Below are 57,671 nucleotides of genomic sequence, written 5' to 3'. Positions count from 1 at the left end.
GAAGAGGATCAGTCCGGTGGTGCCGGTGGTGCCGTCGCCGGAGATGCTGTCGAGCGCTCTGGCGATGTGGTCGTAGATCCAGTCCGTGATCCGCTGCAGCACGGACGGGTCGTGCCTGTGGTACTCCGCGTCGAGCAGTTCGTCGCGGGCGGCCTCGCGCGCCGGGTCACGCGGCACGGTGACCGGTGCGCCGCCCGCGGCGAGCAGCCCTTCCCCCCAGTTCGGCATCCGGCTCAGCGCCTCGCTGACGTCGGGTGGCCCGGGCCGCCGCCCCAGCCGGTGCCGCCGTGCTCGGGCAGGCCGGCCGCGCGGGCGAGCTCGATGTCCAGGGCCTCGCGGCGGATCCGCTGGTCGATGTAGACCAGCACGCCGACGGCGGCGATGAACGGGGTGGTGAAGGTGCCGGCGATGATCCCGGCGACCGCCAGCAGGAGCAGCATGGCGACGCCCTGGTCGGCGCTGTCGGGCAGGCCCTGGCGGCCGAGCTTCTCGAAGCCCAGCAGCAGGCCGATGAACTGGGCCGGGACCACGACGACCATCGCGACGACGAACGCCAGCACGTAGCCCAGCACGGTGATGCCGAGGACCCGCCACCAGGCGCCGCGGACCAGGCGCCACGAGCGCGACAGCGCCGTCAGCACGCCCTGCTTCTCCAGCATCAGGGCCGGGGCGGCGAGGCTGAAGCGGATCCACAGCCAGACGGCGACCGGCAGGGTCAGCAGACCGACCAGGCTCAGCAGGCCGGTGACGGCGGCGGAGCCCTGGCCGGCGAGGCCGTACCCGGCCATGGGGGCGAAGCCGAGCAGGATCACACCGGGGCCCATCAGGGCGGTGAGCAGGGTCAGCCCGAGCAACTGGAGCAGCCGGGGGCGGGCGTCGCGCCAGGCCTCCCCGGCGGTCACCGACCGGCCGAGGACGGCTCGGCTGACCACGATGGTGAGCAGCGCGGTGGCGAACACGTTGAGCAGCAGCTCCAGCGGCAGCCCGGCCAGCAGCCGCAGGGTCTGGGTGGACTCGCCGGTCTTCCCCTTGACCAGCAGGTTGACCACGACGGAGCCGGCCTGGGAGAGCACGGCGAGGCCGAGCGAGAGCGCGAGCACGGTGCGCCAGTGCCGGCGGACGGTGGTGACGGCACCGTCCAGCAGCTCGCCGAAGCTCAGCGGGCGCAGCGGGATGACGCCCGGCTTGGGGCTCGCCGGGGCGCCCCAGCCGTACGGGCGGTGGCCGCCGGGAGGCTGCTGCCCCCACTGCTGCCCCCACTGCTGTCCCCACTGCTCTCCGGGCCGGGGGGCGCCGGCCGGGCCGGGGCGGCCGGCGGTGTCCTGCGGTGGTGCCGACGGCCCGGGCACGGCGGCGGGCGCGTCGGCCGGGGGCCGGGCGTCGTCGCGGGGCGGCTCGGACGAGCTGGGCGAGGCCCAGCCCGGGGTGTCGGTCATCACTGCTCCTCGGAGGGCGTCACGGGCGCGACTGCGAACGGATCTTCCGCCCGCGCGCAGCGCCCATCGTGCCATGGGGCCGGAAACCGGCCCCATGGCGATCCGGTTGCTGATCGGCAACGGTCCTCGGCGGCGGGCCGGGCGGTGGTCCGCAGCGGGTCCGCGGTGGGTCCGGAGGGGGTCGGGAGGCGTTCCCGGCGGGCGCATTCGCCCGGTATGGCCGGAATGCACCGGTGAGGGAGTTGGCCGTTCTGGAGCATTGGCACTGCTGTGCGGCAGGTCACAATCCGGTAATGAGAAGATGGACGCATGAAGGGACGCGTCCTCGTCGTTGATGACGACTCCGCACTGGCCGAGATGCTCGGCATCGTGCTGCGGGGTGAGGGTTTTGAGCCGTTTTTCGTCGCGGATGGGGACAGGGCGCTAGCGGCGTTCCGGGAGACCAAGCCGGACCTGGTCCTGCTGGACCTGATGCTGCCCGGTCGGGACGGCATCGACGTGTGCCGGCAGATCCGGGCGGAGTCGGGCATCCCGATCGTGATGCTGACCGCGAAGACCGACACGGTCGACGTGGTGGTGGGTCTGGAGTCCGGCGCCGACGACTACGTCACCAAGCCGTTCAAGCCCAAGGAGCTGGTGGCCCGGGTGCGTGCGCGGCTGCGCCGCGCCGAGGAGCCCACGCCCGAGCAGCTGACCATCGGCGACCTGGTGATCGACGTGGCCGGCCACTCGGTGAAGCGGGACGGCCGGGGCATCCCGCTGACCCCGCTGGAGTTCGACCTGCTGGTCGCGCTGGCCCGCAAGCCCTGGCAGGTGTTCACCCGCGAGGTGCTGCTGGAGCAGGTCTGGGGCTACCGCCACGCGGCGGACACCCGCCTGGTCAACGTCCATGTGCAGCGCCTGCGTTCCAAGATCGAGAAGGACCCGGAGCGCCCCGAGATCGTGGTGACCGTCCGCGGCGTCGGCTACAAGGCCGGACCCAGCTGACGTGACGGACCGGGCAGACGACACCCTGTCGGGTTCCGCGGCCGACGGGGCCGGTGCCGTGCGCGGCGACGTGCTGAGTTCGACCACCCGCCGCCGGCGAGGCCCTTCCGCCGTGGTCGCGCTGGTCAAGCGTCAGCTGCGCCGCCCCGTGCACCGGGTGGCCACGCTCTACCGCCGGTCGATCCAGCTGCGCGTGGTCGCGGTGTCCCTGCTCGCGTCCATCGCGGTCGTCCTGGTGCTGGGTGTGGTCGTGGTGGCGCAGGTGCGCACCGGCCTGCTCGACACCAAGATGGACGCCGCCCGCGCGCAGGCCCGGATCGGCTTCCAGGTCGAGCAGAAGAAGATCGACGAGGCCCGGGACCAGAAGCTGCGGGGCACCGCCGACCCGACCGTCGACGAGACCGGCACCTGGCTGCTGCGGCAGGTCAACGACCTGGCCGGGAGCGGGCAGACCGTCTACTCGGTGATCGCCATGGCCCCCGGCACCGGCGCCGTCGTCCCCGACACCGCCGGCTTCGCGCCGCGCTACTCGGGCGACATCCAGCCGATCAGCATCCCGGACGCCCTGCGGGCCAAGCTCGCCTCCGAGCCCGGCCAGATGTTCGACCAGCCGACCCGGATCCACCGCTCGCCCGAGAGCGGCGGGAAGTCCGAGCCCGGGCTGGCCCTCGGCATGCAGTTCGTCGGTCCGGCCGCGGCCGGGAACAGCTACCAGATGTTCTACGTGTTCTCCTTCGGCCAGGAGACCGACACCCTCAACCTGGTCACCGGCACCCTGGCGACCGCCGGGGTGTTCGTGGTGATCCTCATGGGCGGCATCGCCTGGGTCGTGGTGCGCCAGGTGGTCACCCCGGTCCGGATGGCCGCCGGGATCTCCGAGCGGCTCGCCGACGGCCACCTGGAAGAGCGGATGAAGGTCACCGGGACGGACGACATCGCCCGCCTCGGCGAGTCCTTCAACCGGATGGCCAACGCCCTCCAGGCGCAGATCCGGCAGCTGGAGGAGCTGTCCCGGGTGCAGCGGCGGTTCGTCTCGGACGTCTCGCACGAGCTGCGCACCCCGCTGACCACGGTCCGGATGGCCGCCGACCTCATCTACGACAGCCGCGAGGACCTGGACCCGATGGCGGCCCGCTCGGCGGAGCTGCTCCAGGGCCAGCTGGACCGCTTCGAGTCGCTGCTCGCCGACCTGCTGGAGATCAGCCGCTTCGACGCCGGCGCCGCGATCCTGGACGCCGAGCCGGTCGACCTGCGCGAGATCGTCGCCCGGGTGGTCGAGGCCGCCGAGCCGCTCGCCGAGGCCAAGGGCAGCGCCGTGGTGATCCGCGGCGACGGCGAGCCGGTGCTGGCCGAGGTGGACTCCCGACGGATCGAGCGCATCCTGCGCAACCTGGTGGTCAACGCCCTGGAGCACGGCGAGGGCCGTGACGTGGTGGTCCGGCTGGGCTCCGCGGACGGCGCGGTCGCGGTCGGCGTGCGCGACTACGGCATCGGACTCAAGCCGGGCGAGGCGTCCCGGGTGTTCCACCGTTTCTGGCGGGCCGACCCGTCCCGGGTGCGGACCACCGGCGGCACCGGTCTCGGCCTGTCCATCGCCGTCGAGGACGCCCACCTGCACGGCGGCTGGCTCCAGGCCTGGGGCGAGCCCGGCGGCGGCTCGCACTTCCGGCTCACCCTGCCGCGCACCCGCGGCGGCGAGATCACCCGTGCGCCGTTCCGGCTGGAGCCGGAGGACTCCCGCAACAACCGGGGCCTGGGCGCGCAGGGCACGCCGTACCGGCGGGCGATCAGCCCGTCCGGGGCGACGGCGACGGCCGCGGTCGAGGACCAGGCGGAGACGCCGGAGGCCGTGGGCAGCAGCCTCGGCAGCGGGCTCGGCGGGGTGCTGAACATCGGCCCCGGGCTGGGCCGGAGCCGACTGCCGGAGGGGCCGCGCGCGGACCCCTCGGGCGTGTGGACGGCCGCCGGGTACGGGGCCACCGGCGCCCAGGTCATGGTGGACCCGACGCCCGGACGGCCGTCGGTGGCACAGCGGACGGCGGAGCCGGACGTGACGGGCGGGACGACGGACGCGGAGGGGTCGCAGCGTGCGAGGGACGAGCAACAGGACTGAGCCGAGGCTCCTCGCGGCGGTCGGCACGCTGGTCGGCGCCCTGGTGGCGAGCGGCTGCGCGACCATGCCGGATTCCGGCGGCATCGCCCGGGTGGAGCTGCCCCAGGGGTCGGCCGACAAGAACCTGCAGGCCCGGGTCTACCCGGTGGCACCCGGCCGGGGCGCCAAGCCGCGCGAGCTGCTGACCGGGTTCCTGGACGCGGTGACCGCCGACGAGGGGTACGACACCGCGCGCAAGTACCTCACCGAGAGCGCCGCCGCGGAGTGGAAGCCCGAGGCGGAGATCCGGGTGCTCTCGTCCACGACCATCCCGGGCGGCCAGGACGTCACCGACGCGGACACCACGGTCTCGGTGCCGGTGAGCGGGCAGTTGGTCGCCACCGTCGACGAGAAGCACTCGTACCAGCTGGTCGCCGGGCAGAACAACGTCTCCTCCGACTTCACCTTCGTCCGGGAGAAGGACGAGTGGCGGATCGACAAGCTGCCGACCGGCGTGATCATGAACGAGACCAACTTCCGGAACAGCTTCCGGCAGGTCGCGCGGTTCTTCTACACCGCGCCCGACCCGTCGGCGGTGGCCTCCGGGAACGTCGGCCAGGAGGTGCTGGTCGCCGACCCGGTCTACCTGCGGCGCCGGATAGACCCGCTGGCCACGGCGGCCCAGGCGGTGGCCGACGGGCCCTCGACCTGGCTCTCGCCGGTGGTCCGGACGGCGTTCCCGAGCGGCGTCAGGGTCGAGCGGGTGACCATCGACGACGGCAGGGTCGCCCACCTGCAGATCGGCGGGGTCGACCTCGGCGAGCCGATGGCCTGCCGGCGGATGGCGACCCAGTTCTTCTACACCCTCGCCGACCAGGGCAAGGGCCAGGTCGAGCGGCTGGAGCTGAAGGGGCCGCACGGTTCCTGCACCGTCGGCCGCGGCGACGAACCGCCCACCGGCCCCGGTGCGCTGGCCGGGCCGACGCCCGGGAAGCAGTACTACCAGCGTGCCGACGGCGCCCTGGTGGCGACCGACGAGGGGGGCCCCGGAGATCCGGTCCGCGGCGTCCTCGGCAAGCCGCAGTCGAACACCAAGCCGCCGCTCGGCGCCGTCGCGGTCGGCCGCAGCGGCACCCAGGTCGCGGCGATCAGCGAGGACGGCCACCAGGTCTACTCGGTGCCGCTGTCGGACAGCGCGGTGACCATGGGCGAACCGGTGCTCAGCTCTCCGGCCAAGGGCGGCGACAAGGAGGACGGCTTCGCCTCGCCCACCTGGGACGGCCGCGGCGACCTCTGGGTGGTGGACCGCAACAAGCAGGCCCCGCGGGTGGTGATGGTGCGCGGCGCCAAGTCGTACACCGTGCCGGTCGAGGGGCTGACCGGGCAGACCGTGCAGTCGCTGAAGATCTCCTCGGACGGCGTCCGGGTCGCCCTGGTGGCCAGGACCCCGGGCTCGGCCGTCCGCTCGCTGTGGTTCGGGCTGGTGGTGCACGACGGCACCCCGCAGGCGCCGACCGTGAAGATCACCGGGCTGCGCCGGGCCGCCCCCACGCTCACCGACGTCGCCTCGGTGTCCTGGGCGGAGACCGACCAGCTGCTCGTGCTCGGCAAGGAGGCCGACCGGACCCAGCAGCTGTACTTCATCAGCACCGACGGCTCGCAGAGCACGGACACCCAGCTGCAGAGCGCCGAGAGCATGACGACCGTCGCGGCCTCGGAGTCCCGGGGGGACAGCCTGACCCAGGCACCGCCGGTGCTCGCGATGGGCGAGGTCAAGCAGGCGGACGGCAAGCCGAGCGAGATCAAGGCCTTCCGCCTGGTCAACCACCAGTGGCGGGAAGCCTCGCTGATCGACAAGCCCCGGTCCTTCCTCTACGCGGGCTGACGGCGCGTCCGGGCGGGCCGACGGGCCTTCCCGGGGGCCCGCCGCGGGGCCCGCCGCGTGAGCTGACGCGGCGGCGGTCAGCCGGCCGGGCGCGCGGTGGCCGCGACCGTGGCCCCGGCCCGGGCCGGCAGGCCGGCGTCGGCCAGCGCCCGGGCGGCCTCGGCCAGGCTGGCCCCGGTGGTCACCAGGTCGTCCACCAGCACCGGGTGACGGCCCGCGAGGCCCGTGGGCCCGGTCCGGGCGCGCGGCAGCACGGTCAGTGCTCCGCGCAGGTTGCGGCGCCGCTCGGCCGCGTTCAGCCCGGCCTGGTCGGCGACCGGCCGGGTGTGCCGCAGCAGCGGCGCGGCCCGGACGTCCAGGCCGGTCCGGCGCAGTGAGCGGGCGGCCGCCCCGGCCAGCCGCAGCGTCGGATCGTGCCCGCGGGCGCGGACGGCCGAGCGGGCCGAGGGCATCGGGACCAGCAGCAGCGGCGCGGCCCCGGCCCGTGCCCCCAGGGCGGAGCGCACCGCCCGTCCGAGGGCCTCGCCGAGCGGCCCGGCCAGCCGCAGCGCGCCCCGCTCCTTGTGGGCGAGCAGCAGCTGCCGGACCGCACCGGTGTACGGCGCGGCCGCGTGCGTCCAGGGCAGCAGGGTCGGGGCCGGCCGTGCGGTGGCCAGCGCGCGCCGGCAGGCCGGGCAGAGCTGGGTGCGCTCGCTGCCGCAGCCCGCGCAGTCGGCGGGCAGCAGGACGTCCAGCAGCCCGGCCAATGCGTGGCCGAACGGCCCTTGGGCGGCCGGCGGGCGGGTGGCGGAGGGGGACGGCGGCACGGCTGCTCCTGGCGGTGGCAGGCACGGAGAGTCAGCACAGGATCCGCCGTATGGGGGGCGTTGTCCAGGTATTTACCCATACTTCACCCGCGAGAGGGTAGACAGGGTGGACCAGCTTGACCGCCCGACCGCAGTATCGGGTCATACCCTCCTCATCGCCTGGGGAGGCGGAAAACCCGTGTGAGGTGTTCGATAAGGCCCAGGGGGTTTCAACCGTCCCTGGTGGGGAGGAAGTGAGGTGAGGGCCAGTCGTTTCCCGCCGCTGGCGGCGGGGGCGGGGGGCCGGCAGTGGATGGGCTGGTCCAGCTGGGTCTCAGTCCGGTCCGGTAGCACCCGGATCGGCGTCAGCACGAGGGATCGGAGTTCTGCGTGGACATCGTCGTCAAGGGCCGCAAGACCGAGGTGCCCAAGAGGTTCCGCGAGCACGTGGCCGAGAAGCTGGAGAAGGTCCAGAAGTTCGACGCCAAGGCCATCAGCCTCGACGTCGAGGTGTCCAAGGAGCACAACCCGCGGCAGGCCGACCGCTCCGATCGGGTCGAGATCACTCTCCGCAGCCGCGGCCCCGTGATCCGGGCCGAAGCCGCCGCCGCCGACCCGTACGCGGCGCTCGACCTGGCCTCGGCGAAGCTCGACGCGCAGCTGCGCAAGTCCGCGGACCGGCGTCGGGTGCACAAGGGCGGCGCGAACGGCCGCACCCCGATCAGCGTCGCCGAGGCGACCGCGGCCCTGGCCGCGCTCCCGGCCACGACGGCGCCGGAGGGCGAGACGAACGGCGCCGTCCGCAAGACCATGATGGGATCCCTGGAAGTGGAGGGCGAAGGCCCGCTGGTGGTCCGGGAGAAGACGCACCCGGCCGCCCCCATGGCGCTGGACCAGGCGCTCTACGAGATGGAGCTGGTCGGCCACGACTTCTACCTCTTCGTGGAGAAGGACAGCGGCCTGCCGAGCGTGGTCTACCGCCGGCACGGTTACCACTACGGCGTCATCCACCTGCAGACCGACCTCGCGGCCGGGCCGGGCAGCGGGGCGGGCGGCGCGATCGGCGGGTCCGACGACGAGGACTGACCGTCCGAGCGGTGATGGAGGGGTGACCCCGGCGGCCCTGGCCGCCGGGGTCACCGGCGTTCGGGCGTGTCCGCCGTTCGGGGCGCCCGGCGAAGGGGTCACCCGATGCGGGGGAATCGACACCGGAGGGTGACCGCAGCGGGTTTGGGGCGTGGAATGATTGGCGCACGACGACCCGCGAAGGGGGAGGAGCGGATGGGGGATCACTTCGGGCTGGGGCCCGGGTCCGGGCCAGGGCTGCCGTTGGGGGCGGAGGACGAGTCCGCGTACGAGCCGCGCCGGAGTGAGCCGATCCGCGTCCTGGTGGTGGACGACCACGCGCTGTTCCGCCGCGGGCTGGAGATCGTGCTCGCGGAGGAGCCGGACATCAAGGTCGTCGGCGAGGCGGGGGACGGCGCCGAGGCCGTGCTGAAGGCCGCCGACCTGCTGCCCGACATCATCCTCATGGACGTCCGGATGCCGCGCCGCAGCGGGATCGAGGCCTGTACGGCGATCAAGGACGTGGCGCCCAGCACCAAGATCATCATGCTGACGATAAGCGACGAGGAGGCCGACCTCTACGAGGCGATCAAGGCGGGGGCCACCGGCTACCTGCTCAAGGAGATCTCCACCGACGAGGTCGCCACCGCGATCCGCGCGGTCGCCGACGGGCAGTCGCAGATCAGCCCCTCGATGGCGTCCAAGCTGCTCACCGAGTTCAAGTCGATGATCCAGCGCCGCTCCGACGACCGGGACCTGGTGCCCGCGCCCCGGCTCACCGACCGGGAGCTGGAGGTGCTCAAGCTGGTGGCGACCGGGATGAACAACCGGGAGATCGCCAAGGAGCTGTTCATCAGCGAGAACACCGTGAAGAACCACGTGCGCAACATCCTGGAGAAGCTCCAGCTGCATTCCAGGATGGAGGCCGTGGTGTACGCGATGCGGGAGAAGATCCTCGAAATAGGGTGAGCCGGGCGGGACTCAGCGGTCCGTCAGCAGTTTCTCCAGGGTCGGGCGCAGCCGCTCGTCGTGCAGCGTCCCGACCCGCACCCCGTCGCAGCCGACCCAGTCGGCCGCCTCGCGCAGCGCCGTCGCCAGTGCCTCGACGTGCCGGGCACCGCCGCCGTCCAGGGAGATCTGCCGGGCGACCAGGGTGCGCCCCTCGCGGGCCGGGTCGACCCGGCCGACCAGCCGGCCGCCGGTCAGCAGCGGCATCGCGAAGTAGCCGTGCACCCGCTTGTGCTTGGGCGTGTACGCCTCCAGCCGGTGCGTCATGCCGAAGATCCGCTCGGTGCGGGCGCGGTCCCAGACCAGCGAGTCGAACGGCGAGAGCAGCGTGGTGCGGTGGCGCCCGCGCGGGGCGGTGGCGAGGGCGGCCGGGTCGGCCCAGGCCGGGGCCGGGTCGCCGTCCGGGCCCCAGCCGGCCACCTCGACCGGGACGAGCCCGCTGTCGGCGAGCACCGGGTCCAACTGCTCGGCGCGCAGCCGGTGGTAGTCCAGCAGATCGGCCCGGGTGGCCACGCCGAGCGCGGCGCCGGCCTGGCCGACCAGGGTGCGCAGACAGTCCTCGTCCGACCGGTCCTGCCCGAACAGCTCGGCCGGGACGGCCTGTTCGGCCAGCGCGTAGACCCGCTTCCAGCTCCGGCGCTCGGTGCAGACCACGTCCCCGAAGGCCAGCGCCCGCTCGACCGCGATCTTGGTGTCGGACCAGTCCCACCACTCGGCGGTCCGCTTGGCGCCGCCCAGCTCGGTGGAGGTCAACGGCCCCTCGGCGCGCAGCTTGTCGAGCACGGCGCGGTAGGTCTCGGGCGCGACCTGGTGGCCCCAGAGGTGGCCGCGGTCGCGGTAGCGGCGGCGCCGGAAGGCGAACAGCGGCCACTCCTCGACCGGCAGGACGCAGGCCGCGTGCGACCAGTACTCGAAGCTCGTGCCGCCGCCCCAGTAGGCCGCCTCGACGGCCGGGCGGCCGACCGCGCCGAGCCGGGCGTACGGCACCAGCTCGTGCGAGCGGGCGAGCACCGAGATGGTGTCCAGCTGGACGGCGCCCAGGTGCCGCAGCACCCCGCGCACCCCGCCGCGGCGGTCCGGCGCGCCCAGCAGGCCCTGGGCGCGCAGGGCGATCCGGCGGGCGTCGTCCGCGCTGAGGACGGCGACGGGGGCGGGGCGGGGGTCAGCGGCGGTCATGCCGGGGAGCGTAGCCCCGGGCACTGACAGCGCGGGCCGGGGCCGGGGTGCGGCCCGCAGCGGCCCGCAGGGCCCGCAACGGCCCGCAACGGCCTGCGGGCCCGGGCCGGCCCCGAGGCCTCAGACCAGGTCGGACGGCAGCAGGGAGGCGATCCAGGCGTCGTGGAAGACGCCGCGCTGCTCGGCGTACGAGCGCAGGGTGCCCTCGAAGCGGTAGCCGGTCTTCGCGGCGACCGCGCGGGAGCCCTCGTTGCCGACGTAGGCCTGCCACTCCAGGCGGCGCAGGCCGAGCTCGCGCAGGCCGAAGAGGGAGACGGCGCGCGCGGCCTCGGTGGTGTAGCCGCGGCCGCGGAACTCCTTCACGGCCCACCAGCCGATCTCGGCGGAGCCCGGGTCGTGGGCGCGCAGGACGAGCCCCTGGGACCCGACCAGGGCGCCGGACTCGCGCTCGAACACGCACCAGATCCGGTTCGCTCCGGTGCGCCAGCCCGCGATGGCGAGATCGCGCACGAAGAACTCCGCGTCCTCGCGCCGGTACGGAGACGGAACGACCGTCCAGCGCTGGATCTCCGGATCCTGGCAGGCCGCGAAGACGGCGTCGACGTCGGATTCCTGCGGGGCGCGCAGGACGAGCCGCTCGGTGGTCAGGACGACCGGTTCGGTGCTGGTTTCTTCCATGAACGGATTATTTCGCCGGGTGAGGCGGCCGGGCATCCGAATATCCCGCCGGTCCGCCCGCCCGGCAGGAGGCCGATTCCGGGGCTCGCCGACCGTTTTGCCCCGGTGGGCGGTGCTATCGGGCCATGTGCCCGCGGGGGTGACACGGGAATACCGTGCTGACGCACCTCCCGGGGGGTTGGACTCCTCGCATACGATGGCCCGTGCGGTGGGGTGACCCGCCGTGCAGTCGTCCAGTGCCAATACAGGCAAGGAGCCCGCTCACGTGTCCGTCTTCGACAAGATCCTGCGCGCCGGCGAGGGCAAGATCCTTCGCAAGCTGCAGCGGATTGCTGCCCAGGTCAACTCCATCGAAGAGGACTTCGTCAACCTCACCGACGCCGAGCTGCGCGCACTGACCGACGAGTACAAGCAGCGGCTCGTCGACGGCGAGAGCCTGGACGACATCCTCCCCGAGGCGTTCGCCACCGTCCGCGAGGCCGCCAAGCGCGTGCTCGGCCAGCGGCACTACGACGTCCAGCTGATGGGCGGCGCCGCCCTGCACTACGGGTACGTCGCCGAGATGCGCACCGGTGAGGGCAAGACCCTCGTCGGCACCCTGCCCGCGTACCTGAACGCGCTGACCGGCAAGGGCGTCCACCTGATCACGGTCAACGACTACCTCGCCGAGCGCGACTCGGAGTGGATGGGGCGGGTGCACCGCTTCCTCGGCCTTGAGGTCGGCGTGATCCTGGGCAGCATGACGCCCGTCGAGCGCAAGCGCCAGTACGGGATGGACATCACGTACGGCACGAACAACGAGTTCGGCTTCGACTACCTGCGCGACAACATGGCCTGGTCGCAGGACGAACTCGTCCAGCGCGGCCACTACTTCGCGGTCGTCGACGAGGTCGACTCGATCCTGATCGACGAGGCCCGCACCCCGCTGATCATCTCCGGCCCGGCCGACCAGGCGACCAAGTGGTACGCCGACTTCGCCAAGCTGGTGCAGCGCCTGAAGATCGACCGCGACTACGAGGTCGACGAGAAGAAGCGCACCGTCGGCATCCTGGAGGAGGGCGTCAGCCGGGTCGAGGACTACCTGGGCATCGACAACCTCTACGAGTCGGTGAACACCCCGCTGGTCGGCTTCCTGAACAACGCCATCAAGGCGAAGGAGCTGTACAAGCGGGACAAGGACTACGTCGTGATGAACGGCGAGGTCATGATCGTCGACGAGCACACCGGCCGCATCCTGGCCGGCCGCCGCTACAACGAGGGCATGCACCAGGCGATCGAGGCCAAGGAGGGGGTGGAGGTCCAGAACGAGAACCAGACCCTGGCCACCATCACCCTGCAGAACTTCTTCCGCCTGTACGACAAGCTCGCGGGCATGACCGGTACCGGCACCACCGAGGCCGCCGAGTTCCACCAGATCTACAAGCTCGGCGTGGTGCCGATCCCGACCAACAAGACGCCGCTGCGCATCGACCAGCCCGACCTGATCTACAAGTCGGAGCCGGCCAAGTTCGCCGCCGTGGTCGAGGACATCGCCGAGAAGCACGAGAAGGGCCAGCCGGTGCTGGTCGGCACCGTGTCGGTCGAGAAGTCCGAGTACCTGTCGCAGGAGCTGCGCAAGCGCGGCATCCCGCACGAGGTGCTGAACGCCAAGCACCACGAGCGCGAGGCGCAGATCGTCGCGCAGGCCGGCCGCAAGGGCGCCGTCACCGTCGCCACCAACATGGCCGGCCGTGGTACCGACATCATGCTCGGCGGCAACTCCGACCACCTCGCGGCGGCCGAGCTGGCGCAGCGCGGGCTGACCCCGACGGACACCCCGGAGGAGTACGAGGCCGCCTTCCCGGCCGCGCTGGAGAAGGCCAAGGCCTCGGTCAAGGCCGAGCAGGACGAGGTCAAGGAGGCCGGTGGCCTCTACGTCCTCGGCACCGAGCGGCACGAGTCCCGCCGGATCGACAACCAGCTGCGCGGCCGCTCCGGCCGTCAGGGCGACCCGGGCGAGTCCCGCTTCTACCTGTCGCTGGGCGACGACCTGATGCGCCTGTTCAAGGCCGGCATGGTCGAGCGCGTGCTCTCGATGGCCAACGTCCCGGAGGACGTGCCGATCGAGTCCAAGATGGTCACCCGCGCCATCGCCTCCGCGCAGACCCAGGTCGAGCAGCAGAACTTCGAGATCCGCAAGAACGTCCTCAAGTACGACGAGGTGCTCAACCGCCAGCGCGAGGTCATCTACGGCGAGCGCCGCCGGGTGCTGGAGGGCGAGGACCTCCAGGAGCAGGTCGGCCACTTCATGGACGACACCGTCGAGGCGTACGTCCGGGCGGCCACCGGTGAGGGCTTCGAGGACGACTGGGACCTGGAGAAGCTCTGGACCGCGCTCAAGCAGCTCTACCCGGTCACCCTGGACCTGGAGGAGCTGGAGGAGGAGGCCGGCGGCCAGGCCGGTCTGACCCCCGAGTTCCTGATCAAGTCCATCCAGGAGGACATCCAGGGCCAGTACGGCGCCCGCGAGGACCAGCTGGGCGCCGAGATCATGCGCGAGCTGGAGCGCCGGGTCGTGCTGTCGGTGCTGGACCGCCGCTGGCGCGAGCACCTCTACGAGATGGACTACCTCCAGGAGGGCATCGGCCTGCGGGCCATGGCGCAGCGCGACCCGCTGATCGAGTACCAGCGCGAGGGCTTCGACATGTTCACCGCGATGATGGAGGGCATCAAGGAGGAGTCCGTCGGCTACCTGTTCAACCTGGAGGTCCAGGTCGAGCAGCAGGTCGAGGAGGTCCCGGTCGAGGACGCCCAGGTGGTGCTCGACAAGCTGGAGAAGGACGCCGCCCGCCCGGAGATCAAGGCCAAGGGCCTGGAGGCCCCGAAGCCGCAGCGGCTGCACTACACGGCCCCCTCGGACGAGGTCGGCGGCGGCGTCATCGAGGGCGACTTCGAGGACCTCGCGCCGGAGGACGAGGGCGACGGGCTGACCCGCGCCGAGCGCCGCAAGGCCGCGAAGTCGGCCAAGGGCCGTCGCCGCAAGGGCTGAGCCGGCCGCCGGACACCAGCCAGGACGCCACGCAGGGCGCCGTTCCCGGACCGGGACGGCGCCCTGCGCCGTCGTGTACCGCCGGGGGTGCGGCGGGGCGCTCACCGGGCCTCCACGGCGGTGCACTGCCACTGCCCGGCCGGGCCGCGCTGCTCCAGCCGGAAGGCCACCACGTGGTGGCGCCGGCCGAGGTCGACCCGCACGCAGGCCTCGACCGCGTCCGGGGCGGGCGAGCGGTCGTGCACCGGGCCGAGCCGGGGCCGGTCGGCGGGGCCGCCGCGGCGCAGCGCTCCGGCCCGTACCAGCGAGGCGAGCTGTCCGTAGCCGGCCAGGCTGGTGTGCCGCATCAGCTGGCCGGAGGGCCGGGCGCCGGTGAGCACCTCGACCAGCCGGTGGGCGAACCGGGCGGCCAGCGCCCCGGAGTCGGGTCCGGGGGAGTCGGGTCCGGGGGAGGCGGTGCAGGCAGCGCGCGGGTGGCGCGGCCGGCGGCCGACCGGGTCGCAGCCGCCGGCGTCGCGCGGACGGCGGTGCGGGTGGGCGGTGGGATGGGCGGTGAACCGGACGGTCACGGGGTGGCTCCTCGGCTGGGTGGTGCGGGTACGGACGGGTCCAGGCTGGAGGCGTCCGGCGCGGGGCGGCAACGGGTTTCCTGAGTGCCCGGGGCGGGCTTTGGAGTTCACCTATCCGGGCGAACCGGCCAGTGCGGCGACGGGCCGGACGGGCCGGTCGGCGGCGCCCGGTTGACGTGCGGGGACGGACCGTACGGCCCGAAAGGGGACGCTCCGACTGGGCGGACCGGGTGGCGGCGCGCGGCCGCCGCGTTGCGCCGTACCGGCCCGGAGCGCACCATCGGACCCTGACCGGGAGCGGACGGCCGGGCTCCCACGACGAGGGGCGGCCGGTATGGCGACACGGGTGGCGGCGTCGGCCGCGGGCACCGCTCCGCCCGCCGCGGGCGGTCCCCGGCGCGGCCTGGTGCTGGGCGGCGGCGGGATGCTCGGCGCGGCGTGGACGGTCGGTGCGCTGTGCGCCGTCGAGGAGGCCATCGGGCGGCAGCCGGGCGAGGCCGACGTCCTGCTCGGCACCTCGGCGGGCGCGATCCTCGCCGCGATGCTGGCCGGCGGCGTCCGCCCCGAGCATCTGCGCGACCACCAGCGCGGCCTGCCGATCACCGAGGGCCCGCTGGCCGGGGTGGCCTTCGACTACGACACCGCCGTCGGCGGTGCGCTGCCGCCCCGCCCGCGGGCCGGCATCGGCTCGCCGGGGCTGCTGCGCGACGCCGTCCGGCATCCGCGCGAGTACCCGCTGCTGACCATGGTCTCGGCGCTCGCACCGCACGGCCGGGGCTCGCTGGCGCCGGTCGGCGAGCTGGTGCGCGGCCTGCTCGGCGACACCGGACCGCTCGGCGACACCGGACCGCTCGGCGGCGGTGGACCGGCCGGCGACGACGGCTGGCCGGAGCCCGGCGGCGGGGGATCGCCGCTGCGGGTGGTGGCCGTGGACTACCGCAGCGGCCGCCGGGTCGTCTTCGGCGACCCGGGCGCCCCGGCCGTCCCGGTGCCCGACGCCGTGATGGCCTCCTGCGCGATCCCCGGCTGGTTCATGCCGGTGCGGCTGGACGGCTCGGCGTACGTGGACGGCGGCTGCTGGTCCGCCACCAACGCCGACCTGATGCTCGGCCGGGGGCTGGACGAGGTGTACGTGCTCGCCCCGATGGCGCTGCGGCTGGACCCCCGGCCGGGGCGGGCCGGGCGGCGGGGCGGGCTCGCGTCCGGCCGCGACACCCTGGCCGCCCTGCGCGAGTGGCGCGCCCGGGAACGCCCCCGCGGCGTGCTCGCCCAGCTGGTGAGCCGCTACCGCCACGCCGTCACCCGGCAGCTGCTGCGCGAGGCCGCGCTACTGCGGGTCGAGGGCGTCCGGGTGCTGCTGCTCGCGCCGACCCCGGCGGACCTCGCGGCGATGGGCCCGAACATGATGGACCCGGCCCGCCGCGGCGCGGTCCTGGAGAGTGCCCTGCGCACCGGCCGGGAGGCGCTGCGGCCCCGGCGGTGAGGGCCCGGCCCGGGACCGGAGGCGATCACGGGCCGTCCGGCGGCGCCTATTCTTGGGGCGCTGGAGTCTTGGGGCGCCGGAGAATCGGTGCTGCTGGACGAACCCCGCTGGACGAACCCTGCTGGACGAACCGGAGAGTGCCACCGATGCGCGTGTACGTGCCCACCACCCTGACCGGCCTGGCGGCGGCGCGCGAGGGCGGCGCCCTGGACCAGTCCGCCGCGTACGCCGTGACGCCCGCGCTGCGCGAGTGGTACGTCAGCGACGACCTGGAGGAGCTGGAGTACGCGGCGCTGAACCGGGCCGCGCAGTCCTCGCTGCGGCTGCTGGCCGCCGACCCGCAGGCCCCGTGCCGCCGGGTGGTGGTGGCGCTGGACGTGGCCGACGCGTCGGTGCGGCCCTTCCCCGGGGACGAGTACCAGGACCAGGCCTCGCTCGGCCGGGTGGTTCTGGCCGGCCCGGTGCGGCTGGCCAAGGCGGCCGCGGTGCACGCCGACGTGGCCGACGACGAGGTGGTCACGGACGTGGCGGCGGCGGTGGCGGCGGTGGCCGCGGCCGACGCGGGCGACCAGGACGCCCAGTTCACCGTGGACGGCGCGGAGGACCACGACCTGCTCTGGTACGCGACCCAGGAGATCCCCGCCCTGCTCGCGTGAGGTCCGTCCTACCGGCGTGTCACCCGGTCGGGTTACCGTTTCACCCTGTGCGCACTCACATCGTTTGGGACTGGAACGGCACGCTCTTCCACGACATGGAGGCGGTGCTCGGGGCGAGCAATGCCGCGTTCGCGACCGTCGGCATCGAGCCGATGAGCCTCCAGGAGTACCGCGAGCAGTACGAGATCCCGATCCCCCGCTTCTACCAGCGCCTGCTCGGCCGGATGCCCTCCGCGCAGGAGTGGGCGAGGCTCGACGACGCGTTCCACGACCACTACCGGGAGCTCAGCGCCTCCTGCGGGCTGACCGAGGGCGTGCGCGAGCTGATGGACGGCTGGCGGGCGGCCGGGAACAGCCAGTCGCTGCTGTCGATGTACGAGCACGACGCGCTGCTGCCGCTGGTCGACACCTTCGGCCTTGCCGGCGGCTTCCTGCGGGTGGACGGCCGCAGCGGCCCGTCCGGCGGCCAGAAGGCGGAGCACCTGACCCGGCACCTGGCCGCGCTCGGCGAGCGGGTGGACCCGGCCCGTACGGTGCTGATCGGCGACGCCGCGGACGACGCCGTGGCGGCGCTCGGCGCGGGCGCCCACGCGGTGCTCTACACCGGCGGTTCGCACACCCGGGAGAAGCTGGAGCCGGTCGGCGTCCCGGTGGTGGACAGTCTGGCCGAGGCGGTCGAGCTGGCGGGCCGGATCGCGGGCTGAACCCCGGGCCCTGCCGTCCCCGGCCGGACCGCGGGGCCTCCCGCCGTTCCGGGCCGGACCGCGGGCCCCGGGAAGCGGGCGGACGTGGCGGGCGCCACGTCCGCCGTCCGCGTGTCTGAACGGGCGGATCGCGCCCCGGCTGGTCAGGCTGGTGTCACACCCGACCAGCCGCCAGGACGGAGCCACCATGCCCATCGACGCAGTCACCGAGGTCCCGGTGCCGGTCAACGAGCCGGTGCACGCGTACGCGCCCGACAGCCCGGAGCGGGGCCGGCTGGTCCGGCGGCTGGACGAGCTGGCCGCCGAGCAGGTCCCGCTGCCGATGACCATCGGCGGCGAGCAGCGCTTCGGCGGCGGTGAGCGGATCGAGGTCGTCCAGCCGCACCACCACGCCGCCAAGCTGGGCGTGCTCGGCAACGCCACCCGGGAGGACGCCCGGGCGGCGGTGGACGCGGCGCTGGCCGCCGGGCGGCAGTGGCGCTCGCTCTCCTTCGACGACCGCGCGGCGGTGTTCCTGCGCGCCGCCGACCTGCTCGCCGGCCCCTGGCGGGAGACGCTCAACGCGGCCACCATGCTCGGCCAGTCCAAGACCGCTCAGCAGGCGGAGATCGACTCCGCCTGCGAGCTGATCGACTTCTGGCGGTTCAACGTCCACTTCGCCCGGCAGATCCTGGCCGACCAGCCGGCCTCCTCGCCCGGCGTGTGGAACCGCACCGACCACCGCCCGCTGGAAGGCTTCGTCTACGCGGTCACCCCGTTCAACTTCACCGCGATCGCCGGCAACCTGCCCACCGCCCCGGCGCTGCTGGGCAACACCGTGGTCTGGAAGCCCGCGCCGACCCAGACCCTGGCCGCCCACCACCTGATGCGGCTGCTGGAGGCGGCCGGCCTGCCGCCCGGGGTGATCAACCTGGTGACCGGCGACGGCCTCCAGGTCTCCCCGGTGGCGCTGGCCGACCCGGCGCTCGCCGGGCTGCACTTCACCGGCTCCACCGCCACCTTCCAGTACCTGTGGCAGACCATCGGCGCCAACATCGGCGGCTACCGCACGTACCCGAGGATCGTCGGCGAGACCGGCGGCAAGGACTTCCTGCTGGCCCACCGCTCGGCCGACCCGGAGATCCTGAGGACCGCGCTGATCCGCGGCGCCTTCGAGTACCAGGGCCAGAAGTGCTCGGCGCTCTCCCGCGCCTACCTGCCGCGCAGCCTCTGGCAGCGGATCAAGGACGACTTCCTGGCCGAGGTGGACGCGCTCGCGGTGGGCGACGTGACCGACCTGTCCAATTTCATGGGCGCCCTCATCGACCGGCGCGCCTTCGAGCGGAACCGGGACGCCATCGACCGGGCGAAGGCCGATCCGACGATCGAACTGGCGGCCGGCGGACAGTACGACGACGCGATCGGATGGTTCGTCCGGCCGACCGTGCTGGTCTCCTCCGACCACCGGGGCGAGATCTTCCGGACCGAGTACTTCGGCCCGATCCTCGCCGTCCACGTCTACGAGGACTCCCGCTGGGACGACGTGCTCCGCCGGGTCGACGACGGCGCCCCGTACGGCCTGACCGGCTCGGTGATCGCGCAGGATCGTTACGCCATCGCCCAGGCCGTCGAGGAGCTGCGCTTCACGGCCGGGAACTTCTACATCAACGACAAGCCGACCGGGGCCGTCGTCGGCCAGCAGCCCTTCGGCGGCGGCCGGGCCTCCGGCACCAACGACAAGGCGGGCGCCGCGCAGAACCTGCTCCGCTGGACCTCCGCACGGTCGATCAAGGAGTCCTTCGTCCCGCCGACGCACCACGGCTACCCGCACATGGGCTGAGAGTGAACACCGGACTCCGGTTTGGACATGGTGTCCAGGACGGACCCGACTTCCTGCGGGTTTGCGCCTACCTGTCCCTGTCCACCTTCGATTGATCCGGTTAGGCTGGCTGGCGTCGTCGGGTGGCTGCAGGACGAATGAGTCGTCCTACCCGCTGGGAGGACGTTTCATGCGTGCCATGAGCCCCTTTCAGTCGGATGGTGCGGCAGGATTGCGGTGACCCGTCGGTGTACATCCACACACCACCGAGTCACGCAACGGCGCGCGACAGGAGCCAAGAAGTCATGCAGACCAAGCTGGACGCAGCCAAGGCCGAACTGCTCAAGAAGGCAGCCGCAGCCGCTGAGAACAGCCAGGTGGGGGGAGCGGCGCCGGGGGAAGGTCTGAGCAATGGCGCTCTGACCGCGTACCTGCACCACTACTACCTCCACACCGCGCCCGAGGACCTGGTCGACCGCGACCCGGTCGACGTCTACGGCGCGGCCGCCTCCCACTACCGGCTGGGCCTCAAGCGCCCGCAGGGCACCGCCGAGGTGCGGGTCCACACCCCCTCGGTCGAGGAGAACGGCTGGTCCTGCGGCCACACCGTGGTCGAGGTCGTCACCGACGACATGCCCTTCCTGGTCGACTCCGTCACCAACGAGCTGTCCCGCCAGGACCGCGCGATCCACATCGTGATCCACCCCCAGCTGGTCGTCCGCCGTGACATCACCGGCAAGCTGCTGGAGATCCTGGACGTCGACGCCTGCTCCCGCAGCCAGGCCGCCGGCACCGACTGGCCGGCCGACGCGACCGTCGAGTCGTGGATGCACATCGAGGTCGACCGCGAGACCGACCGCGAGGACCTGCGCTCCATCGAGGCCGACCTGCGCCGCGTGCTCGGCGACGTCCGCGAGGTCGTCGAGGACTGGGGCAAGATGCGCGAGAGCGCGCTGCGCCTGGCCGACGAGCTGGCCGAGCAGCCCCCGGCCGGCCTGCCCGAGCAGGAGGTCGGCGAGGCCTGGGAGCTGATGCGCTGGCTCGCCGACGACCACTTCACCTTCCTCGGCTACCGCGAGTACGACCTGGTCGAGCACGAGGGCGAGGAGGTCCTCAAGGCCGTCGCCGGGACCGGCCTCGGCATCCTGCGCGCCGACCCGCACAGCCACGACGACGCCCACCACGCGGTCAGCGAGGCCTTCGGCCGGCTCTCCGCGCCGGTGCGCGCCAAGGCCCACGAGAAGAAGCTCCTCGTCCTGACCAAGGCCAACAGCCGGGCCACCGTGCACCGCCCGTCCTACCTGGACTACGTCGGCGTGAAGAAGTTCAACGCCGCCGGCGAGCCGATCGGCGAGCGCCGCTTCCTCGGCCTGTTCTCCTCCGCCGCCTACACCGAGTCGGTCACCCGCATCCCGGTCGTGCGCCGCAAGGTCCAGGAGGTGCTGGAGGAGTCCGGCTTCTCCAGCGAGAGCCACGACGGCCGCGACCTGCTCCAGATCATGGAGACCTTCCCGCGGGACGAGATCTTCCAGACCCCGGCCTCCGAGCTGCTCTCCATCGCGACGAGCGTGCTCTACCTCCAGGAGCGCCGCAAGCTGCGGCTGTTCCTGCGCCAGGACGAGTACGGGCGCTACTTCTCGGCGTTCATCTACCTGCCGCGCGACCGCTACACCACGCGCATCCGGCTGCTGATCACCGACATCCTCAAGGAGGAGCTGAACGGCGCCACCATCGACTACACGGTGTACGCCACCGAGTCGGTGCTGACCCGCCTGCACTTCGTGGTCCGGGTCGCCCCGGGCACCGAGCTGCCGCACCTCTCCGACACGGACATCGAGCGGATCGAGAACCGGCTGGCCGAGGCCGCCCGGTTCTGGATGGACGGCTTCCACGACCAGCTGCACACCGAGCTGGGCGAGGAGAAGGCGGCCGAACTCGGCCACAAGTACGCCAACGCCTTCCCCGACGGCTACCGCGCCGACTTCCCGCCGCGCACCGCCGTCGCCGACATCAAGCAGATCGAGTCGCTGCACGGCGAGGGCGACTTCCGCCTCAACCTGTACCAGCCGGTCGGCGCCGGCGACGACGACCGCCGCTTCAAGATCTACCGGGTCGGCGGCCCGATCTCGCTCACCGAGGTCCTGCCGGTGCTCCAGCGCCTGGGCGTCGAGGTGCTGGACGAGCACCCGTACGCGCTGCGCCGCTCCGACGGCACCACCGCGTGGGTCTACGACTTCGGCCTGAAGCTGCGCGAGGCCACCGAGCTCACCGACGAGGCCCGCCAGCGCTTCCAGGAGACCTTCGCCGCCACCTGGACCGGCAAGGCCGAGAACGACGGCTTCAACGAGCTGGTGCTGACCGCCGGGCTGACCTGGCGCCAGGCGATGATGCTGCGCACGTACGCCAAGTACCTGCGCCAGGCGGGCTCCACGTTCTCCCAGGACTACATGGAGGACGCGCTCCGCAACAACACCCACACCACCCGCCTGCTGGTCAACCTGTTCGAGGCCCGGCTGAGCCCGAGCCACCGTTCGGGCGCCCTGGAGCTGACCGAGGGCATCCTGGAGGAGCTGTCCGGCGCCCTCGACGAGGTCGTCTCGCTGGACGAGGACCGCATCCTGCGCTCCTTCCTGAACCTCATCAGGGCCACCCTGCGGACCAACTTCTTCCAGCGCACCGCCTCCGGCGAGTGGCACTCCTACGTGTCGATGAAGTTCGACCCGAAGGCCATCCCGGACCTGCCGGCCCCGCGCCCGGCGTTCGAGATCTGGGTCTACTCGCCGCAGGTCGAGGGCGTCCACCTGCGCTTCGGCAAGGTCGCCCGCGGCGGCCTGCGCTGGTCCGACCGGCGCGAGGACTTCCGCACCGAGATCCTGGGCCTGGTCAAGGCGCAGATGGTCAAGAACACCGTCATCGTCCCGGTCGGCGCCAAGGGCGGCTTCGTCGCCAAGCAGCTGCCGGACCCGACGGTCGACCGCGACGCCTGGCTGGCCGAGGGCGTCTCCTCGTACAAGACCTTCATCTCGGCGCTGCTCGACATCACCGACAACCTGGTCGGCGGCGAGGTCGTGCACCCGGCCGACGTGGTCCGCCACGACGAGGACGACACCTACCTGGTCGTCGCCGCCGACAAGGGCACCGCGACCTTCTCGGACATCGCCAACGGCGTCGCCGAGTCCTACGGCTTCTGGCTGGGCGACGCGTTCGCCTCCGGCGGCTCGGCCGGCTACGACCACAAGGGCATGGGCATCACCGCCCGCGGCGCCTGGGAGTCGGTCAAGCGCAACTTCCGCGAGCTCGGCGTCGACACCCAGACCGAGGACTTCACCGTCATCGGCATCGGCGACATGTCCGGCGACGTCTTCGGCAACGGCATGCTGCTCAGCGAGCACATCCGCCTGGTCGCCGCCTTCGACCACCGCCACATCTTCCTGGACCCGAACCCGGACGCGGCCTCCTCGTACGCCGAGCGCCGCCGGCTGTTCGAGCTGCCGCGCAGCTCCTGGGACGACTACGACAAGTCGCTGATCTCGGCCGGCGGCGGGGTGTACCCCCGGTCGGCCAAGGCGATCCAGCTGACCCCGCAGGTCCGGGCCGCGCTCGGCGTCGAGGCGGCCAAGCTGACCCCGGCCGAGCTGATGCGGGCGGTCCTCCAGGCCCCGGTCGACCTGTTCTGGAACGGCGGCATCGGCACCTACGTCAAGGCCTCCACCGAGACCAACGCCGAGGTCGGCGACAAGTCCAACGACGCCATCCGGGTCAACGGCGAGCAGGTCCGCGCCCGGGTCATCGGCGAGGGCGGCAACCTCGGCTGCACCCAGCTCGGCCGCATCGAGTACGCGGCCACCGGCGGCCCGGAGGGCACCGGCGGCTGGATCGACACCGACGCGATCGACAACTCCGCCGGTGTGGACACCTCGGACCACGAGGTCAACATCAAGATCCTGCTCAACCAGGTCGTCGCCGAGGGCGACATGACGGTCAAGCAGCGCAACGTCCTGCTGGCCGAGATGACCGACGAGGTCGGCCACCTGGTGCTGCGCAACAACTACGCGCAGAACGTCGTGCTGGCCAACGCCGTCGCCCAGGCGCACAGCATGGTCAACGTGCACGCCCGGATGATCAGCCGCTTCGAGTTGGCCGGCCAGCTGGACCGCGGCCTGGAGTTCCTGCCCACCGAGCGCCAGATCCGTGAGCGCCAGCAGAACGGCCGCGGCCTCTCGCAGCCCGAGATGTCCGTCCTGCTCGCGTACACCAAGATCATCCTGGCCGAGGAGCTGCTGGCCACCGAGCTGCCGGACGACCCGTTCTTCCGCAGCGCGCTGCACGAGTACTTCCCGAGCGCGCTGCGGGCGAAGTTCGCCGACGCGATCGACAACCACGCGCTGCGCCGCGAGATCATCACCACGCTGATCGTCAACGACACGATCAACCGCGGTGGCTGCACCTTCGCCTTCCGCCTGAAGGAGGAGACCGGCGCGACCTACGAGGAGATCGCCCGGACGCACACCGCCGCGCGGGCCGTCTTCGACCTGGAGCCGATCTGGGCCGAGATCGAGGACCTGGACAACAAGGTCCCGGCCCGGGTGCAGACCAAGATGCGCCTGCACTCGCGGCGCCTGGTCGAGCGTGCCACCCGGTGGATGCTCAACAACCGCCGCCAGCCGCTCGACATCGCCGGCACCATCGAGTTCTTCCACGACCGCGTCAACCAGGTCTGGGCCTCGCTGCCCAAGCCGCTGCGCGGCGAGGACCTGACCTGGTTCGAGTCCGTGTACGGCGAGCTCGCCGCGGCCGGGGTGCCGGAGGAGCTGGCCACCCGGATCGCCGGCCTCTCCTCGGTCTTCCCGACCCTGGACGTCGCCGAGGTCGCGGACCGCTCCGGCAAGGACGTCGCCGAGGTCGCCGACCTCTACTACGACCTGGGCGACCGGCTCCAGATCTCGCACCTGCTCGACCGCATCATCGAACTGCCCCGCACCGACCGCTGGTCGTCGATGGCCCGGGCCGCGATCCGCGAGGACCTCTTCGCGGCGCACGCGGCGCTGACCGCCGACGTCCTGGCCTGCGGCGCCGAGGGCGCCACCCCGGAGGAGCGGTACACCGCCTGGGCTGAGCTCAACTCGACCCTGCTGAACCGCGCCAAGAGCACCCTCGACGACATAAGGGGTTCGGACAACTTCGAGCTGTCCAGCCTCTCGGTCGCGATGCGCGTCATCCGCACCCTGCTGCGCACCGGTTCGATGCGCTGACGGACGGCTGTACCGGAGGGGCCCGCGTCCACGGACGCGGGCCCCTTCCGCATGCCCCGGCCGCCTCTCCGGAGGGCCGTCGATTCCGGGGTGTGACGGCGCGATCACCCTGCGCGCGAATAGAAGTGTGGTCGGGACGTGTCCCTGTGGTTAACGCGGCGTCACGAATGCCGTCATTTCTTGTCAGAGTTCCCAGCAAGTCGTGGAATTTCGCCCCAACTGCCCTTTTTGGTATCTGTTCTGACATGGCATGAGTTGCAGTAGGCTGACTCCGCGATAGGCGTCGCCGCAGGTCTCGTGCCGGAATGCACTTCGATGTGATGTGACATCAGGTGCCTTTCGGGGAGGTTCGGGCCGCCAGTCCCATTCGCGTTTAGGGGCCCGGACCGGCTCCACGCGATGCCACCTGAAGAGAGTTTCATGACGTCATTTGTGCAGGAACCCTTTTTCTGGGTCTTCATCGTGGTGATGCTCGCAGCCGTCGGAGCGGCCCTCCAGGCCCGCAGGACGAACCTCGCCCTGCGGCGGCGCAACGCCTCCCTGGAGGAGACGAGCGCCCTGGCACAGCGCCGGAGCGACGAGCTCGCCGCGCTGCACGACCACCTGCAGGGCCAGCACGCGTCCGAGCTGACCGCCGTCCGCCGGGACGCCGAGGAGGACACCAAGGCCGTCCTCAAGGCGGCGATGCGGACGCTGCAGGGCCTGGCCGACGAGCAGCAGGTCGTCATCGACAAGGTGCAGCGGAAGTACGGCGACAGCCCGCAGATCCTCGCCGACCTGATGACGATCGACCACACGAACAGCCAGTTCGGCCGGCGCGCCCAGGGTATCGCGGTGCTCTGCGGCGGCTGGCTGGGCCGCCGCGAGAGCGTCGCCTCGGTCTACGACGTGGTCCGCAGCGCCCAGGGCCGGATCCGGCACTTCGACCGGGTGCGGATCCACTCCCGGGTCAGCGTCTCGCTCGCCAGCAAGGTCGTCGAGCCGGTCGCCGTGGTGCTGTCCGAGCTGCTCGCCAACGCGACCAACTACTCCGCCCCGGACACCCCGGTGGAGGTCAGCGTCCAGGCCGTCCCCACCGGCGTCTGCCTGATCATCGACGACGCCGGCCTCGGCATGGGCCAGGAGGAGAAGGACCGCGCGGCACTGCTCCTCAACCCGGGCGCGCCGATCGGCCTCACCAGCCTGGGCAACCCCCCGAAGTTCGGCTTCGCCGTCTCCGGCATGCTGGCCGCCCGCTACGGCTTCCGGGTCTCCGTCGACTCGGTCTCCCCGTACGGGGGCGTGCGCGCCGTGGTGCTGCTGCCCGCCGAACTGCTCAGCAGCGAGGTCGCGGCCCCGCCCGTCGCCGAGCACACCGACTACACCGACTACCAGGCCCAGGCCGCGCCGGTGGAGCAGCCCGCGCAGTCCTGGGCGCCGGGAGCCGGCCAGCGGCTGGTGTCGCTGTCCGAGCCGGCGGCGCCCCTGGCCCCGGTGCCAGCGCCGTACGCGGCGACGGCGGGACCGGAGACCACCGCGGACGGACTGCTGCCCCGGCGCCGCCGCCAGCGCCCCGTGTCGGTCGTCCCCAACCCGCTGGACCCCGGTCGGGCCGAGGAGCCGGTGCGGAGCACCGGCCAGCACACGCCGTCCCGCCTCGGCGCGTTCCAGCGCGGCACGCTGTCCGGGCGCAACACCATGACCACGGAAGGAACCGAGATCCAGTGAGCCGTGATCTTTCCTGGGTGCTCAACGACGTACTCCAGGTACCCGGCGCCCGGCACGCCATCCTCGTCTCCGCCGACGGCCTCCTGCTCGAACGCTCCAGCGAGATCGGACGCGACGAGGCGGAGACCAACGCCGCCGCGATGAGCTCGATGCAGTCGCTGAGCCGCGCGGTCGCCCCGTTCGTCGGCGGAGGCGGCGGGCTCTGGCGCCAGACCCTGCTGGAGTACGACCACGGCTGGATCTTCCTGATCGCGGCCGGCAGTGGCGCGTACCTGGCCGCCTCCACCGCCCCCGACGTCGACATGGAGGCGATGTCCTTCCGGATGCAGCAGCAGGTGGGCGCGCTCGGACGGGCGATGTCGGCGGCGCCGCGCCAGAGCACGCTCAGCGGCTCATGACGGCCGGCGGCGAGGAACAGCGGGTCACCGGCGGCTTCATCCGCTCCTACGTCATCACCGGTGGACGCGAATTACCGAATGCGGACGACCTGTCTCTGATCACCTTGGTCACCGTCGCGCCCGAGCAGGACCTCCCCGCCCTGCCGAGCCCCGAAACCCGGGCGATCTGGGAGCTGTGCTCCGGCGGCTACCTCTCGGTGGCCGAGGTCGCGGCCCGGCTGGAGCTGCCGGTCGGGGTCGTGAGGCTGCTGCTGACGGACCTGATCCGGGAGGGACGGCTGCTGCGCCGGTCGGCCCCGCCCCCGGCCCAGGCCCCGGACCCGAGACTTCTAGAGAAGGTACTGCATGGACTTCAACGCCGGTTCGCCTGAGGACATCTACGTCCCCGGCGCGGTGACGACCGCTGTCAAGATCCTGGTCGTGGGGCACTTCGCGGTCGGCAAGACCACGCTCATCGGGGCGCTGTCGGAGATCGCCCCGCTGAGCACCGAGGAGAGCATGACGCAGGCGTCCATCCGCGTCGACGACCTCCGCGGCGTACCGGACAAGAAGACCACGACCGTCGCCCTGGACTTCGGCCGGCTGACCCTCGGCGACGACCTGGTGCTGTACCTGTTCGGCACGCCGGGACAGCAGCGGTTCATGCAGCTCTGGGAGGACATGGCGCGGGGGGCGCTGGGCGCCCTGCTGCTGGCCGACCCGACCCGCCTCGCGGACACCTTCCCCGTCATCGACCTGATCGAGCAGTACGGCCTGGAGTACGCGGTGGCGGTCAACAGCTTCGACCGGCAGAGCGACTACACCGAGGACCAGCTCCGCGAGGCGCTCGACCTGCTGCCGCACACGCCGGTGGTGTTCTGCGACGCGCGGGACCAGCGGTCCTCGGCCGACGCCCTGCTGACGCTCGTCCGGCACCTGCTCGAACGCGCCTCCTGACCTCCCCCACGCCTTCCGCCCCTCACGTCTCCCGGGTCCGCACCCGCCCGGGGCCACCCCCAAGGAACGACCCATGGAATCTCTGCAGCGACCCGTCCCGCAGTCGCCTCCGCCGGGCTGCCCGATGCACGTCGGCGTGAGCACGCCGCTCTACGGGGAGATGTTCTCGGCCGACCCCGACGCGGTCTACGACAAGCTGCGCGCCCACGGTCCCGCCGCGCCGGTGGAGTTGGCCCCCGGGGTGGACGCCACCCTGGTCACCTCGCACGAGGCCGCCCTGCGGGTGCTGCAGAACCCGGGGATGTTCGCCCGGGACTCGCGGCGCTGGGCGGCGCTCAACGAGGGCCGGGTGCCGATGGACAGCCCCGTCCTGCCGATGATGTTCTACCGGCCCAACTGCCTCTTCACGGACGGCGCCGAGCACCTGCGGCTGCGCAAGGCCGTCACCGAGAGCCTGGACCGGCTCAACGACAACCGGCTCAACCGGCACGTCGAGCGGATCGCCGGCTACCTGATCGACCAGTTCAGCGCGCTGGGCCGGGCCGACCTGCTGAACGACTACGCCAAGCTGCTGCCGCTGCTGCTGTTCAACCAGCTGTTCGGCTGCCCGGCCGACATCGGCGACCGGCTGACCCGCAGCATGTCCGCGCTCTTCGACGGCCTCGACGTGATCCAGGCCAACGAGGAGCTGACCTCCTGCCTGATGGACCTGGTCGCGCTGAAGCGCCGCCAGCCGGGCGACGACATCACCTCCTGGCTCATCCAGCACCCGGCCGGCCTGCGGGACGAGGAGCTCAAGGACCAGCTGGTCATGCTGATGGGCGCCGGCGTCGAGCCCGAGCGCAACCTGATCGGCAACGCGCTGCTCCTGCTGCTGTCCGGCGAGGGCGGCTCCGGACTGCGCATCGAGGACGCCCTCGACGACGTGCTGTGGAACAACCCGCCGATCGCCAACTACGCGACGCACTACCCGATGCAGGACCTCAACCTGGGCGGCGTCCCGATGGACGCCGGCAGCCCGGTGGTGATCAGCTTCGCCGCCGCCAACAGCGACCCCGCGCTCACCGACGCCCGGCTGACCCTCAGCAAGGGGGCCCACCTGGCCTGGGGCGCCGGCCCGCACGCCTGCCCGGCCAAGTCCCCGGCCCAGCTGATCGCCCTGAGCGCCATCGAGTGCCTGCTCAACGCGCTCCCGGACGTCATGCTCGCGGTTCCCGCGGAGCGCGTGGAGTGGCGGCCGGGCCCGTTCCAGCGCGGCCTGGTCTCGCTGCCGGTGCGGTTCAGCCCGGTGGCCGCCCGCACCGCGCGGCCGGTCGCGGACCCCGCCCCGGCCCCCTCGCCGGCCGGCTCCGAGCAGGCGCAGGCGTACCCGCAGCCCACCGCCGCCGCGCCCGCCCGGGCGCCGCAGAAGAAGGGCTGGTGGAGCTCCTTCCTGGACGTCTTCCGGGTCTGAATCCGGGCCCGATTCCGGGCTCGATTCCGGGCCCCAGGCGTCCGGGGCTCCGGGGATCCCGGTCCGACGCGCCGCCGGAAGCCGCCCGGTCACCGCGAGGTGAACGGCGTGCGACGGCGGTGCAGTACGTGACGGGGGCAACACGGATCGACGCTTGAGCGCGCTGTTGCTGGGTAGTACGCCGCCGTACTGCCCGCCCGCGTGTTGAAGGAGCCCGTGTGACCGCCATGTTGGAAGCCCGCCCCGCGGAGTCGGAGCGCCCTGACGGAAGGGCCGACCGCCGTGCCGCCGTACCGCTGCTGCGGAGGCTGCGGTCGGCCGAGGGGCTCGCCGATCCGAGCCCGGTCTACGACGAGCTGCGGGCGCTCGGCGACCTCGTCCCGGCGCCCTGGGGCGGCTACCTGGTCACCGGCTACGAAGCGTGCGACCAGGTCCTGCGCGGCAGGACCTGGCTCGTCCCGGACTTCGCCTGGCAGGAGCGGCAGACCGGGACGGACCGCTGGGAGGCCGTCGCCACCCAGGAGATGAGCCGGACCCTCTCCCGGCTCAACGCCCCCGAGCACACCCGGCAGCGGCGCAGCCTCGGGAGCCTCTTCGACCGGAACACGCTGCGGGACATGGCGCCGGAGATCGAGGCCGACGTCACGGGGCTGCTCGACCGCCTGGCCGAGCGAATACGGACGGACGGCGAGGCGGACTTCGCCTCCGTGGTCGGCGAGCAGCTGCCGATCGGCACCGTCGGTCGCTGGCTGGGCATCGCGCCCGCGGACTACCCGCACATCCTGACGATGACCCACAACCAGGTGCACGCCCAGGAACTGCTGCCCACCAAGAGCCAGCTGGCGGTCTCCGAGCAGGCCACCATGGACCTGCGCGAGTACTTCACCCGCCTCGTCCGGGAACGCCGCGAGAACGACGGCGACGACGTGATCGCCGGCTGGATCCGCACCTGGGACGGGCTGGAGTCCGACCGCGAGGCCACCGACCGGATGGTCTACCAGCTCACCATGTTCGTCACCATCGCCTCGCTGGAGACCACGGCGACACTGCTCTCCTCGCTGGTGTGGCAGCTGCTGCAGTCGCCGGGCCGGTGGGAGTGGCTGCGGGAGCGGCCCGAGCACATCGACGAGGCGATCGACGAGGCGCTGCGCTACGACCCGCCGATCCGCGTCAACAGCCGCGTCGCGGGCGAGGACACCGTGCTGGCCGGGACGTTCCTCCCCAAGGACACCATGGTCCACGTGATGTACGGCGCGGCCAACCGCGATCCGCGCCGCAACCCGGACCCGCACACCTTCGACCCGCTCCGCCGGGGCACCCACCTCACCTTCGGCGGCGGCGCCCACTACTGCCTCGGCGCGGGCCTGGCCCGGCTGGAGGCGCGCGCCCTGCTCGGCCAGCTGCTGGAGCGCTTCCCGACGCTGAGGGCGGTGAGCCCGCCGGAGCACGCGCCCCGGATGGTCTTCCACCGGGTGACGTCCCTGAGAGTGGCCGCATGAACGTCTCCTCGCAGGCTCCCCAGTACCACCCGTACGCGATGCGGCCCCCGTACCCGGCGAACCCCCCGGCACCCACCGGCTGGTACGCCCAGCCCGAGCCGGCCTCCGCTTCGGCCCCCGAGCCGGCCCCCGGGCCGGCCTCAGCTTCGGCCCCCGGGCCCGCGCCGGTCCGTACGGTCCGTTCCGAGCTCCGGGGAGCGGTGCTCCACGTCGAGCTGGACAGCCCGGAGACCGGGAACGCCGTCACCTCCGCCATGCTGGACGAACTCCTCGCCGTCCTCGCCGTGCCCGACCCGGCCGTGCGGGTGATCGTGCTGTCCGCGGCGGGCCGGGACTTCTGCCTCGGCGGCGACCGCGAGGAACTCCTCGCGGGCCTGGACGAGGACCCGACCGGCGGCCGGATACGCAGCTACGGGGACAGGGCGCGCAGGGTCTGCGACGCCCTCACCAACAGCCCCGCCGTGACCGTCGCACGGGTCCAGGGCCGGGCGACCGGCGCCGGCTTCGCCCTGGCGCTCGCCTGCGACCTGCGGGTCGGCGCCGACAACGCCGTCTTCCGGCTGCCCGAGCTGGCCCTGGGCCTGCCCGTCGCCTGGGGCGGGCTGCTGCCCCGCCTGCTCCACGAGGTCGGCGCGGCCCGGGTCCGGGAGATCATCCTCACCGGCCGGCCGGTCGGCGCGGTGGAGGCGCGGGAGCTCGCCATCCTGCAGCGGGTCGTCCCCGAGCAGGACCTGGACGGGGCGGTGGACGAGTGGGCCAGGCCCGTCACGCGCCGCCCCGAGGCCGCCCTGCGGGTCACCAAGACGCTGCTCGCCTCGCACGCCTCGGCCACCCGGCTGGCCGACGCCTCCGTGCTCGACTCCGAGCTGATGGCCTCGGTCCTCGCCGCCGCCCACTACACCCGCGGCCTCGCCGCCCGGCACCCGGTCGACTGACCCGGTGCCTGCGAAGGGGCCCGCGTCCTGGGGGACGCGGGCCCTTCCGCGCGTGGGAAAACGATTGTGGATCGTGCCCGCACGTTCGCTACCGTGTGCGATCGACGAAGGGGAGGGGATCACCGTGAGGACGATCCACAACACCCGTGCGGCGGTGGCCGTACTGACGATGGCTCTGGTCGCGGCCGGAGCGGCGGCCTGCGAGGGGGACAAGGGCGGCGAGGGCAAGGGCGGCGCCGCGGCGGCGGCCGCCACGCCGCCGCAGCCGTTCGGCGCGAACGGCTACCGGGGACTGCAGCTGTCGATGACCAAGGACGAGGTGCTCGCCGCCGGGGCCCTGGAGCCGTCGCCGGTCTCGGTGCTGAACGGCTGTACCGACTACGTGTACAAGGGCGGCCCGGCGCCGGATCCGGTCCGGATGGCGAACGAGGCGGAGGTCCACGCGAAGGCCGGCAAGGCGCTGGCCAGGATGGACGAGATGAGGGCGAAGCGGAAGACGGTCCCGCCGCTGGCGGCCGGGGCCTCGCTGAAGGAGCTGCAGGAGCACAGCGCGCGCCTCCAGGAGCAGCTCCAGCAGGATGCCGCCGACCAGAAGGAGTTCGCCGAGCTCCAGAAGGACCTGGACCTCGTCACGCCCGCCCGCAAGGCCCGGGACGAGGCCCTCAGGGCCACCGGCCGGGTCAACTTCGGCACCGAGGGTCTGCGCCAGGTGGTGGCGCCCGCGGACGCCCGCACCGCCGAGGGCGTCGGCGCGGGTTCGACGGAGGAGGAGCTCAAGCGCGCCTACGAGGGCAAGGAGCTCAAGCCGACCAAGGGCGGCACGTACGAACTCCCGGCCGAGAGCGGCAGCGGCGGCCCGGACTGGTTCTACGAGTTCACCGTGGCCGACGGCAAGGTGGCCGGCCTCGCCCTGGTCAAGCACAACACCTACTGTTCCTGAGAACTCAATTGTGGATCATGGTCGTGGCCCCGGTACGGTGATCGCCGGTACGACCAAGGGGGATTGCGACATGGGAAAGACGCGCAGGTCGATGCGTGCGGTAGGGGTCGGCGTCTCGGTGGCGCTGCTCGCCGTCGGGGCGGCGGCCTGTTCCACCGGCTCCTCCGACAAGGGGAAGGACGGCACGGCCAAGGCCCAGGCCGCCACCGGGGCGCCCACGGCGGCGCCCACGCCGAAGGGGCCCGAGGCCTTCGCGGCAGCCGGGTACCGGGGGCTGAAGCCGGGGATGGCCAAGGACGCCGGGCTGGCCACCGGAGCCCTGGAGAGCGCACCGGTCTCGCTGCTCGAAGGCTGCACGGACTTCGTCTACAAGGGCGGCCCGGCACCGGACCAGGCCCGGATGGCCGCCGAGGCGGCCACCGAGGCCCGGTACAAGGACCTGAACGCCAAGGCCGACGCGGCCAGCGGGAAGGCGCCCGCCCCGGCGGGCACCCTGCCGCCGAACGCCTCCGCCAAGGACGCGGCGGCCGCCGCCGCGGGCTCGGCCGCGGGGGCCGCGGACTCGGCCGCCGCCGCCAAGCTGATCGCCGACTCGACGATGGCCCTGGTCGACCTGAGGGTGGCGAAGGAGGCCAAGGAAGCGGCGTACCTGGCCACCGGCCGGGTCTCCTTCGCGGCGACGGGCCTGCGCGAGCTGGTCGCCCCGGCGGAGGCGAAGACGGCCGAGGGCATCGGCGCCGGTTCCACCCTGGAGGCGCTCCAGCAGGCGTACGGCGCCAAGGGCCTCCAGCAGGCCAAGAGCGGCACGTACGTGCTGCCGGTCGAGGGACAGCAGGGCTGGCAGTACGAGTTCACCGTGGACGGCGCGAAGGTCGCCGGGATGGCCGTGGTGAACCGCGACATCAAGTGCGCCTGACGGCCTGACCGGTCGGCGGCGGAGGCCCCGACGAACCACCGGGTTCGTCGGGGCCTTTGCCGTGCTCCGGCGGGAACCCGGCGGCCCGTGCGGACAGGTGGGGGTGTGGAACTGTCACAGCGGGCGCGATTGAGGAGCGGCGACCAGTGGGCGTTCGGGGAGGTGTTCGACGGGCCCGGCGGCCCGCCCGTAGCGGGACCGCAACCGGGGGAGGGGGCGTGGAGCGCTGAACCGGCGCAGGGCGTGCGGCGGTCAGCCGCTGCCCGCCGCGATGAGCGGTTCGTGCCGCCCGCGCAGGGCCGCGCGGGCCCGGGCGATGCCCCCGGGGGTGGCGGGGGCTCCCGTGCCGACGGCGACGGCTCTCGCGCCGAGGCCCGCGCAGGCGCGGCAGATTCCCGGCCGGGGCACCGGGTCGTGGCAGCGGCCGCACTCGGCGAACGGCGCCGATGGAGGCGCCGCTCGTTCCGGCGGCAGCTTCCGTTGCAGGCGATCCCGGAGGATCGCTACTGGGGAGTGCATCGGCTGCGGCAGCCCGGGCAGGAGGGCGTGGGCCAACTCGGCTTCGCTGCTGCCCCGTTCCAGCCACTGCATGACGAGCGACGCCAGCCCCTGCGCCTCGGCCTCGCCGAGGCGCAGGCGGGGTTCGAGCCGGATCACCCGGAACAGCGTGGCCACGGCGGCCCGCGTCCGTTCATCCGGGAGGGTGGGTTCTTGCCCCGGGTCCTTTACGGAAGGGGTGACAGTGACGCCGGTCCCTCGCCCACCGGAGGCCGGGCGGGTGGCAGCCGGTTCGGGCTGCGGGGTGTCGAAGACATGGGCCTCGGACCGGACCGTCCCGTCGGGCATTCGGATCGTGTCGACCCGGTAGTACCCGGCGTCCTTCAGCTCCTTGAGCGCCCGCCGGACGGCGCCCCGCCCCTGCGGGCTGCTGTCCGCCATCTGCCGCCCGTCCTCGCGCCAGCCGTCCGGGCGGGAAAGGAGGTCCGCGAGCAGCCCACGAGCGGTGTAACTGAGCCGACGGTCCTGCAACAGGCCGTTCGGAAGGACAGTGAATGCGCGCACGTGCGCGCTACGATGAATCTGCATCTGGAGGTCTGTTGCTCCTGGTGCCCGACCCCGGGGTGTGTCACCACCGCCGGGGTCTCCTATGTTCTGTCGATGATGCGGAAAGTAGCACAACGACTACACGCAGTGCGAGTCATTCGTGTGAGGCTCAGGCCCCGCATCAAGTACGCCCCCACCGTTGCGTGGGAAGTCGGTCCCGCCGACTTCCCACGCATCCCGTCCCACCCGGCGGCCCCAGGCCCCACCCCCGCCATCAGCAGGGGGTGCGGAGTGGAGCGCGATACTCAAGGACGGGTGCGTTCGATCGCCTCGAAGATGTCCGCATCGGTCTCCTGCTGCCACGACGGCAGATCGACCCAGTCAGCGACATAGCCCGGCTTCGGATTCTCGATGTGCTTGTGGATCTGAGCGATCCAACACGTCGCGACGAATCGGCCCTTCTGCTCCCGGGTGAGCTTTGACGTGTTGCCGCCGCTCACGATGATGAAGTCACGGACCTGGCCGAAGACGGCGGCGGCGCACTCCCGCTCCCACTCGGGAGTCTCGTCCCATGCGGCGACATAGCCTGCTTTCGGCTCGCCCGGATGGTGCTTCGACACACCGGCGATCCACGCTTCGCGGAAGATTTGCCCGTCGGACGGCATGAATTGCTCCTTCGTCAGGCGGCGTTGTCAAGCGCCGAAATCTGCTGGTGCAGGGCTGAGGCGCGACCATCGGCCGCGAGCGGAACGAGGCGGTTCCTGACCGCCTGCAACTTCCTGCCGATGTAGCCCGAGCCGGTCTGGTCGACCAACTCCAGAGCAGCGTGAGTGTAATGACTCGCCTGATCCAGATCACGGCGCTCGACGCTCAGCGCGGCCAACTCCGCGAGCACCGCTCCTCTGCGACGCAGCGAGAGCCGCTGGGAGAGCGCGGATGTCAGTGCCTGCTCCGCCAGATCCGGGCGGCCGAGTGCGAGATAGCAGGTGCCGCGTTCCTCGGCGAGACGTGAACCATCGAACCGAAGCCAACCGCCATTGTGCAGGTGGCCGGACAGATCGTGTACCTGCTCGGCGGCGCCCAGTGCTCGTTCGGTTGCTTCAAGGTCGCCGAGGCCTGCAAATGCCTCCGCCTGGACCGCCGCAACCCAGTATCGGGTTGAGAGCCGGCTGTCTCCTCGTTCTGCGACCTGAGAGGCCACTGCCAGAATCGGAGCCGCGACAGCGAAACGGTGTTCGTAGAGTTCCACGAAGGCGTGCCGCGTCAGTGCACAAGCCCACATGTCGAAAGCGCCGGCTTCCCTGGCTGCGCTGGCGGCGAGTGTGTAGCACTGCGCCGCGTCGGTGTAGCGGTTGGCGTCGAAGAAGATCTCACCCGCGAGCTGATACAGATCTCCCACCAGCGCACAGAGTTGCCGGCGCGAGGCATCGCTCTGGCATTCCCCCAGCCCCTTGGCCAGGAGAGCCAGTTGGTGCTTGACCATCGGGTGCACAGCCTGCTTGGAGTCGGAGAGCCCGAACAGCTTCCAGAGGTGCGTGTTCAGTTCCGGCCCGACTTCTGTCAGGGACGTGGCCACGCCGGATCGGGACGAGGGCCTTTCGGCATCGGGCAGAGCGATGAGCGCGCCGGTCACGGCGAGCAGGCTCAGGACGTCGCGGCGCTTCATGTCGTCAGTATCACCAAGAGGTGGGGCAGCGGCGTAGACCACCGAACGGCCAGGGTCTGTCACCTCTGGTGCGAGGAGGTCCGCCAGGCCCCCGGGGGTGACCCTGAGGACCTTTGCCATCTTGGGGTGTACGAACCCCTGGGGATTGGTCGCGCCAGCCTCCCAGCGGGTGACCGTGGAGACTGCCACTCCCAGTTCGGCGGCGAATGCCTCCTGACTGTAGCCCAGTGCCTTGCGGCGCTGCGCGAGTCGCTTCCTCCTCGGAGTCACAGCCGCCCCCGCTCGGTTCGAAGGGCCCCAGGTCAGGCGGGGTAGTGCGTCGATTATGCCTGAAAGGTGCTCACCTTCCGCTCTGGTTCGGGGCAACTCCCGGACCGTTCAATGGATGCAGCTACTCCTGGCCTCGCCTTCTCCCCAGGCGGCCACGAGCTTATGACCACCTGTTCCGCCTCTTCGAGGTGCCCCGATGCTCACGTCCCACCAGCCCCGCATGTTCGTCGCGTGCCTCGACTCGCGGGCAGAATCCACTCCCCTGGCCCGGTACTTGCTCCGGGCCTACCTCTCCGGATTGCCATCCGGGGACCGCTACCGCGACACCGCCGAACTGCTCCTCGGCGAGCTGTTCGCGAACGCCGTCCGGCACTCCGACGCGCCCGACGACCGCCACATCGAGATCCGCTTCGCCCTCGTTCACTCCCGTCTCCGTCTCGAAGTCCACGACGCCAGCAGTGGGCGCCCCTCCCTTCGCGCCGCCGCGCCGGACGACGAGCACGGGCGTGGACTGTTCCTCGTCGACGAGCTCGCCGAGCGCTGGGGCTGCGAATCCCGCCCCTGCGGCATCGGCAAGTTCGTCTGGGCGCTTGTCGCCCCCACGCCCGTCCTCGTCACCGCCTGAAAGCACAGCCCCCATGCACCTCACCACCCTCGCCGGCCACGCCCTCTCCCGCGGCCGCACCCCCGCCGACACCTACGCCCTCCTCGCCCGCCGCACCCACAAACCGGTGCCCTCGGCCCGCGCGGTCTGCCTCGCCCTCACCATCCCGCTCGCCGAGACCGTCCGCCGCCTCGACGAGTGCCACGACGCCCTCCTCGCCAACCCCCGCCCCGGCACCGAGACCGACACCGGCGAACTCCTCGAAGCCCTCGGCGTCTTCGACGTCCCCGCCTCCCTCACCGACACCGAACTCGCCGTCGTCGACCACTTCCTGACCGCCATCGACGCCATGGGCGGCATCCGCCCCGGCCACCACCACGGCCTGAGCCGCTGGTTCACCACCGGCAACCTCACCGCCGCCTACCTCTCCCTCGCCGCCGCCCGACCCCTCCCCCGCACCGGCAACCCCACCCGCTACTGGACCACCCTCGTCACCGCCGGCGAACTCCTCACCACCACTCCCAACCCCGACACCCGCATCAAATACGCCCTCACCCACTGCCGCACTCAAGCTGCCACCCGCCCGTAAGCGCAGGAAGTCGGCCCTGCCGACTTCCTGCGCAGGAGTGGCGGTGCACCGTGCCGCTGTTGCTCCGGCCCTGCCGAAGCAACAGCGGGCTCTGGGGTGCCGTGAATGGACTCAGCTGTGGTTTCGGCGGCCCCGGCCATCCGTGGCCGGGGCAGCTGTCTCGACCAGGGCTGCTGGGTTGCCTCATTTTGGGCGGCCCGGCCAACCTTGGCCGGGCCGCCCATGGCCTTTGCCGAAGGAGCGGGTGGGCGGGTGCCAGGTTTTTCGGGCGGGCCCGTGTGCTTGCACGCAGGCCCGCCCTCGACCTTGACCTGGCTTGTTCATCGTCTGCGTGGGAAGTCGGTCGGGCCGACTTCCTACGCAGGAGCCCGGCGCCGCTTCGGCAAGGCCGAAGCGGCGCCGGAGGGTGAGATGAAGCGAGTGCTGTGCTTGGCGGTGGTTTCGGCGGCCCCGGCCAAGCTTGGCCGGGGCCGCCGTTGCTCTTGCGGTTCCTGGAAGGGGCGGGAGGGTGGGGTGCTCCCTTCTCTCCCTCTTTTTTCTTTGGGCGGGCCCGCGTCGGGGGACGCGGGCCCGCCCAACTTCTTTGATCGGTCACCGGACCTGTTGCCGCTGTTCCGGCTTGTCTCTCTCGGCCGGGCCGCCTGGACCTTGTTGCCCCGGCGGGGAGGGGCGGGTGGGCGACCTGTGTTGAGGAGCATGGCGGTTTTGGCTCTCTCCGCACAGGAAGTCGGTCAGGCCGACTTCCTGTGCGGGGAGTGGTGGCGTAGCCGTTGCCGCTTCGGCCAAACCGAAGCGGCAACGGGCTGTGAGGCGAAGTGAATGGGTTCGGTGGCCCCGGTGGACTTTGGCCGGGGCCACCGGTTGCGCAGGAAGTCGGCCGGGCCGACTTCCTGCGCAGAACGAGGCAGGGCCGTCAGCGGGCGGCGGCGCGCTGGAGGGCGCTGGCGAGGAGGGCGAGGTCGGTGGGCCCGTTGCCGAGCTCGCGGACCGGGCGGCGGGCAGGCGGGGCGCCGAGCTGGAGCGGGTCTATGGCGACGACGGTGGGCCGCAGGGTGGCGGTGCGTGGGATGCGGCCGCTGATCCGGGCGGTCTGGAAGGCGGTGACGCCGCCGTCCGGGAGGCGGAGGTAGCCGCGGCCGGGGGTGTCCTCGGGCAGGGCCGCCGCGTCGCCGAGGTGGATCAGCAGGTCGGAGTCGGCCGGGTCGTCGGTGCGCAGGGCGATCCGGAGCAGCGCGGCCTCGTCCACCTCGGTGCCGGCGCTCTCCTCCGGGCGGCCGGTGGCGACGGCGAGGTGCACGCCGAGCGGTCCGCCGCGGCGGGCGACGGCGGCCAGCGCGCGGGTGAGCGGGCGGCCGGCGGCGGAGGTGGGGGAGAGCAGCGCGTCGTAGTCGTCGACGACGACGACCAGCCGGGCGGGCGCGGCGGCGGGCCCGGTCGGGCGGGGGCCCTCCGCGCTGCGTGGCGGGATGATCCGGGGCGTGGTGGCCGCGCCGCCGCCGACGGCGGCGGGCACCGGGACCCTGGGGTGCTCCGCGTGCGCCTCCCGCCCGTCCAGGCCCTGCTCGTCGAGGATCCGTGCGGCGTGCCAGGAGGCGAAGTCCAGCCCGTCGAACAGCCGCTCCCGCAGGGCGAGTTCGTCCTCCAGTGCCTCGGCGGCGAGCAGTGCGGCGCGCGGGTCGGCGGCGGCGTTCACCCGGCCGGTGACGTGCGGCAGGTCGGTGCAGCCGTCGAGGCCGTCCTGGCCGTCCGGGGTGGCCCGGCCCTCGATGATCGTGACGGTCAGCCGCTCGGGTCGTTCGGAGACGGCGAGCGAGGCGACCAGGGTGCGCAGCAGCTCGGTCTTGCCGGAGCCGCGGGCGCCGCCGATCAGCAGGTGCGGGCCGCCCGGGTCGGGGGAGGGGAGGGTGAGTTCGGGGTCGGCCAGGTCGAGGGTGCAGAGCTCGTCGCGGGTGGTGCCGAGCAGGGCGGTGGCGGCGCCGATGCCGCCGGCGTGCGCCTCCCAGCGGGCGGACAGCTTGGCCGGGGTGACGGTGTCGAGCTGGAGCAGGTCGAGCAGCCGCAGCACGTCGGGCAGCGGGCCGCGGGCGGCCGGGACGGCCTCGCGCAGCGGGGCGAGGACGCGGGCCAGCCGTTCGGCCCAGGCGTCCGAGACGGCGTCCAGCGACACCTCGTGGAGGGCTTCCCGGCCGCGGGCGACCGGGCGGTTCAGCGAGAGCTGGGTGCCGACCTCGCCGGTGATCAGGGCGGTGGCGCCGAGGCCCCGGGGGAGCAGTTCGGGCTGCTCGGCGAGGCAGATCGGGAAGATGCCGACCGCCGGGCCCTGGCGCAGCAGCAGGTCGAGTGCCTGGCGGGCGGCTTCGGTGGCCGGTCGGCCGTCCACCACGACCACGGTCGCGGGGTGGCCGCCGAGGCCGCTGGGGCCGCTGAGCCGGGCGGTGAGCTCGGTCAGCCGGGCGGTGGCCTGTTCGTCGTCGAGGCCGATCAGCAGTCGGCAGTCCTGGCCGTCGACCGGGCGCAGGTGGGGCAGCCACAGGGCCCAGGCCCAGGTGTCGGCGCGCTCCTCGGCGGTGCGGGCCTGGTCGGCGTCGACCACGACCAGGCTCAGCCCGGTCGGCGGGTGCAGCGCGGCGAGCTGGGCGACGACGGCGCGGGTGAGCGCGTCCAGGCGCTCGCGCGGGCCGCTGAGGCCGAGGCTGCCGGCGGTCTGGAGGTCGAGGGTGACCGGGACGGCGGGCAGCGTGGTGCCGGGTGTGGTGCCGGGGCCGCCGGGGCGGTCGGCGGTGCCCAGGCGCAGGGTGAGCGCGTCGGGGTGGCCGGGGCCGCGTTCCCAGAGGCGGGGGCCGGGGCCGACGGCGTTGAGCAGCAGGGTGGCGAGGTCGGGCCAGCGCTCGCGCTGGGCGGCGGTCTGGCGCAGCCGCACCGCGGCGTGGTGGCGCTCGGCGCTCTCCTGGCCGGGCGGCTCGGCGGTGCGGCCGGGCAGCAGGGAGAACAGGCCGCGGCCGCGGCCGGGGGCCGGTTCGGGGGCGGTGGGCGGCTCGACCACGGGCGGCGCGGGCCGGGCCGGGCCGGGGGCGGCGAGCTGGAGGTGGCCGTTGCCGTCCGGCAGGGCGGCGCGGGCGGTGCCGGCGGCCTCGGCCGGGGCGGGGGCGGTCACCTGGAGGGTGGACTCGCCGATCCGCAGCACGGCGCCGGGCTCCAGCGGGACGGCGGCCTCCGGCGGGCCGGGCGGGACGAGCCGGCCGTCCAGCGTGGTGCCGTTGGTGGAGCCGAGGTCGCGCGCGGAGACCCGGCCGTCCTCGGCGAGGTGCAGGGAGAGGTGGAGCCGGGAGACGTCCGGGTCGTCGAGCGGGACGTCGGCCTCGGCGGAGCGGCCGACCCGGATCTCCCGGCCGTGCAGCCGGTGCACGCCGCCGGCGTCGGGGCCGCCGACCACGCGCAGCTCGGCGGCGGCGGGGGCGTCGTCGGGGTCGTCGGCGGTCGGGTCGGGCTCGTTCAGGCTGAGGACGGCGCCGTCGAGCAGCGGGGGGTGGCCGAGCAGGGTGTGCTCGTCGACCCGGTGCGCCCCGGCGTACAGGTGCACGTGGGTGGCGGCCCGCGGCCCGCGCACGCCCACGGCGCCGGCGAGCGCACCCGCGATGGCGCCGAGTGCGGTGCCGACGGGCGCGGTGACCAGCACGTCCACGTAGGGGATGGCGGAGCCGGCGGCGGCCGGGCCGCTGCGCGGTCGGAGGACGGTCAGCCGGATCTGCATCTCGCCCGCGGGTCCCTTCTGCTGATGTGAACCTGGTACCGCTGCCCGGTGCCGTGGGCACCGTTGGGCCACACGAGTGGCGAGTGTCCATCCTGCCATCCGTCGAGGACGGTCCGCGCACCGTACCGGATTTGACGATCTTGCGATCGGCACCGTGACGGGGCGACGGGGAGTCAGGGCCGACGGCCTCCTCGCGGGGTGCCCGGGACCTTCCCTAGGGGATGTCCCCCAACCCTTCCCCAGACCGTACGGATGGCCTACCGGCCACCCCGAAAACCCGAACCGGCACCGTTAGAGTGGCCGCAGACACGGGCCCGGCAGGCTCACCGCACCGGCGGAGGAGCGCCCCGCGCGGGCGGCACGGCGAGGAGTGCGACAGGTGCGGCCAGTCGGCAGCAAATATCTGCTGGAGGAGACCCTCGGACGGGGTGCGACCGGGACCGTCTGGCGCGGCGTGGTGCGCGAGGACGCCCAGGTGCCGGGCTGCGCGCCCGGGCAGCGGGTGGCGATCAAGGTGCTGCGCGAGGAGCTGGCCGCCGACCCCGACGTGGTGATGCGTTTCCTGCGCGAGCGCTCGCTGCTGCTGCGGCTGACCCACCCCAACATCGTCCGGGTCCGGGACCTGGTCGTCGAGGGCGAGCTGCTGGCCCTGGTGATGGACCTGGTGGAGGGCCCCGACCTGGCCCGCTACCTGCGCGCCAACGGCCCGTTCAGCCCGATCGCCGGCGCCCTGCTGATGGCCCAGGTCGCGGACGCGCTGGCGGCCAGCCACGCGGACGGGATCGTTCACCGCGACCTCAAGCCGGCCAACGTGCTGCTCGCCTCCACCGTGGTGGACGGCGCCGAGCGGATGCACCCGCTGCTGACCGACTTCGGCATCGCCCGGCTCGCCGACTCCCCGGGCGTCACCCGCACCCACGAGTTCGTCGGCACCCCCGCCTACGTCGCGCCGGAGTCCGCCGAGGGCCGCCCGCAGACCTCCGCGGTGGACGTGTACGGCGCCGGGATCATGCTGTACGAGCTGGTCACCGGCCGGCAGCCGTTCCAGGGGGACAGCGCGCTCGCCGTGCTCCAGGCCCACCTGGCCCACGAGCCGCAGCGGCCCAGCACCATGCCCGAGCCGCTCTGGATGGTGATCGAGCGCTGCCTGCGCAAGGACCCGGCCCAGCGGCCCGGCGCCACCTCGCTGGCCCACGCGCTGCGAGTGGTCGCGGCCGGCGTCGGGGTGCACGCCTCCCCGCCGGCGGTGGACGAGGCACTGGCGGTCGGTGCCCTGCTGCTGCCGGACCCGCAGCCGACCGCGGTCCCCACCACGATGTCGCCGATGTCGCCGATGTCGCCGATGGCGACGATGCCGGGCGCCGTGGCCCCGGGCACCGAGGACCGCACCCAGGTGCTGCCGCCGACCCCGGGCGGGTCGTTCGACCCGGCCGCGGCGACCCGGGTGATGGGCACCCAGCCGCCGCCGGCGCCCCCGCAGGGCGCCACGGACCGGACGCGGGTGATGCCGCCCGTCGCGGTGCCGCCGCCCCCGCCCGTCGCACCGCCGCAGGAGGAGACGCCGCACCCGTGGCAGACCCAGCTGCGCGCGGCGCGGGACCGCAACCAGCAGACCCAGGTCGGCTACTTCGGTCCGGAGGACTACGAGGGCCACTCGGAGCCGCAGGTCGCCCCGCCGCCCTACCAGGCCGGCCAGGGGGGCCACGCCGGCCAGGGGCACCGGCCGGGCCAGGGCGCCCCGGGCGGCCCCGCCGGGCCGCAGCAGCCCGGCGGCTACCGCCAGTCCCCGCCCCCGCCCGGCTACGCCCAGCGTCCTCCGGTGGCCCCGCCGCCCTACCAGGCGGGCCGGGGCGGCCAGGCCGGTCAGGGGGGCCAGCGGGGCCAGGGAGGCCAGGGCGGCCGTCCGCAGCCGCCCGGTGGCTACCGGCAGGCCCCGTCCGGGTACGGGCAGTCGCAGGGCGGCTACCCGCCGCCGCCCGCGCCCGCCCCGGTGGCGCGCCGGGCCGAGCCGCCCGCGCCGCAGTACCGGGAGGCACCGCCGCAGCGCCGCGAGGAGCCGCCGGCACCGGCCCGCCGCGAGCCCGCGCCGGCCCGTGAGCCGCGTCCGCGCAGCCGCAACCGGATGTACATTCCGGGGCTCGGCTGCCTCAAGGGCTGTCTGATGGTGCTGCTGGTGCTCGCCGTGGCGGGGCTGGCGCTGTGGAACTTCACGCCGCTGCCGCAGTACTGGGACAACGTCGTGGGCTGGTTCGACTCGGCGCGCGACTGGGTGAACGGCCTCGTCGGCAGCTAGCGCCGCCGCGGGCCGGGTCCGGAGCCGATCCGGGCCCCGGCCCGCCCGGGGCGGCAATTTTGACGCTATGTCGACAATTCGCGAGATTTCTCGGCCGGGACTCCCGCTCCGGGCCCCTCGGGCGGCCCGCGCAGGGCCTCCGGGCGCGTAGGTTGGTCGCTGTTGTCCCGCCCCACCGAGCGCGCCGGACCCCCGGAGCGCTCCCGCGCCGCCCACGGAGCAGCATTGGCACGCAAGATCGGCAGCCGGTACACCGTCCACCAGGTGATCGGCCGGGGTTCGGCCGGCACGGTCTGGCTCGGTGAGGGGCCCGACGGCCCGGTGGCGGTCAAGCTGCTGCGCGAGGACCTCGCCGCCGACCAGGTGCTGGTCGGCCGCTTCGTCCAGGAGCGCACCGCGCTGACCAGCCTCGACCACCCCCGGGTGGTCGGCGTGCGCGACATGGTGGTGGACGGCAGCGACCTCGCCCTGGTGATGGAGCTGGTCCAGGGCACCGACCTGCGCTCCCGGCTGGAGCGGGACGGCGCGCTGCCGCCGCAGACCGCCGCCTCGATCATCGCCGACGTCGCCGACGGCCTGGCCGCCGCGCACGCGGCCGGCATCGTCCACCGCGACGTCAAGCCCGAGAACGTCCTGCTCGACCTCGCCGCAGCCCCCGGCCCGGGCGGCGCCCCGCGCGCCAAGCTCACCGACTTCGGCGTGGCCCGCCTGGTCGACGCCCCGCGCCGGACCCGGGCCACCCGGATCATCGGCACCCCCGACTACCTCGCCCCCGAGATCATCGAGGGCCTGGAGCCGCGCGCCGCCGTCGACATCTACGCCCTCGCCACCGTGCTGTACGAGCTGCTGGCCGGCTTCACCCCCTTCGGCGGCGGCCACACCGGCGCGGTGCTGCGCCGGCACGTCACCGAGCAGGTGCCGCCGATCCCCGGCCTGCCGGACGGGCTGTGGCGGATCATCTCCGAGTGCCTGGCCAAGGCCCCGGCCTCCCGGCTGCGCGCCGCCGAGCTGGCCTCCCGGCTGCGTGAGCAGCTGCCCTCGCTGGCCGGCCTGCCGGTGCTCGCCGTGCCCGGCCAGGGCCGCGCCCCGGTCGAGGAGCAGCTGACCCCCGGCGAGGCCGTCTACGCCGAGATCGACGCCGGCCCCGGCATCCACAAGCGCCGCCGCGGTCCGGCCGTCCCGCTGGTGCCGGGCGCCGCCCCGGACTCCACCCGGGACACCCACACCAGCCTGCGCCGCCCGTCCGCCGACGAGCTGGCCGCCTACGCGCTGGAGTCCCGCGCCCAGCGCGCCGCCCCGGGCCACCGCCGGGACCGCCAGGCCCTGCTGCGCCGCCGCCGGCTGCTGGCCGTCCTGATCGCCACCGTCCTGCTGCTGGCGGGCGCCGCCGCGGCCTGGACGGCGTTCGCGGCCACCGTCCCGGACGGCGGCCACCCGACCCGTCCGGCGGTGTCGGGCACCGGTCCGCGGGCCCCGTAGCCGGAGCCGCCGGCGCGGCCGTGACGGTGGCCGTGACCCCCGGGGAGCCGGGGGTGTCGTCATGACCACTCCCGGAACCATTACCCTGGGGGCGTGGCAGCCGTCGATCCTTCCGAAGAGCTCAAGAACCTCGATACGACCATGGGGTCGATCGAGGCCGTCCTCGACCTGGACAAGATCCGGGCCGACATCGCGGTCCTGGAGGAGGAGGCAGCCGCCCCCACCCTGTGGGACGACGTCGCGAACGCGCAGAAGGTGACCAGCCGGCTCTCCTTCCTCCAGGGCGAACTGCGCCGGGTCGAGGGCCTGCGCAGCCGCATCGACGATCTGGGCGTGCTGTTCGAGCTCGCCGAGGCCGAGGACGACGCGGACACCCGCGCCGAGGCCGAGACCGAACTCGTCTCCCTCCAGAAGGCCGTCGAGGAACTGGAGGTCCGCACCCTCCTGTCCGGCGAGTACGACGCCCGCGAGGCGCTGATCAACATCCGTGCCGAGGCCGGTGGCGTGGACGCCGCCGACTTCGCCGAGCAGCTCATGCGCATGTACCTGCGCTGGGCCGAGCGGCACGGGTACCCCACCGAGGTGTACGACACCTCGTACGCCGAAGAGGCCGGCATCAAGTCCGCGACCTTCACCGTGAAGGCGCCGTACGCCTACGGCACCCTCTCGGTCGAGCAGGGCACCCACCGCCTGGTGCGGATCTCGCCGTTCGACAACCAGGGCCGCCGGCAGACCTCCTTCGCCGGCGTCGAGGTCCTCCCGGTCGTCGAGCAGTCCGACCACGTCGACATCGACGAGGGCGAGCTGCGGGTGGACGTCTACCGCGCCTCCGGCCCCGGCGGCCAGGGCGTCAACACCACCGACTCGGCGGTGCGCATCACGCACATCCCGACCGGCATCGTGGTCTCCTGCCAGAACGAGCGCTCGCAGATCCAGAACAAGGCGTCCGCGATGAACGTCCTCCAGGCCAAGCTGCTGGAGCGGCGCCGCCAGGAGGAGAAGGCGGCGATGGACGCGCTCAAGGACAGCGGCAGCTCCTGGGGCAACCAGATGCGCTCCTACGTGCTGCACCCGTACCAGATGGTGAAGGACGTCCGCACCGCGTACGAGGCCGGCAACCCGCAGGCCGTGCTGGACGGCGACATCGACGGCTTCATCGAGGCCGGGATCCGCTGGCGCAAGCAGCGCGAGACCAGCGCCGAGTAACGGCCGACATCGACGAAGGGCCCCGACCGCAGCGGTCGGGGCCCTTCGTCGTACGCGTCGTGGGTCGTCAGGCCAGTGCCTGCCGGGCGATCAGCGCCACCGCGAGCAGTCCGGCCAGCAGGGCCAGCAGCATCGCGGGGGAGAGCGCGGCGAACGGGCTCTGCTGCTCCTGAAGCCGGGCCCGGTTGGCCCGGCACACCGGGCAACGCCCGTCGCTGACGCGGCCGTTGCAGTTGGCGCACACCAGATGGTCGCAGGTCATGCGATCTCCTCCTCGCTGCTACAGCCAACGCACCGGACGGGGCTTTGGTTCCCTGCACTGCCCTGTACGGGGGAGCGGCCGTGACACGGTCGCCCACCTCCACTCTGCCAGGTTCCGGCAGTTCCGGCTTCCGGGCTGTGAGATGCCTCGCAATATTCGGGGCATAAGCGGACATTCTCCCGCAGAGTCCGGCCGTTGTCACGGGCGGTCCCTGCGGGCCGGGCGCCGATTCGCGTATGGTCCCAGACCGGGAGCAGCCCACCGCGCTCCTTTCGCCCGCCCATGGACCGGGCCTCCGGGGCGGACCGACCGAGGACTGGCGCCGCCTAGGATGGCCTCCGTGATGCAGCCGTGATCAGATTCGACAACGTCTCCAAGACCTATCCCAAGCAGAACCGTCCCGCCCTGGACAACGTCTCGCTGGAGATCGAGAAGGGTGAGTTCGTCTTCCTGGTCGGCTCGTCCGGCTCGGGAAAGTCCACCTTCCTGCGCCTGTGCCTGCGCGAGGAGCGTCCCAGCACGGGCGCGGTGCACGTACTGGGCAAGGACCTCGGCAAGCTGTCCAACTGGAAGGTGCCGCACATGCGCCGCCAGCTGGGCACGGTCTTCCAGGACTTCCGCCTGCTGCCGAACAAGACGGTCGCGCAGAACGTCGCCTTCGCCCTGGAGGTGATCGGCAAGCCCAAGAGCGCCATCAACAAGGTGGTGCCCGAGGTGCTGGAGCTGGTCGGCCTCGGCGGCAAGGAGGACCGGATGCCGGGCGAGCTGTCCGGTGGTGAGCAGCAGCGCGTGGCCATCGCCCGCGCCTTCGTGAACCGTCCGATGCTGCTCATCGCGGACGAGCCCACCGGCAACCTCGACCCGCAGAACTCGGTCGGCATCATGAAGCTGCTCGACCGCATCAACCGCACCGGCACCACGGTGCTGATGGCCACCCACGACCAGGCCATCGTCGACCAGATGCGCAAGCGCGTCATCGAACTCGACAAGGGGCTGCTCGTCCGCGACCAGGCCCGCGGCGTCTACGGATACCAGCACTGACCGACCAGCGCTGACCCGTGGGGCCGCCGGCCCGACCCGCCAGACCAGAGCAGTACCGACCCTGGAGTTGTTTCCCGCATGCGTGCCCAGTTCGTCCTGTCGGAGATCGGTGTGGGTCTCCGACGCAACCTGACCATGACCATCGCGGTCGTGGTCAGCGTCGCGCTCTCCCTCGCCCTCGCCGGTTCCTCGCTCCTGGTCCGCGACCAGGTGAACTCCATGAAGGGGTACTGGTACGACAAGGTCGAGGTGAGCATCTACTTCTGCACGAAGGCGGACGCCCGTAACTCGCCCCAGTGCGACAAGGGCGCGGCCACCGACCAGCAGGTCCAGGACATCAAGGACCAGCTGGACAAGATGAGCTCGGTGGTCCAGTCGTCCACCTACGAGAGCTCGCCCGAGGCGTACAAGCACTGGAAGGAGATGAACCCGGACAACCCGCTCATCTCCGTCCTGGGTCCGGACGCCATGCCGCAGTCCTGGCGGGTCAAGCTCAACGACCCGACCAAGTACGACGTGATCCAGAGCGCCTTCGCCGGCAAGCCCGGCGTCAAGTCGGTCGAGGACCAGCGGAAGATCCTGGAGAACCTGTTCGGCCTGCTCAACGGCCTCCAGACGGCGGCCTTCGTGATCATGGTGCTGATGCTGTTCGTCGCCCTGCTGCTGATCGTCAACACCGTCCGGGTGTCGGCGTACAGCCGGCGGCGCGAAACCGGGATCATGCGCCTGGTCGGTGCCTCGAACTTCTACGTCCAGATGCCCTTCATCGCCGAGGCGGCCTTCTCGGCGCTGCTGGGTGCGGCGATGGCCTCCGGACTGCTGATCGGCGGGCACTTCTTCGTCCAGAACTGGCTGGCCGACCGGGTGCAGTTCATCCACTTCATCGGGCTCGGCTCGGTGCTCGCGGTGATACCGCTGCTGATCGTGGTGGGTATGGGCATGGCCGGCGTCGCGGCCTTCTTCACCCTGCGCAAGTACCTCAAGGTCTGATTCCCGCAGGCCCGACGGCCCCGTACGGCACTGCGCCGTACGGGGCCGTCGGCGTTCCGCGGTCCACCGTTGCGGTTCGTCCCGCGCGCGGCGGTGTCTACACTCCGGTGCCATGCTGCAAACTCCGCGCAGGGCCCGCCAGGTGACCGTGCTCAGCCTGGTGTTCGGCGCCGTGCTGCTGGCCGGCGCGGCCACCGGCGCCTGGGGCGACCCGGGCGACCCGCCGCACCGGTCCTCCGCCGACACCGCCCGGGCCACCGGCGGGCTCCCGGCGGACCCGGCCGGCGCCACCCTGTCGGAGCAGCAGGCCGAGCACCTGCTGGCGGCCGGCGGCGACCGCTGGGGCGCGTACTACAGCGCCCAGGAGTACGCGGAGTTCAGCCAGGGCCTGGACGGCCGCTACCCGGGCGTCGGCCTCTCGGTCGGCCGCGGCCAGGACGGCGTCACCGAGGTCTCCCAGGTCGCCCCCGGCGGCCCGGCCGCCGCGGCCGGGATCGCCCCCGGCGACCGGCTCGTGCGGATCGGTCAGGACCAGGCCGACCACCTGCCGGTCACCGAGGTGGTCGCGCGGCTGCGCGGCCGGGGCGAGGAGCGCCGGGCCGGCTCCGAGGTCACCCTGGCGGTCCGGCGCGGCGGGGCGGAGGAGCGCGAACTGCGGCTGCGGCGCGTGCTTCTGGACAGTCGGCAGGTCACCGCGGAGCAGCTCGGCAAGGGCGTGCTGCGGGTGACCGTGCGCGCCTTCACGAGCGGCGTGGCCGACCAGGTGCGCGCCGCCCTGCGCGCCCCGCACACCGGCGTGGTGCTCGATCTGCGCGGCAACTCCGGCGGGTTGGTCGACGAGGCGGCCGGCACCGCCGGGATCTTCCTGGACGGCGGAACGGTCGGCTCGTACCAGGAGCGCGGCGAGACCAGGGAGTTGACCGCCCCGCCCGGCGGCGACCAGCGCACCCCGCTGGTGCTGCTGGTGGACGGCGGCACGATGAGCGCCGCCGAACTGCTCGCCGGGGCCCTCCAGGACCGCAGCCGCGCCGTGGTGGTGGGCTCGCGGACCTTCGGCAAGGGCACCGTCCAGCAGCCCAGCCGGCTCGCCGACGGCGCCGTGCTGGAGCTGACCGTCGGCCGCTACTACACCCCGGCCGGACGCTCCCCGGACGGTACCGGCCTGACCCCCGACGTCCCGGCCGGTTCGGGCGAGGAGGCCGACGAACTCGCCCTGCGGGTCCTCGCGGGGCTCGGCACCCGTGCCTAAAGCAGCTGCCCCATCCGGTCCCGAAGTGCGAGAATGACCGGGTTATGGCAAAGGAAACCGGACAGAAGCTGATCGCGCAGAACAAGAAGGCGCGACACGAGTACACGATCCTCGACACCTACGAGTGCGGCCTGGTGCTCACCGGCACCGAGGTCAAGTCGCTGCGCGAGGGGCGGGCCAACCTGGTCGACGGCTACGCGTACATCCAGAACCACGAGGCGTGGATCGACAACGTCTTCATCCCCGAGTACACCCAGGGGACGTGGACCAACCACGCGGCCCGGCGCAAGCGCAAGCTGCTGCTGCACAGGATGGAGATCCAGAAGATCGAGACCAAGGTCCGCGACGCGGGCCACACCCTGGTCCCGCTCTCGCTGTACTTCAAGGACGGCCGGGTGAAGCTCGAACTGGCCCTCGCGGTCGGCAAGAAGCTCTACGACAAGCGTCAGACGCTCCGCGAGAAGCAGGACACCCGCGAGACGGCACGCGCCGTGGCGGCGGCCCGGCGGCGCCAGAGTTAATCGGCTGGACCCCCGCTGGTCGCCTCGCGTAGTATGGCGCCAGCAACAAGGACGGTCACCGTCCGCGCTGTTTCTCAACAAAACATGGGGATGATCGGTTTCGACAGGGGATGTTGAAACAGGGGAAGCGAGCCGAGGAACGCGGCAATGATCTCGTTAACCACGTGTCGCAAAAAAATAATCGCCAACTCTAAGCGCGATTCCCAGCAGTTCGCTCTCGCTGCCTAATAAGCACCGATAGCGCTTGGGTGTCAGACCGGGGAGTTCCCGACCCGGACCCTGGCATAATCTAGGGAACTCAACCGTCCGCCCGGGCTGCGAGGGCGGATGGGAAATCAAACAGCAGCTGGGCCTGTTGGCGGCTTGTCCGTGTGACCGCCAGGGCCGAGAAAAGCACAGCGGACTGCGCTCGGAGAAGCCCTGAATTAACTCCACTGGACCCGGGTTCGATTCCCGGCATCTCCACCACCCCATGTTGACTCGAAGGGCCGCCCTCCGCTCCGCGGAGGGCGGCCCTTCGATTTTTGTACGTTCCGGAGCAGCGCGGCCCGGGGGTGGCGGCGTAGGATCATCCGTCCGCTCGTTTTCCGGAGCGGGATTCCGCCGCAACCACCGAGGCCATGCAGAGCAACACGCCCACCACCCCCGCCACCGACCACGAGACCGTCCGCGCGCGCGAGATCGCCGGTGAGCAGCAGCACCTCGACACCGTCTACCACCGGTTGGAGGAGAAGCTCGCCGAGGCCGAGTACATCCTGGAGGACGCCGCCAAGCGGGTCCAGGTCGGCACCCCCGGCGCGCTCGCCGAACGCGACGCCCAGGTCTACCGGGCCGGCGCCCACCTCCACCGACTGAACAGCGAGTTCGAGGACTTCCTGTTCGGCCGGATCGACCTCCAGCGGGCGGACGCCCCGGAGGAGCACGGGATCCCGTCGGACACCCCGCTCGACCCGGCCGACCCGGCCGTCGCCGAGACCCTCCACATCGGCCGACTGGGCGTGCTGGACGCCGAGTACGGCCCGCTGGTGATCGACTGGCGCGCGCCCGCCGCCGCCCCCTTCTACCGCGCCACCCCGGTCGAACCGGGCCGGGTGATCCGTCGCCGGGTGATCCGCTCCAAGGGCCGCAAGGTGATCGGCGTCGAGGACGACCTGCTGCGTCCGGACCTCGCCCCGACCCTGGACGGCGAGGAGCTGGCCGTGGTCGGCGACGGTGCGCTGATGGCCTCGCTGGGCCGCGCCCGCAGCCACTCGATGCGCGACATCGTCTCCTCCATCCAGAAGGAGCAGGACGAGGTGATCCGCGCCGCCGCCGCGGGCGCCACCCTGGTCACCGGCGGCCCCGGCACCGGCAAGACCGCCGTCGCCCTGCACCGCGCCGCCTACCTGCTCTACCAGGACCGCCGCCGCTACGCCGGGGGCATCCTGGTGGTCTCGCCGACCCCGCTGCTGGTGTCCTACACCGAGGGCGTGCTGCCCGCGCTGGGCGAGGAGGGCCAGGTCGCCATCCGGGCGGTCGGCTCGCTGGTGGACGGCATCGAGGCGGGCACCTACGACACTCCCGAGGCGGCCCGGGTCAAGGGCTCGGGCCGGATGGTGCAGCTGCTGCGCCGGGCCGCCCGCGCGGCGCTGGAGCTGGGCGCGCCGCAGGAGCTGAAGGTCGTCGCCCGCGGCGAGGTGCTGAAGCTGGACGCCTCCCGGCTGAAGGCCGTGCGCGGCAACGTGGTGGGCTCCGGCGGCACCCCGCTGAACCTGCTGCGCCCGCGGGCCCGCCGGCTGCTGCTGGACGCCCTGTGGCAGCAGGCCACCAGGGACCTGCCGAAGCCCGCCGACCACTACGCCCGCGAGCAGCGCCAGGAGGAGAAGGAGTCCTTCGACGAGTACGTCTCGGACGAGGCCTCGTTCCTGGACTTCCTGGACGCCTGGTGGCCGGCACTGAGCCCGCGCCGGGTGCTCGGCACGCTGCGGCAGCACCGGCACACCAACCGGATCGCCCGTCGCGCCGTCACCCCGGACGAGGCCAGGCTGCTGGCCGCCTCCTGGCGCCACCTGTCCGCGGAGGGCGCGGGCGCGCTGTCCGCGCACGACGTCGCGCTGATCGACGAGCTCCAGGTGCTGCTGGGCGAGCCGGCCCGCCCGAAGGTCCGCGAGGTGGACGCGGTGGACCTGCTGAGCGGCCTGGAGGAGGTCACCACCTTCGCCGACCGCTCCACCCGCCAGCGCGACCGCCAGCCGGTCGAGCGCAGGGAGTACGCGCACATCATCGTGGACGAGGCGCAGGACCTCACCCCGATGCAGTGGCGGATGATCGGCCGCCGGGCCCGGATGGCCACCTGGACGATCGTCGGCGACCCGGCGCAGTCCTCCTGGCCGTTCCCGCAGGAGGCCCAGGCCGCACTGGACGACGTGCTCTCCGGCAAGCCGCGCCGCCGCTTCACGCTGACCGTGAACTACCGCAACCCGGCCGAGATCGCCGAGGTCGCGGCGAAGGTGCTGGCGCTGGCCGCGCCGGGCACCCCGTCGCCGAGCGCGGTGCGCCGCGTCGGCGTGGAGCCGCGCTTCGCGGCCACCACCGACCCCTCGCCGGAGGCCTTCGGCGAGGCCGCCCGGGCCGAGCTGGAGCGGCTGCTGGCCGAGGTGGACGGCACCGTGGCGATCGTGGTGCCGATGGACCGCCGGGACGAGGCGGCCGGCTGGGCCGAGGGCCTGGGCGGGCGCGTGGTGGCGCTGGGCAGTCTGGAGGCCAAGGGCCTGGAGTACGACGCGACCGTGGTGGCCGACCCGACCGGCATCGCCGGCGAGTCGGAGGCCGGGCTGCGGGTGCTGTACGTGGCGCTGACCCGCGCGACCCAGCGGCTGACCGTGCTCTCCGGCCCGGACGACCTGCCGGACGCGGACGGCGTGCCCGCGCTGCTGCACGGCTGACGGCCCGTCGGGTCCCGTCGGGTCCCGACGGAAGAAGGCCCCTCACCGGACGGTGAGGGGCCTTCAGACGTTTACGACACCGACCCGCCATGCTCGCCTCGCGGCAAGTGGTCCCTCGAAGGGACGAAGGTTGGGCCCGGGGGCTTGGATCGAGCCGGTGTCCCGTCCAATGTAACGCATCGGCCGGGAGAGGCAAGGAGTGAGCGGCGGGGGACCGGCGGCCATTGGGTGGGATTGTCGGGTCCGCACACTCAATGAACGTTATTTCTGGCTACCCCTTGGAAGGTGCGACGATCGAGGTCTAGCATGCGCGGGCGATGCCTTCAACAAAATGTTGAGCCTGCGGGACAGACGGAAGAAGGAAGCGTCGATGGCGACGGTGCCCAGTGTCTCCAACTCGATCACGGTACGGCTGGAGGTCCCGGCCCGGGGCAACGCCGTCAGTGCGATCACCACGGCCGTGGAGTCCTCCGGCGGGTCGGTGACCGGTCTCGACGTCACCGCCTCCGGCCTGGAGGCGCTGCGGATGGACGTCACGGTGGCGGCCTCCTCGGTCGCGCACGGCGAGGAGATCGTCGAGAAGCTGCGCGCGATCGACGGCGTGTCGATCGGCAAGGTCTCGGACCGCACCTTCCTGATGCACCTCGGCGGCAAGATCGAGATGTCCTCGAAGCTGCCGATCCGCAACCGTGACGACCTCAGCATGATCTACACCCCCGGCGTCGCCCGGGTCTGCATGGCGATCGCGGAGAACCCCGAGGACGCGCGCCGCCTGACCATCAAGCGCAACAGCGTCGCCGTGGTCACCGACGGCTCGGCGGTGCTGGGCCTGGGCAACATCGGCCCCGAGGCCGCGCTGCCGGTCATGGAGGGCAAGGCGGCCCTGTTCAAGCGCTTCGCCGGGATCGACGCCTGGCCGATCTGCCTGGACACCCAGGACACCGACGAGATCGTCGCCATCGTCAGGGCGATCGCCCCGGGCTTCGCCGGGATCAACCTGGAGGACATCTCCGCGCCGCGCTGCTTCGAGATCGAGGCCCGGCTGCGCGAGGCCCTGGACATCCCGGTCTTCCACGACGACCAGCACGGCACCGCGATCGTCGTGCTGGCCGCCCTCACCAACGCGCTGAAGGTGGTCGGCAAGCGGATCGCCGACATCCGCGTGGTGATGTCGGGCGCCGGCGCCGCCGGCACCGCGATCCTCAAGCTGCTGATGGCGGCCGGCGTCGAGCACGCCACCGTGGCGGACGTGCACGGCGTGGTCCACCTGGGCCGCGGGGACCTCAACGAGAACCTGCGCTGGATCGCCGAGCACACCAACCGCTCGGGCCGCACCGGCAGCCTCAAGGAGGCCGTGGCGGGCGCCGACGTCTTCATCGGCGTCTCGGCCCCGAACGTCCTGGACGGCGACGACCTGGCCACCATGGCGGAGGACTCGATCGTCTTCGCGCTGGCCAACCCGGACCCGGAGGTCGACCCGGCCATCGCCCGGCAGACCGCCGCCGTGGTCGCCACCGGCCGCAGCGACTTCCCGAACCAGATCAACAACGTGCTGGTCTTCCCGGGCGTCTTCCGCGGCCTGCTGGACGCCCAGAGCCGTACCGTCAACACCGAGATGATGATCGCCGCCGCCCGGGCGCTGGCCACCACCGTGGCAGACGACGAGCTGAACGCCAACTACATCATCCCGAGCGTGTTCCACAAGGACGTCGCCAAGACCGTCGCCTCCGCGGTGCGCGAGGCGGCCCTGGCGGGGGCCCAGGAGGACCGCGCGCCGGCCCGTCCGACCCCCGGCATCGTCGGCACCCTGGACACCGCCGCGTTCCCCGTCGTCAAGCTCTGACGACCGGGTCGGGCGACGTGTCACGGATCGCTCAAATGTACGAATAAGGGCCATACCCGCCCAGCCCGCCCCGAACCCTTGCGACACAAGGGCGAGGGGCGTGTTTGGGCTTGTCAGTCCTAGGGCGTACCGTAGCCCTGCACGGGGCAGGCGTGTCCGACAAGTACGGAACGTCCCCCTGGTCTTCCGGCGTGTCGTCCCGACCGCCGCCCGCGCCCGGTCCGCCGGAGCCGACGGAGCGTCACACCTCCAACGAGCGGGCGATGTTCGGGTGGCTCGCCCGGGGCCCGATTGGCTTTCTCGGGGCCGGTCGGGGCAGGATTCGTATCCAGGCGGGCGGGTGGGCCTTCGACGGCTCCGGCGCGCGGCATCGGGTACGGACCCGGCCTGCGACCACGCATTGCCTGCATGAGCACAGTGTGCGGACCTGCGGCCCATCCGGGTGCCCCCCGGTGGGAGCACCGATGGGCCCCCGCGCACCGCAAGCGAACAGACCACAGGAGTACACATGAACCGCAGTGAGCTGGTGGCCGCGCTGTCCGAGCGCGCCGAGGTGACCCGCAAGGACGCCGACGCCGTTCTGGCCGCCTTCGCCGAGATCGTCGGCGAGGTCGTCGCCAAGGGCGACGAGAAGGTCACCATCCCCGGTTTCCTGACCTTCGAGCGCACCCACCGCGCTGCCCGTACGGCCCGCAACCCGCAGACCGGCGAGCCGATCCAGATCGCCGCGGGCTACAGCGCCAAGGTGAGCGCCGGCTCCAAGCTGAAGGAAGCCGCCAAGGGCGCTGCCTGAGCCACCCCTTGAACGCCCGAGAGGCCGGGCTCCCCGCTGGGGAGCCCGGCCTCTCGCCGTTGGGACCGGACCGTCAGGCGTCGACCAGCTGCTCGCTGGGCAGCTCGACGTGGGCGCCCAGGTCGCGCAGCTTGTCCATGAAGTTCTCGTAGCCGCGGTTGATCAGGTCGATGCCGTGCACGGTCGAGGTGCCCTCGGCCGCCAGCGCCGCGATCAGGTACGAGAAGCCGCCGCGCAGGTCCGGGATGACCAGCTCGGAGCCGATCAGCTTGGACGGGCCGGAGACGACCGCGGAGTGCAGGAAGTTGCGGGCGCCGAAGCGGCACGGGGTGCCGCCCAGGCACTCGCGGTAGAGCTGGATGTGCGCGCCCATCTGGTTCAGCGCGCCGGTGAAGCCGAGCCGCGACTCGTACACCGTCTCGTGGACGATGGACAGGCCGGTGGCCTGGGTCAGCGCGACCACCAGCGGCTGCTGCCAGTCGGTCTGGAAGCCCGGGTGCACGTCGGTCTCCAGGGCGATCGCCTTGAGCTCGCCGCCCGGGTGCCAGAAGCGGATGCCCTCGTCGTCCACCTCGAAGGCGCCGCCGACCTTCCGGAAGGTATTCAGGAAGGTCATCATCTCCAGCTGGCGGGCGCCGCGGACGTAGATGTCGCCCTTGGTGGCCAGCGCCGCGCAGGCCCAGGAGGCCGCCTCCAGGCGGTCCGGCAGCGCGCGGTGGTTGTAGCCGTTCAGCTCGTCCACGCCGGTGATCAGGATCGTCCGGTCGGTGCCCAGCGTGATGATCGCGCCCATCTTCTGCAGCACGCAGATCAGGTCGACGATCTCCGGCTCGATGGCCGCGTTGCGCAGCTCGGTGACGCCCTCGGCGAGGACGGCGGTGAGCAGCACCTGCTCGGTCGCCCCGACCGAGGGGTAGGGCAGCTCGATCTTGGTGCCGCGCAGCCGCTGCGCGGCGACCAGGTAGGTGCCCTGCGGGTGCTTCTCGATGGTGGCGCCGAACTGGCGCAGCACCTCGAAGTGGAAGTCGACGGGGCGGCCGCCGATGTCGCAGCCGCCGAGGCCGGGGATGAAGGCGTGGCCGAGGCGGTGCAGCAACGGGCCGCAGAACAGGATCGGGATCCGCGAGGAGCCGGCGTGCGCGTCGATGTCGGCGACGTTGGCGCTCTCGACGTGCGAGGGGTCGAGGATCAGCTCGCCGTCCTCGTCACCGGTGCGCACGGTCACGCCGTGCAGCTGCAGCAGGCCGCGGACCACCTTGACGTCGCGGATGTCCGGGACGTTGCGCAGTCTGCTGGGGCCCTGCCCGAGGAGGGCGGCGACCATGGCCTTGGGCACCAGGTTCTTCGCACCGCGGACGCGGATCTCGCCTTCGAGCGGATTTCCGCCATGGACCAGCAGGACGTCGTCGGTCATCGTTCTCGCAATCCGGGGTGCCAGAGGAGTCGGAAAGGGCGGCTCCGGGAGAGAGCCGGTGGTGGACCGTTCGTACGGGCGCGTTCGGGCCCCCGGCGAAACCGAGTCGGCACCGTATGGGCGTCCACCAGACGTAGATGGTAGTAGGCGCTCCGTTGGTTCCCGTGAGCCTCTCCCGTGATGGTGCTCTCTCCGGGCCCGCGCCCGCCCCCCGGTGCGGCCGTACGGGTGTTCGTCCGGCGTGGGGGTTTCCGGGTGTTGCGGTGTCCGAGCGGTGCCGTTCTGCGGGATCATGTGGGCATGACGGCGGCCCATTCGCACGGAGGCCGGTCCCACACCGGCTGTC

The 57,671-nt window shown here is 72.6% G+C and carries 45 protein-coding genes, 1 other RNA gene and 1 pseudogene (2 of these 47 only partly in view); 34 read left to right on the top strand and 13 right to left on the bottom strand.

The window, feature by feature from the left end:
* Both ACZ6EM_RS18830 and ACZ6EM_RS18825 read right to left on the bottom strand, forming a co-directional pair.
* A protein-coding gene (locus ACZ6EM_RS18830; protein ID WP_465772789.1) for a DUF4129 domain-containing protein crosses the window boundary here: on the bottom strand, positions 1 to 228 show its 5' end (the start). Its footprint begins 474 nt before the window's first position; the window shows 228 of its 702 coding nt (coding positions 1-228); its start codon is at positions 226 to 228; its stop codon lies off the left edge, out of view.
* Between the two features lie 5 nt (positions 229 to 233).
* Positions 234 to 1,436 carry a DUF7847 domain-containing protein gene (locus tag ACZ6EM_RS18825; protein WP_465772788.1) on the bottom strand — a complete coding sequence of 401 codons (1,203 nt, stop codon included), beginning with the start codon at positions 1,434 to 1,436 and terminating at the stop codon, positions 234 to 236.
* Between the two features lie 309 nt (positions 1,437 to 1,745).
* On the opposite strand from ACZ6EM_RS18825, the gene mtrA reads away from it, so the two are divergent.
* From mtrA to ACZ6EM_RS18810, 3 genes are read left to right on the top strand one after another with little or no spacing between them, the layout of a single operon-like run.
* The gene (gene mtrA / locus ACZ6EM_RS18820; RefSeq protein ID WP_030247322.1) at positions 1,746 to 2,423 is read left to right on the top strand and encodes an MtrAB system response regulator MtrA; all 678 of its coding nucleotides are present in this window, start codon (positions 1,746 to 1,748) and stop codon (positions 2,421 to 2,423) included.
* A 1-nt stretch (position 2,424) separates the two neighbouring features.
* The gene (gene mtrB, locus ACZ6EM_RS18815) at positions 2,425 to 4,536 is read left to right on the top strand and encodes an MtrAB system histidine kinase MtrB (protein WP_465772787.1); all 2,112 of its coding nucleotides are present in this window, start codon (positions 2,425 to 2,427) and stop codon (positions 4,534 to 4,536) included.
* Positions 4,511 to 6,400, top strand: coding sequence for an LpqB family beta-propeller domain-containing protein (locus tag ACZ6EM_RS18810; protein WP_401051687.1), 1,890 nt, complete (start codon positions 4,511 to 4,513; stop codon positions 6,398 to 6,400). The genes mtrB and ACZ6EM_RS18810 overlap by 26 nt, the downstream gene beginning before the upstream one ends.
* Positions 6,401 to 6,477: 77 nt before the next feature.
* Here the strand turns inward: ACZ6EM_RS18810 and ACZ6EM_RS18805 are convergent, their stop codons facing one another.
* Positions 6,478 to 7,206 (bottom strand): ComF family protein, encoded by a 729-nt coding sequence (locus tag ACZ6EM_RS18805; protein WP_380548157.1) that lies wholly within the window; start codon positions 7,204 to 7,206, stop codon positions 6,478 to 6,480.
* A 369-nt stretch (positions 7,207 to 7,575) separates the two neighbouring features.
* On the opposite strand from ACZ6EM_RS18805, the gene hpf reads away from it, so the two are divergent.
* A complete protein-coding gene (gene hpf / locus ACZ6EM_RS18800; protein WP_359908558.1) occupies positions 7,576 to 8,271 on the top strand; it encodes a ribosome hibernation-promoting factor, HPF/YfiA family in 696 nt (231 codons plus the stop codon).
* A 195-nt stretch (positions 8,272 to 8,466) separates the two neighbouring features.
* The gene (locus tag ACZ6EM_RS18795; protein ID WP_359908555.1) at positions 8,467 to 9,219 is read left to right on the top strand and encodes a response regulator transcription factor; all 753 of its coding nucleotides are present in this window, start codon (positions 8,467 to 8,469) and stop codon (positions 9,217 to 9,219) included.
* A 12-nt stretch (positions 9,220 to 9,231) separates the two neighbouring features.
* Here the strand turns inward: ACZ6EM_RS18795 and ACZ6EM_RS18790 are convergent, their stop codons facing one another.
* Positions 9,232 to 10,434 (bottom strand): winged helix-turn-helix domain-containing protein, encoded by a 1,203-nt coding sequence (locus ACZ6EM_RS18790; protein WP_452181050.1) that lies wholly within the window; start codon positions 10,432 to 10,434, stop codon positions 9,232 to 9,234.
* A 120-nt stretch (positions 10,435 to 10,554) separates the two neighbouring features.
* Positions 10,555 to 11,112, bottom strand: coding sequence for a GNAT family N-acetyltransferase (locus ACZ6EM_RS18785; RefSeq protein ID WP_465772786.1), 558 nt, complete (start codon positions 11,110 to 11,112; stop codon positions 10,555 to 10,557).
* Positions 11,113 to 11,377: 265 nt separating this feature from the next.
* On the opposite strand from ACZ6EM_RS18785, the gene secA reads away from it, so the two are divergent.
* Positions 11,378 to 14,140: a preprotein translocase subunit SecA gene (secA, locus tag ACZ6EM_RS18780; protein ID WP_452179328.1), complete on the top strand. Its 2,763-nt coding sequence runs from the start codon at positions 11,378 to 11,380 to the stop codon at positions 14,138 to 14,140.
* A gap of 101 nt (positions 14,141 to 14,241) precedes the next feature.
* Here secA and ACZ6EM_RS18775 read toward each other — a convergent pair whose 3' ends face one another.
* On the bottom strand, positions 14,242 to 14,709 hold the full coding sequence (locus ACZ6EM_RS18775; RefSeq protein WP_452179327.1) for an Rv3235 family protein: 468 nt from the start codon (positions 14,707 to 14,709) through the stop codon (positions 14,242 to 14,244).
* Positions 14,710 to 15,043: 334 nt separating this feature from the next.
* Here ACZ6EM_RS18775 and ACZ6EM_RS18770 point away from each other — a divergent pair, with 334 nt between their 5' ends.
* The 14 genes from ACZ6EM_RS18770 (at position 15,044) to ACZ6EM_RS18705 (ending at position 33,386) form a co-directional block, all read left to right on the top strand.
* Positions 15,044 to 16,192, top strand: coding sequence for a patatin-like phospholipase family protein (locus ACZ6EM_RS18770; RefSeq protein WP_465772785.1), 1,149 nt, complete (start codon positions 15,044 to 15,046; stop codon positions 16,190 to 16,192).
* Positions 16,193 to 16,338: 146 nt separating this feature from the next.
* Positions 16,339 to 16,848, top strand: coding sequence for a DUF6912 family protein (locus tag ACZ6EM_RS18765; RefSeq protein ID WP_359908538.1), 510 nt, complete (start codon positions 16,339 to 16,341; stop codon positions 16,846 to 16,848).
* A gap of 47 nt (positions 16,849 to 16,895) precedes the next feature.
* Positions 16,896 to 17,552: an HAD family hydrolase gene (locus ACZ6EM_RS18760; protein ID WP_452179325.1), complete on the top strand. Its 657-nt coding sequence runs from the start codon at positions 16,896 to 16,898 to the stop codon at positions 17,550 to 17,552.
* A gap of 193 nt (positions 17,553 to 17,745) precedes the next feature.
* Positions 17,746 to 19,371, top strand: a complete 1,626-nt coding sequence (gene pruA, locus ACZ6EM_RS18755; protein WP_465772798.1) for an L-glutamate gamma-semialdehyde dehydrogenase — start codon at positions 17,746 to 17,748, stop codon at positions 19,369 to 19,371.
* Positions 19,372 to 19,655: 284 nt separating this feature from the next.
* Positions 19,656 to 24,602 carry an NAD-glutamate dehydrogenase gene (locus tag ACZ6EM_RS18750; RefSeq protein ID WP_465772784.1) on the top strand — a complete coding sequence of 1,649 codons (4,947 nt, stop codon included), beginning with the start codon at positions 19,656 to 19,658 and terminating at the stop codon, positions 24,600 to 24,602.
* Between the two features lie 420 nt (positions 24,603 to 25,022).
* Positions 25,023 to 26,309 (top strand): histidine kinase, encoded by a 1,287-nt coding sequence (locus tag ACZ6EM_RS18745; protein ID WP_380548181.1) that lies wholly within the window; start codon positions 25,023 to 25,025, stop codon positions 26,307 to 26,309.
* Positions 26,306 to 26,707, top strand: coding sequence for a roadblock/LC7 domain-containing protein (locus ACZ6EM_RS18740; protein ID WP_359908526.1), 402 nt, complete (start codon positions 26,306 to 26,308; stop codon positions 26,705 to 26,707). The genes ACZ6EM_RS18745 and ACZ6EM_RS18740 overlap by 4 nt, the downstream gene beginning before the upstream one ends.
* A complete protein-coding gene (locus tag ACZ6EM_RS18735; RefSeq protein ID WP_359908523.1) occupies positions 26,704 to 27,078 on the top strand; it encodes a DUF742 domain-containing protein in 375 nt (124 codons plus the stop codon). Before ACZ6EM_RS18740 ends, ACZ6EM_RS18735 begins: the two co-directional genes overlap by 4 nt.
* Positions 27,053 to 27,643 (top strand): GTP-binding protein, encoded by a 591-nt coding sequence (locus ACZ6EM_RS18730; protein ID WP_359908521.1) that lies wholly within the window; start codon positions 27,053 to 27,055, stop codon positions 27,641 to 27,643. The genes ACZ6EM_RS18735 and ACZ6EM_RS18730 overlap by 26 nt, the downstream gene beginning before the upstream one ends.
* A 73-nt stretch (positions 27,644 to 27,716) precedes the next feature.
* Positions 27,717 to 29,096 (top strand): cytochrome P450 family protein, encoded by a 1,380-nt coding sequence (locus ACZ6EM_RS18725; RefSeq protein ID WP_401051196.1) that lies wholly within the window; start codon positions 27,717 to 27,719, stop codon positions 29,094 to 29,096.
* 227 nt (positions 29,097 to 29,323) lie between these two features.
* Positions 29,324 to 30,595 (top strand): cytochrome P450, encoded by a 1,272-nt coding sequence (locus ACZ6EM_RS18720; protein ID WP_401051200.1) that lies wholly within the window; start codon positions 29,324 to 29,326, stop codon positions 30,593 to 30,595.
* Entirely contained in the window at positions 30,592 to 31,530 is a 939-nt protein-coding gene (locus tag ACZ6EM_RS18715) for an enoyl-CoA hydratase/isomerase family protein (RefSeq protein ID WP_465772783.1), read from the top strand. Before ACZ6EM_RS18720 ends, ACZ6EM_RS18715 begins: the two co-directional genes overlap by 4 nt.
* Before the next feature lie 124 nt (positions 31,531 to 31,654).
* Positions 31,655 to 32,470, top strand: coding sequence for a hypothetical protein (locus ACZ6EM_RS18710; RefSeq protein ID WP_465772782.1), 816 nt, complete (start codon positions 31,655 to 31,657; stop codon positions 32,468 to 32,470).
* 91 nt (positions 32,471 to 32,561) lie between these two features.
* On the top strand, positions 32,562 to 33,386 hold the full coding sequence (locus ACZ6EM_RS18705; protein ID WP_401054947.1) for a hypothetical protein: 825 nt from the start codon (positions 32,562 to 32,564) through the stop codon (positions 33,384 to 33,386).
* Positions 33,387 to 33,638: 252 nt separating this feature from the next.
* Here the strand turns inward: ACZ6EM_RS18705 and ACZ6EM_RS18700 are convergent, their stop codons facing one another.
* The 4 genes and pseudogenes from ACZ6EM_RS18700 to ACZ6EM_RS18685 form a co-directional block, all read right to left on the bottom strand.
* Positions 33,639 to 34,448: a hypothetical protein gene (locus tag ACZ6EM_RS18700; RefSeq protein WP_465772781.1), complete on the bottom strand. Its 810-nt coding sequence runs from the start codon at positions 34,446 to 34,448 to the stop codon at positions 33,639 to 33,641.
* 287 nt (positions 34,449 to 34,735) lie between these two features.
* A complete protein-coding gene (locus ACZ6EM_RS18695; RefSeq protein WP_401056130.1) occupies positions 34,736 to 35,095 on the bottom strand; it encodes a hypothetical protein in 360 nt (119 codons plus the stop codon).
* Positions 35,096 to 35,109: 14 nt separating this feature from the next.
* Complete coding sequence (locus ACZ6EM_RS18690) at positions 35,110 to 36,096, bottom strand: transcriptional regulator (protein WP_401056131.1); 987 nt, start codon at positions 36,094 to 36,096, stop codon at positions 35,110 to 35,112.
* A 99-nt stretch (positions 36,097 to 36,195) separates the two neighbouring features.
* Positions 36,196 to 36,366: pseudogene (locus ACZ6EM_RS18685) on the bottom strand (helix-turn-helix domain-containing protein); the annotation flags it as partial.
* A gap of 196 nt (positions 36,367 to 36,562) precedes the next feature.
* Between ACZ6EM_RS18685 and ACZ6EM_RS18680 the strand changes: the two are divergent.
* Both ACZ6EM_RS18680 and ACZ6EM_RS18675 read left to right on the top strand, forming a co-directional pair.
* Positions 36,563 to 36,991 carry an ATP-binding protein gene (locus tag ACZ6EM_RS18680; RefSeq protein WP_452179321.1) on the top strand — a complete coding sequence of 143 codons (429 nt, stop codon included), beginning with the start codon at positions 36,563 to 36,565 and terminating at the stop codon, positions 36,989 to 36,991.
* A 13-nt stretch (positions 36,992 to 37,004) separates the two neighbouring features.
* Complete coding sequence (locus ACZ6EM_RS18675) at positions 37,005 to 37,559, top strand: hypothetical protein (RefSeq protein ID WP_465772780.1); 555 nt, start codon at positions 37,005 to 37,007, stop codon at positions 37,557 to 37,559.
* A 913-nt stretch (positions 37,560 to 38,472) separates the two neighbouring features.
* On the opposite strand, the gene ACZ6EM_RS18670 is transcribed toward ACZ6EM_RS18675, so the two are convergent.
* Positions 38,473 to 41,310 carry an FtsK/SpoIIIE domain-containing protein gene (locus tag ACZ6EM_RS18670; protein WP_452178240.1) on the bottom strand — a complete coding sequence of 946 codons (2,838 nt, stop codon included), beginning with the start codon at positions 41,308 to 41,310 and terminating at the stop codon, positions 38,473 to 38,475.
* A gap of 379 nt (positions 41,311 to 41,689) precedes the next feature.
* Between ACZ6EM_RS18670 and ACZ6EM_RS18665 the strand changes: the two genes are divergently transcribed.
* From ACZ6EM_RS18665 to prfB, 3 genes are all read left to right on the top strand, one after another.
* A complete protein-coding gene (locus ACZ6EM_RS18665) occupies positions 41,690 to 43,603 on the top strand; it encodes a serine/threonine-protein kinase (protein WP_465772779.1) in 1,914 nt (637 codons plus the stop codon).
* Positions 43,604 to 43,828: 225 nt separating this feature from the next.
* The gene (locus ACZ6EM_RS18660) at positions 43,829 to 45,082 is read left to right on the top strand and encodes a serine/threonine-protein kinase (protein ID WP_401044321.1); all 1,254 of its coding nucleotides are present in this window, start codon (positions 43,829 to 43,831) and stop codon (positions 45,080 to 45,082) included.
* A 93-nt stretch (positions 45,083 to 45,175) separates the two neighbouring features.
* A complete protein-coding gene (prfB, locus tag ACZ6EM_RS18655) occupies positions 45,176 to 46,288 on the top strand; it encodes a peptide chain release factor 2 (RefSeq protein ID WP_359904258.1) in 1,113 nt (370 codons plus the stop codon).
* 67 nt (positions 46,289 to 46,355) lie between these two features.
* Here prfB and ACZ6EM_RS18650 read toward each other — a convergent pair whose 3' ends face one another.
* A complete protein-coding gene (locus tag ACZ6EM_RS18650) occupies positions 46,356 to 46,550 on the bottom strand; it encodes a hypothetical protein (protein ID WP_359904255.1) in 195 nt (64 codons plus the stop codon).
* A gap of 351 nt (positions 46,551 to 46,901) precedes the next feature.
* Between ACZ6EM_RS18650 and ftsE the strand changes: the two genes are divergently transcribed.
* The 8 genes from ftsE to ACZ6EM_RS18610 all read left to right on the top strand — a co-directional run bounded on the left by ftsE (position 46,902) and on the right by ACZ6EM_RS18610 (position 55,911).
* Positions 46,902 to 47,591: a cell division ATP-binding protein FtsE gene (gene ftsE / locus ACZ6EM_RS18645; protein WP_030059730.1), complete on the top strand. Its 690-nt coding sequence runs from the start codon at positions 46,902 to 46,904 to the stop codon at positions 47,589 to 47,591.
* A gap of 78 nt (positions 47,592 to 47,669) precedes the next feature.
* Positions 47,670 to 48,581 carry a permease-like cell division protein FtsX gene (gene ftsX / locus ACZ6EM_RS18640; protein ID WP_401044318.1) on the top strand — a complete coding sequence of 304 codons (912 nt, stop codon included), beginning with the start codon at positions 47,670 to 47,672 and terminating at the stop codon, positions 48,579 to 48,581.
* 112 nt (positions 48,582 to 48,693) lie between these two features.
* On the top strand, positions 48,694 to 49,830 hold the full coding sequence (locus tag ACZ6EM_RS18635; RefSeq protein ID WP_465772778.1) for a S41 family peptidase: 1,137 nt from the start codon (positions 48,694 to 48,696) through the stop codon (positions 49,828 to 49,830).
* Between the two features lie 44 nt (positions 49,831 to 49,874).
* The gene (gene smpB, locus ACZ6EM_RS18630; RefSeq protein ID WP_359904247.1) at positions 49,875 to 50,351 is read left to right on the top strand and encodes an SsrA-binding protein SmpB; all 477 of its coding nucleotides are present in this window, start codon (positions 49,875 to 49,877) and stop codon (positions 50,349 to 50,351) included.
* Between the two features lie 86 nt (positions 50,352 to 50,437).
* Positions 50,438 to 50,819: a transfer-messenger RNA gene (gene ssrA, locus ACZ6EM_RS18625) on the top strand.
* Between the two features lie 152 nt (positions 50,820 to 50,971).
* Positions 50,972 to 53,275 (top strand): HelD family protein, encoded by a 2,304-nt coding sequence (locus ACZ6EM_RS18620; RefSeq protein ID WP_401044313.1) that lies wholly within the window; start codon positions 50,972 to 50,974, stop codon positions 53,273 to 53,275.
* Between the two features lie 370 nt (positions 53,276 to 53,645).
* Complete coding sequence (locus ACZ6EM_RS18615) at positions 53,646 to 55,118, top strand: NAD-dependent malic enzyme (RefSeq protein WP_401044310.1); 1,473 nt, start codon at positions 53,646 to 53,648, stop codon at positions 55,116 to 55,118.
* 508 nt (positions 55,119 to 55,626) lie between these two features.
* Positions 55,627 to 55,911, top strand: a complete 285-nt coding sequence (locus tag ACZ6EM_RS18610) for an HU family DNA-binding protein (protein ID WP_030242980.1) — start codon at positions 55,627 to 55,629, stop codon at positions 55,909 to 55,911.
* 73 nt (positions 55,912 to 55,984) lie between these two features.
* Here ACZ6EM_RS18610 and murA read toward each other — a convergent pair whose 3' ends face one another.
* On the bottom strand, positions 55,985 to 57,325 hold the full coding sequence (gene murA / locus ACZ6EM_RS18605; RefSeq protein WP_359904238.1) for a UDP-N-acetylglucosamine 1-carboxyvinyltransferase: 1,341 nt from the start codon (positions 57,323 to 57,325) through the stop codon (positions 55,985 to 55,987).
* Positions 57,326 to 57,625: 300 nt separating this feature from the next.
* On the opposite strand from murA, the gene ACZ6EM_RS18600 reads away from it, so the two are divergent.
* On the top strand, positions 57,626 to 57,671 hold the 5' end (the start) of the coding sequence (locus tag ACZ6EM_RS18600) for a YqgE/AlgH family protein (RefSeq protein WP_359904235.1). Its footprint extends 539 nt past the window's final position; 46 of the gene's 585 nt are visible here — the first part of the coding sequence; the start codon lies at positions 57,626 to 57,628; its stop codon lies off the right edge, out of view.

The organism is Kitasatospora sp. NPDC041917 (genome assembly GCF_055589745.1).
Note: the sequence above shows the minus strand (reverse complement) of the source record. Positions and strands in the feature narration are given on the sequence as shown.

Coding starts and splice junctions, on each gene's coding strand:
- ACZ6EM_RS18795 (WP_359908555.1), top strand. CDS start 8,467: ATGGGGGATCACTTCGGGCTGGGGCCCGGGTCCGGGCCAGGGCTGCCG.
- ACZ6EM_RS18690 (WP_401056131.1), bottom strand. CDS start 36,096: ATGAAGCGCCGCGACGTCCTGAGCCTGCTCGCCGTGACCGGCGCGCTC.
- ACZ6EM_RS18720 (WP_401051200.1), top strand. CDS start 29,324: ATGTTGGAAGCCCGCCCCGCGGAGTCGGAGCGCCCTGACGGAAGGGCC.
- ACZ6EM_RS18750 (WP_465772784.1), top strand. CDS start 19,656: ATGCAGACCAAGCTGGACGCAGCCAAGGCCGAACTGCTCAAGAAGGCA.
- smpB (WP_359904247.1), top strand. CDS start 49,875: ATGGCAAAGGAAACCGGACAGAAGCTGATCGCGCAGAACAAGAAGGCG.
- ACZ6EM_RS18675 (WP_465772780.1), top strand. CDS start 37,005: ATGCACCTCACCACCCTCGCCGGCCACGCCCTCTCCCGCGGCCGCACC.
- ACZ6EM_RS18725 (WP_401051196.1), top strand. CDS start 27,717: ATGGAATCTCTGCAGCGACCCGTCCCGCAGTCGCCTCCGCCGGGCTGC.
- ACZ6EM_RS18730 (WP_359908521.1), top strand. CDS start 27,053: ATGGACTTCAACGCCGGTTCGCCTGAGGACATCTACGTCCCCGGCGCG.
- ACZ6EM_RS18765 (WP_359908538.1), top strand. CDS start 16,339: ATGCGCGTGTACGTGCCCACCACCCTGACCGGCCTGGCGGCGGCGCGC.
- ACZ6EM_RS18670 (WP_452178240.1), bottom strand. CDS start 41,310: ATGCAGATCCGGCTGACCGTCCTCCGACCGCGCAGCGGCCCGGCCGCC.
- ACZ6EM_RS18635 (WP_465772778.1), top strand. CDS start 48,694: ATGCTGCAAACTCCGCGCAGGGCCCGCCAGGTGACCGTGCTCAGCCTG.
- ACZ6EM_RS18790 (WP_452181050.1), bottom strand. CDS start 10,434: ATGACCGCCGCTGACCCCCGCCCCGCCCCCGTCGCCGTCCTCAGCGCG.
- ACZ6EM_RS18825 (WP_465772788.1), bottom strand. CDS start 1,436: ATGACCGACACCCCGGGCTGGGCCTCGCCCAGCTCGTCCGAGCCGCCC.
- ftsX (WP_401044318.1), top strand. CDS start 47,670: ATGCGTGCCCAGTTCGTCCTGTCGGAGATCGGTGTGGGTCTCCGACGC.
- ACZ6EM_RS18695 (WP_401056130.1), bottom strand. CDS start 35,095: ATGCCGTCCGACGGGCAAATCTTCCGCGAAGCGTGGATCGCCGGTGTG.
- murA (WP_359904238.1), bottom strand. CDS start 57,325: ATGACCGACGACGTCCTGCTGGTCCATGGCGGAAATCCGCTCGAAGGC.
- ACZ6EM_RS18620 (WP_401044313.1), top strand. CDS start 50,972: ATGCAGAGCAACACGCCCACCACCCCCGCCACCGACCACGAGACCGTC.
- ACZ6EM_RS18735 (WP_359908523.1), top strand. CDS start 26,704: ATGACGGCCGGCGGCGAGGAACAGCGGGTCACCGGCGGCTTCATCCGC.
- ACZ6EM_RS18650 (WP_359904255.1), bottom strand. CDS start 46,550: ATGACCTGCGACCATCTGGTGTGCGCCAACTGCAACGGCCGCGTCAGC.
- mtrA (WP_030247322.1), top strand. CDS start 1,746: ATGAAGGGACGCGTCCTCGTCGTTGATGACGACTCCGCACTGGCCGAG.
- ACZ6EM_RS18610 (WP_030242980.1), top strand. CDS start 55,627: ATGAACCGCAGTGAGCTGGTGGCCGCGCTGTCCGAGCGCGCCGAGGTG.
- ACZ6EM_RS18770 (WP_465772785.1), top strand. CDS start 15,044: ATGGCGACACGGGTGGCGGCGTCGGCCGCGGGCACCGCTCCGCCCGCC.
- ACZ6EM_RS18715 (WP_465772783.1), top strand. CDS start 30,592: ATGAACGTCTCCTCGCAGGCTCCCCAGTACCACCCGTACGCGATGCGG.
- ACZ6EM_RS18615 (WP_401044310.1), top strand. CDS start 53,646: ATGGCGACGGTGCCCAGTGTCTCCAACTCGATCACGGTACGGCTGGAG.
- ACZ6EM_RS18745 (WP_380548181.1), top strand. CDS start 25,023: ATGACGTCATTTGTGCAGGAACCCTTTTTCTGGGTCTTCATCGTGGTG.
- ACZ6EM_RS18680 (WP_452179321.1), top strand. CDS start 36,563: ATGCTCACGTCCCACCAGCCCCGCATGTTCGTCGCGTGCCTCGACTCG.
- ACZ6EM_RS18705 (WP_401054947.1), top strand. CDS start 32,562: ATGCGTGCGGTAGGGGTCGGCGTCTCGGTGGCGCTGCTCGCCGTCGGG.
- ACZ6EM_RS18785 (WP_465772786.1), bottom strand. CDS start 11,112: ATGGAAGAAACCAGCACCGAACCGGTCGTCCTGACCACCGAGCGGCTC.